General features: G+C 45.7%; 45 protein-coding genes, 9 tRNA genes and 1 other RNA gene. 5 read left to right on the plus strand and 50 right to left on the minus strand.

Annotated features, from left to right (window positions below):
* Nucleotides 1-375 precede the first annotated feature (375 nt).
* Nucleotides 376-1020 (plus strand): SGNH/GDSL hydrolase family protein, encoded by a 645-nt coding sequence (locus tag GC093_RS34280; RefSeq protein WP_171656465.1) that lies wholly within the window; start codon nucleotides 376-378, stop codon nucleotides 1018-1020.
* A gap of 154 nt (nucleotides 1021-1174) precedes the next feature.
* Here GC093_RS34280 and ssrA read toward each other — a convergent pair.
* The 11 genes from ssrA to GC093_RS34335 all read right to left on the minus strand — a co-directional run bounded on the left by ssrA (nucleotide 1175) and on the right by GC093_RS34335 (nucleotide 13714).
* Nucleotides 1175-1540: a transfer-messenger RNA gene (gene ssrA, locus GC093_RS34285) on the minus strand.
* A gap of 194 nt (nucleotides 1541-1734) precedes the next feature.
* Nucleotides 1735-2214, minus strand: a complete 480-nt coding sequence (gene smpB / locus GC093_RS34290) for an SsrA-binding protein SmpB (RefSeq protein ID WP_308862404.1) — start codon at nucleotides 2212-2214, stop codon at nucleotides 1735-1737.
* Between the two features lie 98 nt (nucleotides 2215-2312).
* Nucleotides 2313-4841 (minus strand): ribonuclease R, encoded by a 2529-nt coding sequence (gene rnr / locus GC093_RS34295; protein ID WP_171656467.1) that lies wholly within the window; start codon nucleotides 4839-4841, stop codon nucleotides 2313-2315.
* Between the two features lie 181 nt (nucleotides 4842-5022).
* Complete coding sequence (gene secG, locus GC093_RS34300) at nucleotides 5023-5262, minus strand: preprotein translocase subunit SecG (RefSeq protein WP_171656468.1); 240 nt, start codon at nucleotides 5260-5262, stop codon at nucleotides 5023-5025.
* Between the two features lie 122 nt (nucleotides 5263-5384).
* Nucleotides 5385-6092 carry a M50 family metallopeptidase gene (locus GC093_RS34305; RefSeq protein WP_171656469.1) on the minus strand — a complete coding sequence of 236 codons (708 nt, stop codon included), beginning with the start codon at nucleotides 6090-6092 and terminating at the stop codon, nucleotides 5385-5387.
* A 383-nt stretch (nucleotides 6093-6475) separates the two neighbouring features.
* Nucleotides 6476-7768 (minus strand): phosphopyruvate hydratase, encoded by a 1293-nt coding sequence (eno, locus tag GC093_RS34310; RefSeq protein ID WP_171656470.1) that lies wholly within the window; start codon nucleotides 7766-7768, stop codon nucleotides 6476-6478.
* Nucleotides 7769-7849: 81 nt separating this feature from the next.
* Nucleotides 7850-9382 (minus strand): 2,3-bisphosphoglycerate-independent phosphoglycerate mutase, encoded by a 1533-nt coding sequence (gene gpmI / locus GC093_RS34315; protein ID WP_171656471.1) that lies wholly within the window; start codon nucleotides 9380-9382, stop codon nucleotides 7850-7852.
* A gap of 1 nt (nucleotide 9383) precedes the next feature.
* Nucleotides 9384-10136: a triose-phosphate isomerase gene (gene tpiA / locus GC093_RS34320; RefSeq protein WP_171656472.1), complete on the minus strand. Its 753-nt coding sequence runs from the start codon at nucleotides 10134-10136 to the stop codon at nucleotides 9384-9386.
* A 46-nt stretch (nucleotides 10137-10182) separates the two neighbouring features.
* On the minus strand, nucleotides 10183-11364 hold the full coding sequence (locus GC093_RS34325) for a phosphoglycerate kinase (RefSeq protein ID WP_171656473.1): 1182 nt from the start codon (nucleotides 11362-11364) through the stop codon (nucleotides 10183-10185).
* A gap of 259 nt (nucleotides 11365-11623) precedes the next feature.
* A complete protein-coding gene (gene gap, locus GC093_RS34330; protein WP_171656474.1) occupies nucleotides 11624-12628 on the minus strand; it encodes a type I glyceraldehyde-3-phosphate dehydrogenase in 1005 nt (334 codons plus the stop codon).
* A 57-nt stretch (nucleotides 12629-12685) separates the two neighbouring features.
* Entirely contained in the window at nucleotides 12686-13714 is a 1029-nt protein-coding gene (locus GC093_RS34335; protein WP_171656475.1) for a sugar-binding transcriptional regulator, read from the minus strand.
* A gap of 324 nt (nucleotides 13715-14038) precedes the next feature.
* Here GC093_RS34335 and GC093_RS34340 point away from each other — a divergent pair.
* Both GC093_RS34340 and clpP read left to right on the plus strand, forming a co-directional pair.
* Nucleotides 14039-14113 (plus strand) — tRNA-Arg (locus tag GC093_RS34340).
* 211 nt (nucleotides 14114-14324) lie between these two features.
* Nucleotides 14325-14909 carry an ATP-dependent Clp endopeptidase proteolytic subunit ClpP gene (clpP, locus tag GC093_RS34345; protein ID WP_171656476.1) on the plus strand — a complete coding sequence of 195 codons (585 nt, stop codon included), beginning with the start codon at nucleotides 14325-14327 and terminating at the stop codon, nucleotides 14907-14909.
* A gap of 162 nt (nucleotides 14910-15071) precedes the next feature.
* On the opposite strand, the gene GC093_RS34350 is transcribed toward clpP, so the two are convergent.
* The 31 genes from GC093_RS34350 to GC093_RS34500 all read right to left on the minus strand — a co-directional run bounded on the left by GC093_RS34350 (nucleotide 15072) and on the right by GC093_RS34500 (nucleotide 46896).
* Nucleotides 15072-16838 carry a stalk domain-containing protein gene (locus tag GC093_RS34350; RefSeq protein WP_171656477.1) on the minus strand — a complete coding sequence of 589 codons (1767 nt, stop codon included), beginning with the start codon at nucleotides 16836-16838 and terminating at the stop codon, nucleotides 15072-15074.
* A gap of 377 nt (nucleotides 16839-17215) precedes the next feature.
* A complete protein-coding gene (locus tag GC093_RS34355) occupies nucleotides 17216-17485 on the minus strand; it encodes an HPr family phosphocarrier protein (RefSeq protein ID WP_076230567.1) in 270 nt (89 codons plus the stop codon).
* A gap of 210 nt (nucleotides 17486-17695) precedes the next feature.
* Nucleotides 17696-18625 (minus strand): DNA-binding protein WhiA, encoded by a 930-nt coding sequence (gene whiA, locus GC093_RS34360; RefSeq protein WP_171656478.1) that lies wholly within the window; start codon nucleotides 18623-18625, stop codon nucleotides 17696-17698.
* A 7-nt stretch (nucleotides 18626-18632) separates the two neighbouring features.
* Nucleotides 18633-19619, minus strand: coding sequence for a gluconeogenesis morphogenetic factor MgfK (mgfK, locus tag GC093_RS34365; protein WP_171656479.1), 987 nt, complete (start codon nucleotides 19617-19619; stop codon nucleotides 18633-18635).
* Entirely contained in the window at nucleotides 19616-20515 is a 900-nt protein-coding gene (gene rapZ / locus GC093_RS34370; RefSeq protein WP_171656480.1) for an RNase adapter RapZ, read from the minus strand. The genes mgfK and rapZ overlap by 4 nt, the downstream gene beginning before the upstream one ends.
* Nucleotides 20516-20885: 370 nt before the next feature.
* Nucleotides 20886-21836 carry an ROK family glucokinase gene (locus tag GC093_RS34375; RefSeq protein WP_171656481.1) on the minus strand — a complete coding sequence of 317 codons (951 nt, stop codon included), beginning with the start codon at nucleotides 21834-21836 and terminating at the stop codon, nucleotides 20886-20888.
* Nucleotides 21837-22146: 310 nt separating this feature from the next.
* Nucleotides 22147-23094 (minus strand): thioredoxin-disulfide reductase, encoded by a 948-nt coding sequence (gene trxB / locus GC093_RS34380; RefSeq protein ID WP_171656482.1) that lies wholly within the window; start codon nucleotides 23092-23094, stop codon nucleotides 22147-22149.
* Nucleotides 23095-23231: 137 nt separating this feature from the next.
* Entirely contained in the window at nucleotides 23232-24989 is a 1758-nt protein-coding gene (locus GC093_RS34385) for a tetratricopeptide repeat protein (RefSeq protein ID WP_171656483.1), read from the minus strand.
* A 106-nt stretch (nucleotides 24990-25095) separates the two neighbouring features.
* Nucleotides 25096-26046: a ribose-phosphate diphosphokinase gene (locus GC093_RS34390; protein WP_171656484.1), complete on the minus strand. Its 951-nt coding sequence runs from the start codon at nucleotides 26044-26046 to the stop codon at nucleotides 25096-25098.
* 213 nt (nucleotides 26047-26259) lie between these two features.
* Nucleotides 26260-27066 (minus strand): histidinol-phosphatase HisJ, encoded by an 807-nt coding sequence (hisJ, locus tag GC093_RS34395; protein ID WP_171656485.1) that lies wholly within the window; start codon nucleotides 27064-27066, stop codon nucleotides 26260-26262.
* A gap of 57 nt (nucleotides 27067-27123) precedes the next feature.
* Nucleotides 27124-27828, minus strand: a complete 705-nt coding sequence (hisIE, locus tag GC093_RS34400) for a bifunctional phosphoribosyl-AMP cyclohydrolase/phosphoribosyl-ATP diphosphatase HisIE (RefSeq protein WP_171656486.1) — start codon at nucleotides 27826-27828, stop codon at nucleotides 27124-27126.
* Nucleotides 27825-28583 carry an imidazole glycerol phosphate synthase subunit HisF gene (gene hisF, locus GC093_RS34405; RefSeq protein WP_171656487.1) on the minus strand — a complete coding sequence of 253 codons (759 nt, stop codon included), beginning with the start codon at nucleotides 28581-28583 and terminating at the stop codon, nucleotides 27825-27827. Before hisF ends, hisIE begins: the two co-directional genes overlap by 4 nt.
* Nucleotides 28584-28709: 126 nt before the next feature.
* Nucleotides 28710-29315: an imidazole glycerol phosphate synthase subunit HisH gene (gene hisH, locus GC093_RS34410; RefSeq protein WP_171656488.1), complete on the minus strand. Its 606-nt coding sequence runs from the start codon at nucleotides 29313-29315 to the stop codon at nucleotides 28710-28712.
* Nucleotide 29316: 1 nt separating this feature from the next.
* Nucleotides 29317-29922, minus strand: a complete 606-nt coding sequence (hisB, locus tag GC093_RS34415) for an imidazoleglycerol-phosphate dehydratase HisB (RefSeq protein WP_171656489.1) — start codon at nucleotides 29920-29922, stop codon at nucleotides 29317-29319.
* Nucleotides 29915-31207, minus strand: coding sequence for a histidinol dehydrogenase (gene hisD / locus GC093_RS34420; RefSeq protein WP_171656490.1), 1293 nt, complete (start codon nucleotides 31205-31207; stop codon nucleotides 29915-29917). Before hisD ends, hisB begins: the two co-directional genes overlap by 8 nt.
* Before the next feature lie 50 nt (nucleotides 31208-31257).
* Nucleotides 31258-31896 carry an ATP phosphoribosyltransferase gene (gene hisG, locus GC093_RS34425; RefSeq protein WP_171656491.1) on the minus strand — a complete coding sequence of 213 codons (639 nt, stop codon included), beginning with the start codon at nucleotides 31894-31896 and terminating at the stop codon, nucleotides 31258-31260.
* Nucleotides 31897-31910: 14 nt separating this feature from the next.
* Nucleotides 31911-33125: an ATP phosphoribosyltransferase regulatory subunit gene (locus tag GC093_RS34430; protein ID WP_171656492.1), complete on the minus strand. Its 1215-nt coding sequence runs from the start codon at nucleotides 33123-33125 to the stop codon at nucleotides 31911-31913.
* Between the two features lie 199 nt (nucleotides 33126-33324).
* Complete coding sequence (locus GC093_RS34435; protein ID WP_171656493.1) at nucleotides 33325-34041, minus strand: glycerophosphodiester phosphodiesterase; 717 nt, start codon at nucleotides 34039-34041, stop codon at nucleotides 33325-33327.
* Nucleotides 34042-34059: 18 nt separating this feature from the next.
* Nucleotides 34060-35088 (minus strand): CehA/McbA family metallohydrolase, encoded by a 1029-nt coding sequence (locus tag GC093_RS34440; RefSeq protein ID WP_171656494.1) that lies wholly within the window; start codon nucleotides 35086-35088, stop codon nucleotides 34060-34062.
* Nucleotides 35085-35549 carry a hypothetical protein gene (locus GC093_RS34445; RefSeq protein WP_171656495.1) on the minus strand — a complete coding sequence of 155 codons (465 nt, stop codon included), beginning with the start codon at nucleotides 35547-35549 and terminating at the stop codon, nucleotides 35085-35087. Before GC093_RS34445 ends, GC093_RS34440 begins: the two co-directional genes overlap by 4 nt.
* A gap of 20 nt (nucleotides 35550-35569) precedes the next feature.
* Nucleotides 35570-36958 (minus strand): extracellular solute-binding protein, encoded by a 1389-nt coding sequence (locus GC093_RS34450; protein WP_171656496.1) that lies wholly within the window; start codon nucleotides 36956-36958, stop codon nucleotides 35570-35572.
* A gap of 95 nt (nucleotides 36959-37053) precedes the next feature.
* Nucleotides 37054-37908: a carbohydrate ABC transporter permease gene (locus tag GC093_RS34455; RefSeq protein WP_171656497.1), complete on the minus strand. Its 855-nt coding sequence runs from the start codon at nucleotides 37906-37908 to the stop codon at nucleotides 37054-37056.
* Between the two features lie 17 nt (nucleotides 37909-37925).
* A complete protein-coding gene (locus tag GC093_RS34460) occupies nucleotides 37926-38807 on the minus strand; it encodes a carbohydrate ABC transporter permease (RefSeq protein WP_171656498.1) in 882 nt (293 codons plus the stop codon).
* A 49-nt stretch (nucleotides 38808-38856) separates the two neighbouring features.
* Nucleotides 38857-39885 carry a LacI family DNA-binding transcriptional regulator gene (locus tag GC093_RS34465; RefSeq protein WP_171656499.1) on the minus strand — a complete coding sequence of 343 codons (1029 nt, stop codon included), beginning with the start codon at nucleotides 39883-39885 and terminating at the stop codon, nucleotides 38857-38859.
* 298 nt (nucleotides 39886-40183) lie between these two features.
* Nucleotides 40184-40702: an acyltransferase gene (locus GC093_RS34470; RefSeq protein WP_171656500.1), complete on the minus strand. Its 519-nt coding sequence runs from the start codon at nucleotides 40700-40702 to the stop codon at nucleotides 40184-40186.
* Between the two features lies 1 nt (nucleotide 40703).
* Nucleotides 40704-41351 (minus strand): pyrophosphatase PpaX, encoded by a 648-nt coding sequence (gene ppaX / locus GC093_RS34475; protein ID WP_171656501.1) that lies wholly within the window; start codon nucleotides 41349-41351, stop codon nucleotides 40704-40706.
* A 49-nt stretch (nucleotides 41352-41400) separates the two neighbouring features.
* Entirely contained in the window at nucleotides 41401-42420 is a 1020-nt protein-coding gene (lgt, locus tag GC093_RS34480) for a prolipoprotein diacylglyceryl transferase (protein WP_171656502.1), read from the minus strand.
* A gap of 43 nt (nucleotides 42421-42463) precedes the next feature.
* Entirely contained in the window at nucleotides 42464-43405 is a 942-nt protein-coding gene (gene hprK, locus GC093_RS34485) for an HPr(Ser) kinase/phosphatase (protein ID WP_171656503.1), read from the minus strand.
* Nucleotides 43406-43569: 164 nt separating this feature from the next.
* Nucleotides 43570-44694, minus strand: coding sequence for an ABC transporter ATP-binding protein (locus GC093_RS34490; protein WP_171656504.1), 1125 nt, complete (start codon nucleotides 44692-44694; stop codon nucleotides 43570-43572).
* A gap of 90 nt (nucleotides 44695-44784) precedes the next feature.
* Nucleotides 44785-45903, minus strand: coding sequence for a PucR family transcriptional regulator (locus tag GC093_RS34495; protein ID WP_171656505.1), 1119 nt, complete (start codon nucleotides 45901-45903; stop codon nucleotides 44785-44787).
* A 141-nt stretch (nucleotides 45904-46044) separates the two neighbouring features.
* Nucleotides 46045-46896 carry a C40 family peptidase gene (locus tag GC093_RS34500; RefSeq protein ID WP_171656506.1) on the minus strand — a complete coding sequence of 284 codons (852 nt, stop codon included), beginning with the start codon at nucleotides 46894-46896 and terminating at the stop codon, nucleotides 46045-46047.
* Between the two features lie 448 nt (nucleotides 46897-47344).
* On the opposite strand from GC093_RS34500, the gene GC093_RS34505 reads away from it, so the two are divergent.
* The gene (locus GC093_RS34505; protein WP_246315827.1) at nucleotides 47345-48628 is read left to right on the plus strand and encodes a nickel-dependent lactate racemase family protein; all 1284 of its coding nucleotides are present in this window, start codon (nucleotides 47345-47347) and stop codon (nucleotides 48626-48628) included.
* 124 nt (nucleotides 48629-48752) lie between these two features.
* Nucleotides 48753-49061: an MTH1187 family thiamine-binding protein gene (locus tag GC093_RS34510; protein ID WP_171656507.1), complete on the plus strand. Its 309-nt coding sequence runs from the start codon at nucleotides 48753-48755 to the stop codon at nucleotides 49059-49061.
* Between the two features lie 135 nt (nucleotides 49062-49196).
* Here GC093_RS34510 and GC093_RS34515 read toward each other — a convergent pair.
* The 8 genes from GC093_RS34515 to GC093_RS34550 form a co-directional block, all read right to left on the minus strand.
* Nucleotides 49197-49269: transfer RNA gene (locus tag GC093_RS34515), tRNA-Lys, on the minus strand.
* A 7-nt stretch (nucleotides 49270-49276) separates the two neighbouring features.
* Nucleotides 49277-49361, minus strand: a tRNA-Tyr gene (locus tag GC093_RS34520).
* A 37-nt stretch (nucleotides 49362-49398) separates the two neighbouring features.
* Nucleotides 49399-49474 (minus strand) — tRNA-Phe (locus GC093_RS34525).
* 65 nt (nucleotides 49475-49539) lie between these two features.
* Nucleotides 49540-49616: transfer RNA gene (locus GC093_RS34530), tRNA-Asp, on the minus strand.
* A gap of 14 nt (nucleotides 49617-49630) precedes the next feature.
* Nucleotides 49631-49706 (minus strand) — tRNA-Thr (locus GC093_RS34535).
* Nucleotides 49707-49773: 67 nt separating this feature from the next.
* A tRNA-Val gene (locus GC093_RS34540) sits at nucleotides 49774-49849 on the minus strand.
* Nucleotides 49850-49915: 66 nt separating this feature from the next.
* A tRNA-Met gene (locus GC093_RS34545) sits at nucleotides 49916-49992 on the minus strand.
* Nucleotides 49993-50010: 18 nt separating this feature from the next.
* A tRNA-Ser gene (locus GC093_RS34550) sits at nucleotides 50011-50099 on the minus strand.
* Nucleotides 50100-50170 lie beyond the last annotated feature (71 nt).

Consider the following 50170-nt stretch of genomic DNA (forward strand, 5'->3'; position numbering starts at 1 on the left):
TGGATTGATGAAGAAATGCAGTTTATTAAGTGGGCATTGCTCTCGTTATCAGTAAATTCCTGACAACCTAAAAGTTTATGTCCGAAAACTGGTGAAAATGATGGAGACGAGGGGAGTTGAACCTCTGTCCGAAGATAACGCCACATAAGATTCTACGGGTGTAGTCACGGATTTGATGTCACCCGAGTATCTTTCCCCATCTTAATATCCGCTCCTAAAGTTGTTAAACGTCCACACAACTTGTGCATGATTACATACCATACCTATAAGATACATTTGAGAAAATACACAAGCAAGCAATAAGTTGATTTCCCCTATTGTCCAATAGGATATTGCGTGTAGGTATGATTAAAAGTTGGAGTTGGTGATATTCTTATGATCTATACAGCTCTTGGAGATTCCATTACATTTGGAGAAAATGCATCCTCTTTGGCGAAGGCTTATCCTCATTTAACCGTATCTACATTAAATTCAAGCTCGTGTAAAGTTCGTGGGTTGGTATTAGCTCGGCCTGGTTGGAGCAGCTATGATCTATTAGATGCAGTGATATGGCAGGGATCCTCCACAATCAATCGTTCTGCTGCTGTTTCAGTATGGATCGGAGGAGTGGATTTAGCTAACGCGGCACTATTTTCATTTAAAACCAAGCGACCACTAGATGCAAAACACATTGCAGCCAACTATAGACGTAATTTAAGTGCTATTTTTACTCGAATAAAAAAAGGAAGCTGTGCCCGGATCATTTGCTGCACGCAATATAATCCATTTCCTAACAGCGCTCTTTCGGTTGAGTGGGTGGACGGATTAAATCGTACGACCAATGAGCTCGCCCATAGTTACGATGTAACTTTAGCTCCCGTTCATATGTGGTTTGAAGGAAAACAGGCAGATCTTTTGTATGGATATCGAAAAGGAAAGATTGAAGACGCGTTAAGCGGATCTTTACCTATCCATCCGAATGATCGAGGGCATCGAGTTATTGCAACGAAATTGGCCCCATATCTGATCCCTCAGAAATAGTCACCCACACAAGGGGGGATGCTACTCTGCGATGACGTAATTAGCGGTACATTCCATGCTGCGCCAACTGCGATTTACTACGTCCCCTAATGCAGGGATATCCTACCAAGAATCGCAAAAAGCACCGACAGAATAGTCAGTGCTTTTTTGCATTTTATGGAGACGAGGGGAGTCGAACCCCTGTCCGAAGATAACGCCACATAAGATTCTTCGGGTGTAGTCACGGATTTGATGTCACCCGAGTATCGCCCCGCGACAGGCTATACGTTGGGTCAGCCTGATTGTCTTCCTACGTTCGACCCCAGGCGGAGACCAAACGTCGTATCCCACTATAGTTGAGCCCCTATCCCAGTCACATGGGCGATGCTGAGTAGAAGCACGCTAACAGGTTATTAAGCTGCTAAAGCGTAGTTGTTTTGTGTTTTGCCATTTAATAGGCTTTAGCGTTGATGAAGTGGACGCGTCCCCACTACCCGCTACTCATGCTCGAACTATCCCCGTCGAATCCAAGAACGTCCCCGCATAGTAGAGTCTCCGATTAAGGAGACTCTTAATTAAAGCAACTTGCTCAAAAGGTTATGATAAAAGCTTATCTGATTCTCTTGATGAATTTGAAAGTTTATCTTGATGCCTACTTAGTATATCACACTTTCATACAAAAAAAAGAATGACTTACTGGAAGCTAAGGCAATCTCATGACAAAGTAGGATATACCTACCTGGCAACCTTCTGCTTTTCACGTAATGCACGCTGGATATCGCGCTGAGCATCACGCTTGGCCGCGGTATCACGCTTGTCGTATTGCTTCTTACCTCTACCTAATCCAATCAAAAGCTTGGCAAAGCCATTACGTACATAGATCTTGAGCGGCACTAAGGTATAGCCCTCCTGCTTGGCCAAGCCGAGCAGCTTGCGGATCTCCACTTTCTTCAGCAGCAGCTTCCGAGCACGTGTCGGATCCGTTGGGTTGAAGCGATTGCCCTGTTCGAATGGGCTGATATGAATGTTATGGATGAAGGCTTCTCCATTACGAATCGTCGCGAAGGCATCACCTATATTGGCCCGACCTAATCGTAGTGACTTAATCTCAGTTCCAGTCAGTACCATACCGCACTCATAGGTATCTTCAATAAAATAATCATGAGAAGCTTTCTTATTCTGTGCGAGAACTTTGCTATCGGACTTTTTGCTCACCATAGAGCCATTCACTCCTTACCACAACGACTGTATCTCAAAAAAAAGGGATTGGAGTTTATTTTACCAACTCCAACCCTCGGAAGCAAGCGAAACGACTACTTTTTCGCTTGCTTTTTCTTACGCCGCCGCGGTCCCGAGCGCCCGGCTTCGCCTGCGCCCTTGACCGGCGCTGCGTCCAGCGCTCGCGCCTTGGCGGCGTCTGCTCCGGTGCCCCTCGGGGCACCGGCTCCAACAGCCGCCCCGGCGCTGGCGCCCTTGCGCGGCTTGCGGCTCTTGCCGCCTCCGGCGCTGCCTGCGCTTGCCGTTGCGCCAGTGCCGCCTTTGCCGCGCCGCCCGCTGCGGGCGCCTTCGGCTGCGCTGCGCTCGCGGTCACCGCCACGCGCCCCGCGTCCGCCAGCCGCCGCTGACGCGCTCCGACCTCCGCGTCCGCGCTGTTTATCGCCTCCGCGGACTGCTTTCAGCGCGCCTACGAGGCTTACCTTCTGCTGCCGCGGCTTCATGTCCACCATCTCGAAATCGATGGTGTGGTCTTCCATGCTCACGCGAGCCACTCGTACCTTCAACTCATCGCCGAGGCGGTAAATTTTCGATGTGCGCTCTCCAATCAACGCATGCTGCGCCTCATGGTAATGATAGTAATCATCGTGCATATCGCTTAGACGAATTAATCCTTCAACGGTATTGTCCAGCTCGACGAAAATACCAAAACTCGTCACACTGCTGATCATCCCTTCGAATTCCTCGCCCACTTTGTCCATCATGTACTCGGCCTTTTTCAAAGCCTCCGTTTCCCGCTCCGCATCCACAGCTACGCGCTCACGCTCTGAGGACTGCTTCGCAATGTCATCCATCCGAGCGGACAAATACTCATGGCGCTTATCATCCATTCCGCCCTTCTCCAACACCTCGCGCATGACGCGATGGATGATCAAATCCGGATAACGCCGGATCGGGGACGTAAAGTGAGAGTAAAACTCAGCCGCTAGACCGAAGTGACCGGTGCTCTGAGCGTCATATTTCGCTTGTTTCATCGAACGCAGCATCACTTTACTAATAACCGTTTCTTCTTTAGTGCCCTTTATTTCCTCTAGAAGTGTTTGCAGCGCACGAGGATGAACCGTGTTCCCCTTGCCGCGTACAGCATAGCCAAAGTTCGTAATAAACTCCATGAAATGCATTAGCTTCTCAGAATCGGGATCTTCATGAATCCGGTACAAGAAAGGCACCTTCATCCAATGGAAATGCTCAGCCACAGTCTCATTAGCCGCCAGCATAAACTCTTCTATGATTTGCTCAGCAATGGTCCGTTCCCTTTTCACGATGTCTGTAGGCTTGCCGCTCTCATTTACTAATATCTTGGATTCCTCGAAGTCAAAATCAATCGCACCCCGCTTCATCCTACGACCGCGCAGCCTCATAGCCAGCTCTTCCATCAAACGGAAGTCATCCATTAAATATGCATACTTTTCCGTCAATTCCGGCTCTGCATCACCCGACAGCAGCTTCCGCACATTCGTGTAAGTCATCCGCTCGCTCGTCTTGATTACACTAGTGAACACATCATGGCGCACCACGTTGGCATTAGCATCAAATTCCATCTCACAGGACATCGTCAGACGATCCACCTGCGGATTCAACGAGCATATCCCGTTCGATAACCGATGAGGCAGCATAGGGATTACACGATCTACTAAATAAACGCTGCAGCCGCGATTGTAAGCTTCTCTATCCAGAGGAGCTCCTTCATGCACATAATAGCTCACATCGGCAATATGAACGCCCAGCAAGTAGTTGCCATTTTCCAAGAGTTCAACGTTAACCGCATCATCCAAATCCTTAGCGTCTTCACCATCAATCGTCACGATCCGTTTATTCCGCAAATCACGACGTCCTACCAGGTCCGTTTCCGCAATAACTTCAGGTACCTCAGTGGCTTCTGCCAAAACTTCATCCGGGAAGGTCTCCGGGAGCTGGTGCTTGCGGATAACCGAAATAATATCGACTCCAGGATCATTTTTATGTCCCAAAATTTCGATAACTTCACCTTCTGCTGCCGCACGCCCTTCTGGATAGGTCACTATTCGCACAACCACTTTATGCCCGTCCATGGCCCCATTAAAAGAATCCTTAGGGATAAAAATATCACGAACTACTCGTTTATCATCCGCAATCACGAATGCATACCCTTCGTTCATCTGAAACAATCCAACGATCTGCGTATTAGCACGGTTGACTACCCGGACCACTTCGCCCTCCAGCTTGCCACCGGCAGCGCTTTTGGTCGTTATCCGAACGAGAATGATGTCGCCATTCATGGCCCCACCCATATCGTTGGCGTGTATGTACACATCCGGATGATCACGTTCCTCTGGAATTAGAAACCCAAACCCTTTGGCATGCGCCTGCAGCTTGCCCCGCAGCAAATTCATCCGTTCCGGTACACCGTACCGCTCCGTTCGAGTCCGTATTATGTGCCCTTCATTCTCCAGCTCATTCAACAGCTTAATAAAATCCTTGAAATCCTGCGCGCTCTCAATCTGGAAATACTTCTCTAATTCCTGATATGTCATCGGTTTATAAGCCGTTTCTCTCATAAAATCCAATACATCATTGCGTTGAACCAAAGTCCTCACCTTCCTCTACCTTACTTCTCTATAGTTTTACCCATTTCTCTCTCAAGAAAACACAACAATTTCATTCTTCCTACAGTTTACGCAAATTCACAACACATGGAATGGGCGTTTAGGACTTTGTTTGAACAAAAAAACAGCAGGAGTATCATTCCCCTGCTGTAGTGCTTTTATATTACGCTGTTTTTACAAAGTAAGCCACGATTAGTGTCAAGACGAAGAAAACAACCGCTAACCCCATTGTTAGACGATTTAAAAATAATTCCAAGCCACGCGCCTTTTGCTTTCCGAACAGATGCTCCGCACCTCCGGAGATGGCACCGGATAACCCCGCGCTTTTCCCTGGTTGAAGTAATACCGCTGCAATCAAACCAAGTGACGCAATAACCAGTATAATTTTCAAAACTAATTCCATGTTTCCACCTCCAGCGAAAATCTATCGTTACAACTAACGGCCACATGGCCACTTATATATAATAGAAAATGGACAGTATTAGCATTATATCATAAAGTTGTCCTACTGGCAAACAAACCCCATTACTCATAGTTCGAATAAGGCTGTTTGGCAGGTCTTGGCCTCGTTTTTCTCCGTCCCAAGAAGGCTTGAATGGCACCTTTCGCACACCATAATGAGAATAGCGTAAACAAGACGGACCAACCAAGAGCTGGAATCATCGTGATTCGACTTAAGTTTGTTGCATCGCCAGCAGCCCCTGAATTTTCCAACGAATAAAGAATTAATGAAATTGGACCGAGCACTGACTCCTCCAAGGTTAGAAAGGCCAGCAATAAATAATAAAAATCACTCAACCATCGCGGCATTAAAGATAGCATGATAATGTTCAAAGCAATAAAACCGATAAGCCAAATCACGCCAAATTCATTACGTACAAACAAAACTAACGAAACAATAGCCAGCAATGTAATAACCTGCAAGCCCAAACGATGCTTGTCTATAGCCCTCATCTTGAACAAAAATACAGCGAACAAGGAAGCCGTCATATATCCGGCAAGCGAGATTGGAATCTGAGTCCAGTTATCCATCACCCTGGAATACGTTACCCCGCTATGATTAGCAAAAAGCTCGATATACATCACTTGGCCTGAGAAAACCAAGGTTACCACCGCATGACCAAATTCATGAATCATCGTGTCCAAGTTGCGGAAAAATGAAGAAAAAGGGATCAAGCGAGTGAGAAAGGCTGATCCTACTAGAAAAAATACAGTCTTCAACCAATTACTCATGCTGATCCCTCCGGGGAAAGTTGGTGCTTACTGCAAACTTACTCTCATCTTGTTGTTCGTCTACAGGTTACCACATCTACCTACGGCGGCTGTTGAAATCGTGTTCTCATTGAATATACCTTGCGGTAATAACACGATTTCAAAGGCCACACGTAAACTCTCCGGTAAATGTGTAACCCTCCAACTACCACAGATTAGCGGAAGCTTACAAAAAAGCACAAACCCATTATTTTACTAAAGTACAAAGACGGTGGCTAACTAGCCACCTTGATTATACAAGGCATTGTCGGCATAAAGAGCCGACTATATACACAATGCTTAAGGGGCGTTAGCCGCCGACTTAAGCATTGAATAGGGCAGAGCACGAAACGTGCTCTTCTATATTATTTGAAGTTCTTCAAGTTGTAGAACGCTTTTTTACCAGCATATTGTGCAGTATCACGCAATTGATCTTCGATGCGAAGCAATTGGTTGTACTTAGCAACGCGGTCCGTACGGGAAGGAGCACCTGTTTTGATTTGTCCAGCGTTAGTAGCAACAGCAATGTCAGCAATTGTGCTGTCTTCGCTCTCACCGGAACGGTGGGAAATAACCGCTGTGTAACCAGCGCGGTTAGCCATTTGGATAGCGTCGAAAGTTTCAGTCAACGTACCGATTTGGTTAACTTTAACCAAGATGGAGTTACCGATGTTTTCTTCAATACCTCTGGACAAACGAACCGTGTTAGTTACGAATAGATCGTCACCAACTAGTTGTACTTTACCGCCAAGCTTTTCAGTCAACAGCTTCCAGCCATCCCAATCATCTTCGGAGCAGCCATCTTCGATTGTGATGATCGGATATTTGTCAACCCAATCAGCCAAGAAGTCTACGAACTCAGCGGAAGTGTAAGATTTGCCTTCGCCTTCCAGGTGGTACTTGCCATCTTTGTAGAACTCAGTGGAAGCAACGTCCATACCCAAGAATACGTCAACGCCTGGCTTATAGCCTGCACGCTCGATAGCTGTAAGAATAGTAGTGATAGCTTCTTCGTTAGAACCAAAGTTCGGAGCAAAGCCGCCTTCGTCGCCAACTGCTGTGTTCAAGCCTTTTTCTTGCAATACGGATTTCAAGCTGTGGAAAATTTCTGCGCCAGTACGAAGCGCTTCTTTGAATGAAGGCGCGCCAACTGGTAGCACCATGAACTCTTGTACGTCAACGTTGTTGTCCGCATGAGCCCCACCGTTGATGATGTTCATCATTGGAACTGGAAGCTGCTTCGCGTTAAATCCGCCCAAGTAAACATATAGAGGGATGTCCAAAGCTTCGGAAGCTGCACGAGCTACTGCCATAGAAACAGCCAGAATCGCGTTTGCACCCAGCTTAGCTTTGTTCGGCGTTCCGTCAAGCTCGATCATTTTATTGTCGATACCAACTTGATCCAAAGCATCGAAGCCGATCAATTCAGGAGCGATGATGTCGTTAACGTTCTCAACTGCTTTTAGAACGCCTTTACCCAAGTAACGGGATTTGTCACCATCACGAAGCTCAACAGCTTCGTAAGCGCCAGTAGATGCGCCTGAAGGAACGATAGCGCGGCCTCTTGCGCCGGACTCCAAGAATACTTCTACTTCTACGGTTGGATTACCGCGGGAGTCCAATACTTCACGAGCGTACACATTAGCGATAGTTGTCATGATTTCGAAACACTCCTTAGACTATTTTATAATTTTGTCAGGGCCGGATGACCGACCCCGGTGACTCTCTCAAGCTTAAGGCTAGATTAATTTAGTTCCTGTCATCTCTTCTGGCTGTGCTACATCCAGCAGTGTCAGAATAGTAGGAGCAATATCTGCCAAAATTCCATCATTTCTTAGTGTAACATGTTTGGACGTTACAATAAAAGGGACCGGATTTGTCGTATGGGCTGTATTTCGGCTGCCGTCCGCATTTGTAACCAAATCGGCGTTACCGTGATCAGCCGTGATCAACGCTACTCCGCCTTTAGCAAGCACAGCCTCGACAACTTTACCCAAGCAAGCATCTGTTGCTTCAACTGCTTTGATCGTTGGCTCCAGTAAGCCCGAGTGGCCAACCATATCCGGATTCGCAAAGTTCAGAATGATAACATCCTGACGCTCTGCTTCGATCTCGGCAACTGCTGCTTCTGCAAGCTCATATGCGCTCATTTCCGGCTGCAGGTCATAAGTTGCTACCTTAGGCGATGGAATCAGAATACGAGTCTCACCTGGCAATTCCTTATCACGACCGCCACTGAAGAAGAACGTCACATGCGGGTATTTCTCTGTTTCAGCGATACGAAGCTGCTTCAGGTTGTTTTGCGCTAGAACCTCACCCAGTGTATTATCCAGGTTTTTCGGTTTGTAAGCTACAAAGCCATCCACGGATTCACTAAATAATGTTAAGCAAACGAAGTACAGCTTGGCAGGGCATTTCTCTCCGCGATCGAAACCACGGAAGTCACTGTTCGTAAACACCTGAGAAAGCTGAATGGCGCGGTCAGGTCGGAAGTTAAGGAAAATAACGGAGTCGTCCGACTCTACCAAGCCTACAGGGCTACCGTCTGCTTGTACGATAACCGTCGGCATAACAAATTCGTCAAACACCGATTTTTCATAAGACTCCACAATGGCCTGCATCGGCTCCGTGTAGTGCGGGCCCTCTCCATAAACCATAGCACGGTAAGACTTTTCTGTACGTTCCCAACGCTTGTCTCGATCCATCGCATAGTAGCGGCCTTGAACTGTTGCCATCTTGCCTACGCCAATTTCATCGATTTTAGCCAGCAGTTGGCCCATATAGCCTTTGGCGCTGTCAGGAGCTACGTCACGGCCATCCAAAAATGCGTGGATGTAAACCTCCTCGAATTGCTCCTTCTTACACACTTCAAGCAAAGCAAATAAATGTGCAATGTGACTATGAACGCCACCGTCCGACAGTAATCCATACAGATGAAGCTTTTTACCATTATCCTTGGCATGTCTTATCGCGCCAAGAATCGTTTCGTTATCAAAAAACTCGCCGTCGCGAATCGACTTGGAAATCCGAGTTAAATCTTGATACACGGTACGCCCCGCACCTATGTTTAAATGACCAACCTCAGAGTTGCCCATTTGCCCCTCTGGCAATCCCACTGCTTCCCCGCACGCTACCAGTGTTGTGTGCGGATATTCATTCCAGTACCGGTCATAGTTAGGCTTGTTCGCCTGAGCGACTGCGTTACCCGTGATCTCACCGCGAAGGCCGAAGCCATCCAATATTATCAGTGCTACCGGTTTAGGTCTGGACATCTTACTTGGCCCCCTCAACAAGAGCTATGTAGGAAGCTGGCTCCAAGCTTGCGCCGCCCACTAGTGCTCCGTCGATATCGGATTCCTGCATGTATTCGTTAATGTTGTTCGGCTTTACGCTGCCGCCGTATTGGATACGAACCGCATCCGCCACGGATTGGCTGTAAAGACCAGCAATCAATTCACGAATGTAGCTGATTACTTCGTTAGCATCGGCTGCCGTAGAGGATTTACCTGTTCCGATGGCCCAGATAGGCTCATAAGCTACAACTACTTCAGCTGCCTGCTCAGCGCTCAAGCCTGCAAATGCGCCTTCCGTTTGCACTTTGCATACTTGCTTGGTTTGACCCGCTTCACGTTCTTCCAGCTTCTCGCCTACGCAAACGATTGGCGTCAAGCTATGCTTGAAAGATGCATGCACTTTTTTATTAACGATCTCGTCTGTTTCAAGGAAATAAGCACGACGCTCTGAGTGACCGATAATTACGTAGTTAACGCCCAGATCCTTCAGCATGACACCGCTGATTTCGCCTGTGAACGCGCCGTTATCTTCAAAGTGAAGGTTCTGTGCGCCTACTTTTAATGTAGTTCCTTTTACAGCTTCAACAAGTGCAGGAAGATTAGTGAATGGAGCGCAGATTACGCTCTCCACACCGTCAACCTCTGCTTTACCTTTAACTTCGTTTACGAAAGCAGTCGCTTCGCTTACAGTTTTGAACATTTTCCAGTTACCGGCAATGATTGGTTTACGCATGTTGGGTCACTCCTTTTTATTTAACTGTTTGTGTCAGCTCTTACTCTTACTTATCGTTCAACGCTACAACGCCCGGAAGTGCCTTGCCTTCCATAAACTCCAAGGAAGCGCCGCCGCCAGTGGAGATATGATCCATTTTGTCGCCCAGGTGGAACTTCTCAACTGCCGCCGCTGAATCGCCGCCGCCAATTACTGTGTAGCCTGTAGTAGTTGCGCAAGCATTAGCTACAGCTTCTGTACCGTTTTTGTATGGCTCAAGCTCGAATACACCCATCGGTCCATTCCAAACAACCAGCTTGGAGTTTTTGATCGTTTCGGCATAAATTTCGCGAGTTTTCGGCCCAATATCGAAGCCTTCCCAATCAGCAGGAATCGAATCTACAGTTACAACCTTGGTATTAGCCGAAGCGCTGAAATCATCGCCAACTACGATATCAACAGGAAGCAAGAAGTTTACGCCTTTTTCCTTAGCTTTGCGCTCGAACTCTTTAACAAGCTCCAAACGATCGTTGTCCACGAGGGATTTGCCGATTTCATAGCCTTTGGATTTAAAGAACGTATAGGACAAGCCACCACCGATAATGATGTTGTCTGCGATGTCGATAAGCTTTTCGATTACGGCAATTTTATCTTTAACCTTTGCTCCGCCCACGATTGCTGTGAAAGGACGCTCCGGATTATTCAATGCTTTACCCAATACTTCCAGCTCTTTCTCCATCAGCAAGCCGGAAACTGCAGGAAGATAGTGGGCGATGCCTTCTGTGGAAGCGTGAGCCCGGTGAGCCGCTCCAAAAGCATCATTTACATACAAATCAGCCAATTCAGCAAAAGCTTTCGCCAATTCCGGATCGTTCTTCTCTTCACCAGCATAGAAGCGCACGTTCTCAAGAAGCAGAACATCGCCATCTTTCAAAGCAGCAATTTGTGCTTTAACAGCATCGCCGATGGCTTCGTCCGCTTTTACTACCGGCTTACCCAAAAGCTCAGTCAAACGCGCAGCCGCAGCCGTTAAGCGAAGCTCTTCTACAACCTCACCCTTAGGACGGCCCAGGTGACTCGCTAGAATGACTTTAGCGCCTCTTTCCGCTAGATACTGGATAGTTGGTACGGTTTCGCGAATACGCGTGTCATCGGTAATTACGCCATTCTCCAACGGTACGTTAAAATCCACCCGTACAAACACTCTTTTGCCGTTTACTTCTACGTCACGAACGCTTTTTTTGTTCATCCCGCTCACGCCTCCCGTTTTTTTCTTTCTATACACAAAAATTGTGGGTATGACATTTTTTTGATTGAAGGCTGTTTCGCGATAAAAAGCAAAAGGGAGTGTACCGTAGAGCGTTAGCGAGTATCCTTTGAAGTTTTATTCCCGCCCTAGCCAATTTCAATCAAGGAATAAAGCTTCAACAGATACCGTAGGTATACTCCCTTTGCTCAAAAGAGCGAAGCGTGTTTCATCAAACTTAAGTCATAACCACAATTGGATCTTACAAACCTTTTTTAGCAATAAAAGCAGCCAAATCTACAACACGGTTGGAATAGCCCCACTCGTTATCGTACCAGGAAACTACTTTAACCATGTTATCGCCAACTACCATAGTGGACAAAGAGTCTATTGTGGAAGAAGCTGGGTCGCCATTGTAGTCGCTGGATACAAGCGGCTCAACGGAGAAGTTCATAACGCCTTTCAAAGGACCGTTAGCTGCTGCTTCCAAAGCTGCGTTAACTTCATCAACTGTTACGTTTACTTTCAGCTCAGCAACCAGATCCGTTACGGATACGTTAGGAGTTGGTACGCGGAATGACATACCGTTTAGCAAGCCTTTAAGCTCAGGCAACACCAAGGAAACTGCTTTTGCTGCGCCAGTTGTTGAAGGAATGATGTTTTCAGCAGCTGCACGAGCACGACGCAAGTCTTTATGTGGAAGATCCAACACGGATTGATCGTTTGTGTAAGAGTGAATAGTTGTCATCATACCTTTTACGATACCGAACTTGTCGTTCAATACTTTAGCAAAAGGAGCCAGACAGTTAGTTGTGCAAGAAGCGTTGGAGATAATTGTATGTGCTGCTGGATCGTATTTATCTTCATTTACGCCCAATACGATAGTGATATCCTCGTCAGTAGCTGGAGCGGAGATGATTACTTTCTTAGCGCCGCCTTTCAAGTGAAGGGAAGCTTTGTCTTTTGCTGTAAAAATACCTGTGGATTCAACAACGATTTCAACACCGTTAGCTCCCCAAGGCAAGTTCTCAGGATTACGCTCAGCAAATACTTTAACAGTTTTGCCGTTAACGATCAAAGCGCCTTCTGTTGCTTCAACAGTACCATTGAATCTGCCGTGAGTAGTATCATATTTCAACAAATGAGCCAATGTGTTAACGTCAGTCAAATCATTGATTGCTACGATTTCTACTTCTGGGTTGTTGAATGATGCGCGGAATACGTTACGACCAATACGTCCAAAACCATTAATACCTACTTTTACCATGTGAAAGGCCTCCTAAAGAATAATAGTTTAATTTATGTCAAGACAGGTAAGAACCTATCAAGATGGCAGCATTTGAACCATTTCTATTGCAGCGGCTTCGTCGGTCACTAATATATCCTCATGTCCGAAGCTTAGCACGGAGACAATTGCTTCTCCCTTGCTCTTTCCGCCCGCAACTCCAATGACACAATCCATTTCTTGAATATCATCGATGCGCAAGCCAACAGTTGGCATCTTATGAATAATTCTACCCCCGCGGTCAAAATAGTACCCGAATGCCTCGGCCAATGCTCCTTCATGCAGAAGGCTGGCTGTTGTTGCATCGTCAACCTTGCGGCGGCGCGCCATCACCATAGCTTCTCCTATGCCATGAATGACGATACGAGCTTTACGGATGAACTCAATGATCTCGGTAATGGTAGTATCTTGCATTAAAGATTGATAAGCGTCCTCGCCCAACTGATCGGGAACGTGCAGCAGCCTATAGCTTGCTCCTGTTTTCTTAGCCATCGTCGAAGCGATTGTGTTAGCTTGAAAATCAACGCTTTCCCCCAGTCCGCCCCGAGCCGGTACAAACCAGCTGCCTTTGAGCGATGTAGAGGAGGATAAGTGATACGCGACTTCCGCCATCGTCGAACCACCGGTTACGGCAATGACTTCGTCCTTGGACACATATTTACGGAGCACTGCTGCTCCCGCGCGTCCTAATTCCTTTTTGGTATGTGGTGATGTATCTGAGTCACCCGGTACAATGATAACTTGCTTTAAACCAAAATGCTTCCGGATACGTCCTCCCAGCTCATTCAAGCCGAACAGTTCCCTGACCATCGGTTCGATGCTCTCAAGCAACTGCCGTCCCGCAACGCTGACACGCATTCCAGCTGCTTCAATCTCTAGCAAGCCCTGGGCCTTCAAGAACTCAACCTCACTACGCAGAACACGTTCCGTCATATTAAGTGATCCCGCCAACGTACGGCGGCCTACAACACCAGAAACCATAATGTGATGGAGGATGGTATATCGCTCCTTCATGGTGTCCAATAGATCCGGAAGAAGCTGCTTTTGAATATTGAGTATTTCTTTCATAGAACACTCTCCCGTTGAAACATGGACTGTTTTCGTCCCAGTACTACATTTTTAGTCCCACAACTTCCAAAAAAAGTACTAAGTAATCCACTTAGCATTTATATTATATAAAATCTCATTGCTAATTTCAACTAAAAATCACAATTTGGACAAAAAATTTGGATTATACTGTGTTTCTATCCGTTTATAGCCTGTAATACCTAGCTATTAAGATAGCCAGCTTTCCCGAATTTAACATGAGACAAACCTATGGTTGCTTTTTTCAGTACATTATCATATAATAACTTTTGCTCGTCAAATTAACCTTAACAACACTTATACTATGCGCTCGTGGTCCAATGGATATGACGTAGGCCTCCGGAGCCTGAGATCAAGGTTCGATTCCTTGCGAGCGCGCCATTACTTCTAACAACTTAACCTCTTCATTGTCAGCTTTTTTTTGAAAGCTGCGCAGTGGGAGGTTTTTTAGATAGGTTCGTTTGACCTTTATTGACCTTAGTTTGTTTTTCCGCTATGATGGGTATAGTGTTACCAATCACACATGAGTACAACCCTTACTTCAGCCAAAGCGAAGTTGGTTGTAACTATGAATTTAAGGAGGCTGCAACCTATGAGTTTCATTCCTATGGTAGTTGAACCCGATGGAAGAGGAGAACGCGCATACGATATTTACTCCCGTCTGCTGAAAGATCGGATTATTTTTCTTGGAACTGGGGTTAACGATGTTGTAGCTAACTCAATCATTGCCCAATTGTTGTTCTTGGCCGCAACGGATCCAGACAAAGACATTCATCTGTATATCAACAGCCCGGGCGGCTCCATTACAGCAGGGATGGCCATCTTCGATACGATGCAGTTTATTAAGCCTGATGTTTCCACGATTTGTGTGGGTATGGCCGCTTCAATGGGGGCTTTCCTTCTCGCAGCTGGCGCCAAAGGCAAACGGTTTGCTTTGCCCAACAGCGAAGTTATGATCCACCAGCCTTTAGGCGGTGCCGAAGGCCAAGCCAGCGACATTGAGATTCGTGCTAAACGAATTCTTAAAATGCGTGACAAACTTAACACCATCCTGGCTGAGCGTACCGGCCAATCATTTGAGCAAATCGAGAAGGACACGGACCGCGATAACTTCATGTATGCCGAAGAAGCACGAGCATATGGCCTTATCGATAAAGTTATCGAGCGCAGCAGCTAATAGGATTAACAGTTCCATATACAACCCGTTTACTACTCCACGAATAACGGAGACAACTTCCATTAAAAAAAACCGTTCAGAAGACCTGCTTTATGCAGGCTATCTGAACGGTTTTTCTTTGCACATTTTTATTTGATATTATGATTGCTATCCAAAGTGCGTCTATTTATCATCCAATGGGTAAAATATTAGATCAATAGGAAACGCTGAGCCCGCTGGCGGGGTAAATTCAATATCAAGCGAGTCTTCCTTACCGGTTGTTCTCGCTAGAATCTGCATACCATCAAATGCTGTTAACACACCCGATTCAGGCACCAGACGGATTTCACCATTAATCTTGAATGGTCCTTTAAACACACCGCCATAAGGCAGAATCATCACGGCCATTCGGCGAGGCTTATCAGAATGGATTTTATATACGACCCCATAGTTGCCGTCGTTGGTGACTTCCTTTTTCCGCATCGGATCATATCCCGGCTGGAATGGATCCGTTACACCGTCACCTATGATAATCCTCGATGGAGAAGCGAATGAGCTGGCATCTATATTCCACTTTACTTCGGATACAGGGAACGAACCTCTTACGTGACCTGTGAAAGGCAGCAGAGGAAGCTGGGTCAGCGTATTCTGATTTACTGAATCCGTTGCTACGAAGGAGAATTCGATCTCTCCGTCTGTTTCCACATCGTAGAATAGGTTCACGCCTTGTCCCGGATAAAATTCCGGCATTTGTGAATAAATAAAAGTCTGTTTAGCCGGTACCGTCATCGAATCATTACGCGGATCATTCATAAGGAAATCAACGGAGGCTTCGTTGCCAATCAGATTCGCATATACAGATGGCCAAACTTCGCCTTTGTTGGTTGTCTTGATTGTTACAGGCTTATCCGTAGTGTTCTTAGCCAGAATGGCTAATGTTACTTTTTCCTTTGTACCGTTAATATGATCTGCATAAAGACGGCCTTTGCCTTTAACTTTATCTTGATACAAAATCCCTTTTTCCGTGAACTCTTCTGGACTATCACTGACTAACAGCTTTCTAGTGTCATCTGTAGTGACTTGTTTCGGTAGCTGCGGCAAGTTCCAGAAATTACCCCACAGCATACTCCAATCGGTCTTAATATACCCGCCTACAGGCTTCATATAGATTGGATATTCAATGGCGCTCAAATACGTTTTATCCTCAATCGTAATGCTGCGTGTATACGTATCGCTTTTATTGCCATGCCCATCCCAGACGGTAAGAGTAACAGGGAAGGTTCCTGGTGTAAAGAAAGCCTCCTCCTTACCGGTCCATTCAAATTTCGCAATACCTTCGGCATCCGGATCATAGCTCAAATCAACGTATTTAACCGGCTCACCAATCTTGTAGGTTGATTTTGCAAACGAAAATTTAGCCACAGGATTCGAATTCCCCGTATTTGGAATGTAAATTCCGTTAGGCTTAACTGTATGAATAATTTCTACGCGCCGCAGCTCTTCGTTGTAAGTGTAGCGCGCTCCCATATAGTCAGCCAACCAAGTAAGCTTAATCAACAGCTTTCCTTCCTTGCTAATAGCAGCGGCAGAGTCAAAAGGCTGCATCAATCCATTAACCCACACTGAATTCCGGTCGCTGTCGAGTACGATATTATAGCCCGGAGTTGTCATTGTGATTTGACGTGTTTTATCGTTCCATTCAACCTTCATTCCCATAGCATCGCCTAGAAATTTAGCAGGAACAAACATTTTATCTTTAATAATGGTTGCTGGTGAATCCAACTGAACCTGTTTTCCATTCAGAAAAGCTTCGACCTTATCGACATACAGCAAGATGTAACTGGAAGCCGTTGACATAGGCTGCGCCGCCGATACAAATGTAGGGGAAAATACTGCGAATAACAAAGCGATAATGGCGATCAGTGATAGCTCTCTTTTCATCTGTTTCATCTCTCTACTCCTTAGAATTTCTAAAAAAATTCCTTATTAAGCTTAAACTTTAAAATAATTTAATAAATGAAATCAGCAAAAAACCTTTCCGGCTGAGGACACGTGATAATAGACGTTCCTACTAAGAAAAGGTTGCGCTTTTCTAGGCATGCCATTCAAATCATTATTTGGAAATGTGTCCATTTCGTGCCAGGCGCTCCGCAAGGATACTCGGCTGCACTTTCCTTTATGCACCATTTGCGTTTATGGGCCTTTGTATAGTGAAAAATGTGCCAATTTCCGCATTCAAGGGTTCGAGATAATAGCGGAAATGACCCTTCAGTTATTCCCCAAAAAAAACAAAAAAAGCTTCCTGAAAGGAAGCCCCCTGCGGTCGGTTATTGGTTTTCAAGTTCCTCTTTACTAACTAATGTGACTAAAGCGTTTACAGCCTGCTCTGCGTCCGAACCCTCTGCACTAATATAAACTTCCGTACCTGTGCTGATCGCCAGGCTCATGATACCCATGATACTTTTGGCATTCACTTTCTTCTCATCCTTCTCAACGAAGATTTCGGAAGAGAATTTATTCGCCTCTTGAACGAAAAGTGCCGCCGGTCTGGCATGAAGGCCTGTTTTCAACTTCACAACTACTGGGCGTTTCGACATTCCAACCAATACCCCCTACATCTTTAATAGCAAATGACCATTCTAATAAATGACCATGAAAAAAGCGATTTATCAACTATTATAACATTTTTCAATGCGATACACTAGGAATAATGTACATTTACACAAAAATTCTATATTTACAGAAAATTGGGTTACAACAATCATCCTCTTACCAGAGGTAATGGCTGCGCCTTAGTATTCTAACCGTTACGCTTTTCGGATTTTTTCCGCTAATTCATCAATTTTACGAAGACGATGGTTGACCCCGGATTTACTAACACTGCCTTTTAACATATCGCCGACCTCTTTTAAATTCAGATCCGGATGCTTCATACGAATTTCTGCAACCTCACGCAATTTCTCAGGCAGGTTTTCTAAGCCGACTTCCTTTTGCAGCAGCCGAATATTTTCAATCTGCCGCACAGCTGCTCCGATAGTCTTGTTTAAATTAGCCGTCTCACAATTCACCAGCCGGTTAACGGAGTTGCGCATATCCTTCATGATTCGGACATCCTCGAACCTAAACAAAGCTTGGTGTGCACCGATAAGACTAAGGAACTCGATTATTTTCTCGCCTTCCTTGATATAGAACACGAAGCCCTTCTTCCGTTCAATACAGCGTGCATTCAAATCAAATTCATTAGCCAAATCGCATAATGCCTGACAATGCTCTTCGTACATGGACGATATTTCCAAATGATAAGAGGATCCCTCAGGATTGTTCACAGAACCGCCCGCCAAGAAAGCTCCTCGCATATAAGCCCGCTTACAGCAACTGTCTTGAAGAATGGCCTCTTCAATCCCCGTCGTAAAAATAAACCCTTCGGATACAATGTGCATTTGGGCCAAAATCTCCTGTACCTGCTGAGGCACTCGCACAATATAGACATTATTTTTCTTTAAACGCATCTTTTTCCTGACAAGCAGTTCGATGTGCACGCGAAACTTCTTTTTCAACAAAGAATAAATCCGTCGCGCAATGGCAGCGTTCTCTGTAGAAATATCGAGCACGATTCGTTGATTTGTCAGCTGCACAGAACCATTCATCCGAATTAAGGCTGAAAGTTCTGCCGTTTCACAACAGTCATCCGACTGAATCATGGTTAATTCCTTTTTCGTTTGTGAGGCGAAGGACATGAGATAGTCACCTCTTCTTAATCATCCAGTTCTCCACCAATTGATAGATGTGCTGACTTAGTTTATCGGCGTCATGGCGAAGATAGGTGCGAAATAAAACCAGTTGGTCTGCTATGACCTTATAACCTTTTTTCGTTACCTCATCCAGATCGAGATGGACGACCTTTGCGCCTTTTTCTGCGTACTTATTTTGAATCTGAGGAGGAATCTCCCCATTATTTACAATAACATAATCAAATAAGTCTTGCCCAACATGATCTCGAACCGCACGTAAGTGGTCGCTTACGGCATAACCATCCGTTTCTCCCGGTTGCGTCATGACATTACAGATGAACATTTTGAGCGCTTTCGACTCTACAATCGTTCGGGTAATCTCAGGCACAAGGAGGTTGGGTAAAATGCTCGTGTATAAGCTCCCTGGCCCCACCAGAATCGCATCAGCCCGCCGTAGAGCCTCAACTGCTTCAGGTAAAGGCGATACATCAGCCGGTTCTATAAACACTCGTTTAATGACCTTACCGGCCTTAGGGATTTTGGACTCCCCCACAACAATCGAGCCGTCCATCATCTCCGCTTTCAGCACAATAGCATGATTAGCCGCGGGAAGTACTCTGCCACGCACTGCAAATACTCGGCTCAGCTCCCGAACTCCCGTTACAAAATCACCGGTAATGTCTTGCATTGCAGCCAAAATTAGATTACCCAAACTATGACCGGCCAATCCCTGACCCTTTTGAAAACGATACTCCAGCATTTTACCTAGCAATGGCTCTACATCCGCCAGCGCAGTTAGAACGTTTCGGATATCTCCGGGGGGCACCATTTCCAATTCGGAGCGCAAAATGCCTGAGCTGCCTCCGTCGTCCGCAACCGTCACAATAGCGGTTATGTCCATCGGCTTCTCCTTCAATCCTCGAAGCATGACGGACAATCCTGTACCTCCGCCGATTACGACGATGCGGGGCTGATCACCTTCCTCGTGATCCTTTGTCATTTTTTCACCTCAACCCGATCCCGCTCTGAGTCGCGGTGGCTTACCCGAATAATTTCTGTTTCACTATTATCCATTACTTTGCCAAGATACTCTGCAATAGCTACGGAGCGGTGCTTACCACCTGTACAGCCGATCCCAACCACAACCTGGCTTTTACCCTCTTTCTTATACTGCGGCACCAAAAAGTGAAGCATATCGAGCAGCTTGGTGAGAAACTCTTGCGTTTCACTCCACTTCATGACATATTCGTACACATCCGGGTCTTGACCGGTATTAGGTCGAAGGGCATCAACATAATGTGGATTTGGTAAAAACCTCACATCAAAAATTAAATCAGCATCGATCGGTATCCCATACTTAAATCCGAAGGAGATTACATTTATAGATATTCCGCCCAACTCCAGATTGGTGAATCGGGATACAATCTTTTCTTTCAACTGCGCCGGCTTCAAGTTGCTCGTATCAATGACCTGTGTAGCCATTCCCTTCAGTTCCTCCAACAGCTTACGCTCTTGATAAATCCCCTCCAGCGGTACTCCAGTCGGCGCTAGTGGATGTTTACGGCGGCTCTCCTTGTAACGTTGTACTAGGATAGCATCGGTAGCATCCAGAAATAAGATCTCATAGGTCAGTGTGTGGTTCTCCTGCACATAACGAAGTGATTCCGATAAGGAAGTGAAAAACTCTCTTCCGCGCAAATCAATTACAAGCGCCACCTTGCCAATGCGGCCTTTTGATTGCTCGATCAACTCCGCAAACTTGGGAATTAACACGGGAGGGAGATTATCCACGCAGAAAAAACCGAGATCCTCTAAACTTTGCACCGCGATCGTCTTACCTGCACCAGACATACCAGTAATAATGACCAGCTTGCCCAAGGTATGCATTTCTTCCATGGGTACTTCCTCCTCCGGGCGCTCGTGAGCTAACCATTGGGGTTGCTGCGGGTAAGTGAAGTGCCTCCGGCTTCTATTGAAAGTGAGTCCCTCTGATTAAATTATGCGGCAGGAAACTCTCTTTCAAAATGAAGCACGTAAACTCTCCAGCACATCCCCATAGCCTTCACAAATAAAATGGTTACCCCACTCGCTATATCTATATAAGCGCGCGGTTGTAGACGCGCTTGTTCTAAGACTTAAAGACTTAAATTAATGTTGTCTACTATTAGTTTATTGAAAGATAGAGACAACAGAACTAAACGAGAGCCTAGAAATAAACAAAATATGAATAAGACAACCCGTTAGATACATAAACTCAAAAGCAAAATTAAGAATGCAGATTTAAACCAGCAGCACCAACAACACCAGCGTCATTGCCCAAAGTAGCAGGAACAATATCTACGCCTTCACTTGCTGTTTCCTGAGCGTATTCATGAAAGTAATGCCGAATCGCATCGAACAAGATATCTCCTGCTTTAGAAACGCCACCACCGATTATATATCGCTGAGGATTTAATATTACGGACACCATTGCCATCGATTTACCCAAATAACTGGCTGCGCGATTAACAATACGTTGGGCCACATCATCGCCTGACTTAGCGGCATCGAACACATCTTTAGCCATAATGCCTTCTACCAAGGCTAACGATGTATGTTCACCGCGTTCAACCGCTTCTTTCGCCATTCTAATAATACCCGTTGCGGAAGAAACCGTCTCCAAACAGCCATTCATCCCACATCCGCATTGAATAGCTTCGAGATCAGGAACCAGCCTCATATGGCCTAGCTCTCCTGCCATACCTTTAAAGCCTTGATATATTTTACCGCCAATAATAATGCCGCCGCCTACACCTGTTCCTAAGGTATAACATACCAAATTGGGAATGCCTGCGCCTGCACCACTCCACGCCTCGCCCAGTGCTGCTACATTAGCGTCGTTGTCGATTTTTACTGTTTTACCTAACTTTTCTTCAAGAATTTTCTTTACAGGCACGTTGCGCCAACCTAAATTAGGGGACAGCTTGATGAAGCCTTCAGGAATATCCATAAATCCAGCGATGCCTGCTCCAATGCCGGCAACCTGCTCCCAATCATAAGAAGTATCCGAAATAAGCTTACGAACATAGCTAGCGATGTTCTCCAACACAACATCCGCACCGTGCTCTGTCCCTGTCGGCCCTTCATAGGTATGAAGCAGCTTTCCATTAATGTCACAAAGCCCCACCTTGATGGAGGTTCCTCCTAAATCAACTCCAACATATACCTTTTCTCCCATGCCTTGTCACCTCATAAACTATAATCACATATTGCTCCACCATCAACTATAAGCCAACCCCATCCACAGGTCAAGACAGAGAAAAGCAGGAGCATAACGTACTGTATGCTCATCACTATAATTCAATCATCCCGAAAACGGTAAGCCTATCCAATAAGGACAAGAGCAGTCCTTCGCCTATTTATCAGGTGGCACGATTTCTCACCTTTTACCCCAATCCGCAGCGCTCGGAGCCCTCTGACAGGGATAAGGTTTGGATAGGGGAAGCATTAAAAAAACGTGAAGCTCAGTGCTTCACGTTTCCTTCTATTTACAGCGATTGACTCCAGTCGTGAACTGCATGACCTTCCAAAAACTTTTCGCAATCCAAGGCAGCCATACATCCGCTGCCCGCTGCTGTAATGGCTTGGCGGTACTTGCTGTCTTGCACATCACCACATGCAAATACGCCTTCCACATTCGTCAGCGACGTCCCAGGTTTCACAACAATGTAACCTGTTTCATCTGTAGTAATTTGTCCTGCAAGGAAATCTGTATTCGGTCTATGTCCGATAGCAACGAATATACCATCGGTCTCGATAACTTCTTCTTCACCGGTTTCGTTGTTTTTCACTTTCAATCCCGTTACACCTTTGTCGCCTGAAATTACGGCTAGTGGCGTCTTGTTAAGATCCCATGCAATCTTCTGATTCTCGCGAGCACGATCCTGCATGATTTTGGAAGCACGCAGATCGCTGCGACGATGTACCAGCTTAACTTCAGTTGCGAAGCGCGTCAGGAAGTTAGCTTCTTCCATGGCTGAATCTCCACCGCCAACAACGATGATCTTCTTACCGCGGAAGAAAAATCCATCACAGGTTGCACACGTGCTGACACCGCGTCCCATGCTTTCCTTTTCATTCTCAATTCCCAACAATTTAGCAGTCGCGCCTGTAGAAATAATGATGCTTTCTGCTTCAATATCTCCCATGCCTTCTACCGAAAGCTTAAATGGACGCTTAGACATATCAACCGAATTAACCCAGCCGGTTTTGAATTCAGCGCCGAAGCGTTCCGCTTGTTTGCGCATGTTATCCATTAATTCCGGTCCCATAATGCCTTCAGGAAAACCGGGGAAGTTCTCAACCTCCGTAGTTGTTGTAAGCTGTCCGCCCGGTTCAGGCCCTTCAATAACCAAAGGATTCAGATTGGCACGAGCCAGATAAATAGCTGCAGTAAGCCCCGCAGGACCTGTACCTATAACGATTGTTTTGTACAAAATGACTCCTCCTAGAGTTTTGCGTTAGCAAAACTGGCATCGTAAATATCAGCAGATTTTTGCCAAAGCAAAACTGGCGTCATAAGCATCAACTGGGTTTTGCTCTGCAAAAAACTTTCTTCGCAAGCATTGAAACTTTATTTTATCTTATGATCGAAGCTCGTAAACTTGGGAAAAATGGCTTCCATTTTTTCTTTGAGTCCACATGCTTCGTCGATGATTTTCACATTTTTGCTAATAGTTGCAACCGAAACCTTATACCTGTGAGCCAGCTCATGGTACGAAATAGCACGACGGTGCATTTTGGCTGTCAAATATTCAAGCGCAGCAGCCCAGCCTTCAACCTTTGAAATCTTGGGAGAATAGATTGGATACACACGAGACAAGTATTCTACCCACAAAGTCTGAAGATCATACTGCTGTACCATATCATAACGGCGATCCATTTCCTTCATCGCCATATCCATAATTTGCTGCCATTTGGGTTCCCATACCGGTAAATTCGGTGAGAACGGAGATGCCGGAACCGTAATCTTATTTCCATCAAGAACAGCGGTAACCGGCTCGTGCAAACCAATATTGCGAAGCACGAAAATCGCTACCTTCTTCAAGTAATCGTCCTCGGCTGGTTCCTGAATGAATTCGAGCAAAGCTTCCTTCACTTCATTATCGGCAATCAAGCCAAATGCTTGAATGACCTGCAATTTGGTTTCTGTATCTCCGTGGCGTAATGCCCAGAAAAAGGATGATCGAACCAATGGATCACGTTTAAGATGATCGGGTAGACCCTCTGTAGACTTTTCCAAGCCTCTGAATTGCTCTTCAAAAGGAAGATGATAGTGATAGCTCACCGGAGGTTTTACCTCTTCATCACGTGCTTTATGCAGCAGATTCAGATAAAATCCGGGAATTTCCGAGCCAGGATCAAACTTATTCGCTTGGCGCCATTGGCGTTCGGCTTCGGCATACTGCTTAGTATTATAGGCAGCTACCGCAGTGTAATGAAACAAGCAAGGATCAAGACCCGCTTCACCGGTTTTCAGCAATCGCTTGAACAAACGGTACGCTGTCTCATGCTCACTTAAGATACCCATTGTAGTGGCTAGTTTAAACACATGATCCTGATGAAACGGATAGGTTTTTCGCAAAACGCCCATCAGCTCGCTGAGATTTTCCTTGTCACCAAAATGCTGGTAAAAGATAGCCAAGTTGCACAATGCATGCAAATTACCATGCTCCAGCTCCAGGACTTGCTTTATCATATCTATCGACTTGTCGAAATGACCCATGTAATAATAAGCCAAAGCCAGATTATTACGAGCCGCCATAAAGTCGGGATGCTTCTTAATTATTTTCTCCAATATACGAACCGCTTCGGCAAATTTGCCTTCCTCCAGCATGGCTCGAGCACGGTCATGTTCGAACATCCCTTCACGGCTTTTTATAGAAGTAAGCTTGGTTGGACGATCCAGCTCATAGCTGAGCAGCTCGATCATTTCCTCAGACTCCTCCAAAAATTGGCCGGTAGGGTCATTCTCTAAATAGTGGATAATTGCTTTTTCAGCTGACTCATAATCTTCCATGTTGGCATAATTATTGGCCATGTAGAAATAACATTCTGTCATAGCTGGATCAATTTGATCCAAAACCTGCTGAAGGATACGGTTAGATTCCTCGTAATTTCCCATCTCCGAGAGAAGCCCAGCCAAGTTACAGTGATTAACCGCATTTTCCGGCTCGTATTCGGCTGCGCGACGAAAATACTTTAATGCCTTATCATAATGAAATCTGTCCAAGGATTGAACGGCTCGTTCGAAAAAGAACGTGGCATCCATTTTCATCGAGATCACTTTAGCTGGTGGTTGGGTTGGGTTAGCACGCTTTTTCTTCTCCATTAAACAAGGCACCTCCGGTTCCGTCTGGAATTTGCAAGAAACCAGCGTTATTACTATCAAAAGTATAGCACATTCCTGAAAAAATACATAAATTAGTTAAACTTTCCTATACGCCACCGTATTTAAATAGCGAGCTGATCGAACCGCCGTCTTTAATAATTCGAATGGCATTGGAAAGCAACGGTGCAACGGATAGTACAGTGAATCGGGATGAATGGTCGTCCGGAATAGCAATGGAGTCGGTAATAACGACTTCTTTAATGTTCGGATGATCCAATCGCTGCAAGGCCGGCCCAGAGAACACTGGGTGAGTGGCACAGATATAAACGTCGTTGGCGCCTCTTTCCTTCAAGCCCTCAACCACGTTGACAATCGTTGTTCCTGTATCAATTAAATCCTCGATGATAACTGGAGTTTTGCCTTCCACATCACCGATGACGTGTGTAACTGCAGATTCATTGTGTGCATATCGCTTCTTAAACATCATAGCGATAGGCGCTCCCAGCACGTTGGCCAGGTTCTCAGCTCTCGTCACACCACCCGCATCTGGGGATACAACGATCAAATCATCGATATTTTTATTTTTGATATGACTGCTTAATAGATCCAGTCCTGTCAAATGATCTACCGGGATATTGAAAAACCCTTGAATCGCAGGTGCGTGTAAGTCAATGGTAATTACGCGGTCTGCACCGGCAGTATTCAATAAATCTGCAACCAACTTAGCAGTAATCGGCTCACGTGGGGCCGCTTTACGTTCCTGACGGGAATAACCATAATAAGGTACGACAAGGTTAATCGTTCTGGCCGATGCGCGTTTAGCCGCGTCCATCATTACCAAAAGCTCCATAAATTGCTCGTTAATCGGATGAGAGAACGTCTGCACTAAAAACACATCACAATTCCGAATGCTTTCTTCATAGAGACAGTAAATTTCTCCGCATTTAAACCGGGAGAGCTTGATTTGGCCCAGTGGGACACCCAAATCCTTACAAATACGTTCTGCAAGCTTTGGATTGGAAGATCCCGAAAAGATTTTCAATTTGTCGCTGTACATGGTTACCTCCGTTGTGGATTGTTTACATTTTGCGGCTCGTAAATTGCCTACGATTTGTATTACGCAGCATGCCGCATTCCGATACATTTATTCGCCAAATGTCATTATACAATAATACTCAACTATATTATACATGAAAAGAATGCATTAAGAAAAAGGCGATTCAGTGAAAAACAGGGTCATTCCAATAATTACATACTCATTTTCACAGATTTAGAATTCGATCATTTTTCTTTTGCGCTTTTGAAAAGTTGCCAGCTCTGTGAAGCCGATATCCTTTAACAGAACAACGGCCTGGTCCAAATACTGCGACAGCCGCTCAGGTTGATGGGCATCGGAACCTATCGTAAGAGGAATGCCCCACTCGTAACACACTTCCAGCATACGCCGGCTCGGGAACATTTCGTTCACGGGCATCCGCAATCCAGATGCATTCAGTTCTATTGCTATCCCAGCGGCCTTAACTGCACGAAGTGCGTCGTTCTCTAAATGCTCTACATTTTGCTCAGGCTTGAAGCCAAACCGTTTTATTACGTCTATGTGACCAATGTAATCGTAGAAGCCGGTTCCAGCTGCCTTTTGAACCGCATCATAATACTGCTGATACACCTTGTAAGCGTCGCGTTCTTTCCATTCGTCCAGCTGCCGGAAATCAGATATATCCCATTCCCCAAGAAAATGAACAGATCCTATCACATAATCCCATGGATAAGCTTGTATGATCTGTTCGATCTCTGCTTCGTAGCCCTCGATATAATCGCCTTCCAAGCCTACGCGGATATCAATCTGATCCTTATATTGCTGCTGCAAACGGAAGGCTTCCTCCGCATAATGCGGCAGCTCCTCCATCGGCATAGCCATGCCGGGCAGGTAAGTAGCTGGGTCTACATGCAACAAGGGCATATGATCGGACAGACCCAGTTGGGTTAGTCCGAGCTCAATGCCCTTTTGCACGTATTCCTCAAGCTCCCCCGATGCATGTCCACAGCGGACATGATGGGTATGATAATCAATGAGCATCGGAATCTCTCCTTAAGAGTTTCTCGTCAGAAAAACTTTCTTCGTAAACGTACACTATTATTTTTTGTGGCGGCGGTCCAGCTCATTCATCACATCATCTAATGGCAGCTTCGCTTCGCGCAGCAGAACCATCAAGTGGAAGATTAGGTCGCTAGATTCGTAGCGAAGCTCTTCATTATCTCGATTTTTAGCGGCAATGATAACTTCAGCGGTTTCCTCGCCGACTTTTTTCAAAATTTTATCAATCCCTTTTTCGAACAAATACGTGGTGTAAGCCCCTTCTGGACGTTCTGCATAACGCTCAGCTATAACTGTTTCCAGCCTGGACAGCATCGCGAAACGGTCACCACCGCTAGTCGCCGTTACTTGAGCAGCTTGTTCCGTGGTTTGTCCATTTACAGGCACTTCATTGTAGAAGCAGCTGTATTTTCCTGTATGGCATGCAGGACCCGCTTGATCTACCAGCACCAGCAGCGTGTCGCCATCACAATCATACTTCAAAGCCTTCACCTTCTGAATATGGCCGGAGGTTGCACCTTTATGCCACAGCTCACTGCGTGAACGACTCCAGAACCATGTTTCCCCCGATTCAACAGTCAGCTTTAAAGAATCCTTATTCATATAAGCCAGCATCAATACATCCTTACTTGCCGCATCCTGCACGATTGCCGGAACAAGTCCTTGTGCATCCCACTTGATCGCAGCATTCAACTGTTCTCCGCTTAACCCAGCCTGCTCACCACTAGTTTGTTCGTTGCTCATCGGATTTCTACTCCTTTTTGTCTAAGGCCATCTTTAACCTCATGGATAGTCAGCTCTTTATAATGAAAAATCGTTGCGGCTAAGCCCGCATCCGCTTTGCCTTCTGCAAACACATCGTAAAAATGCTCCTTCAACCCTGCTCCGCCTGAGGCAATTACCGGAATGCCTACACTTTCGGATACAGCTTTGGTTAAAGGCAGATCAAAGCCATCCTTCGTACCATCCGCATCCATACTCGTCAACAGAATCTCGCCTGCGCCAAGCTCTTCTACCCGCTTCGCCCACTCTAACGCCTTAATTCCCGTTTCGTTGCGTCCGCCGTGGGTGAACACTTCCCATTCACCCCACGCTTCGTTATAGCGAGCATCAATAGCAACGACGATACACTGTGACCCGAAACGACGAGCTCCATCGGAGATAAGCTGAGGATTTTTGACTGCCGCCGTATTGATGCCGATTTTATCCGCTCCGGCCCGAAGCAGCCGCTTCATATCATCCACGCTGGAAATACCGCCACCTACGGTGAAGGGAATCGTAATTTCGCCCGCGGTTTTTTTCACAACCTCTACCATTGTAGCCCGACCTTCCACCGAAGCGGAAATATCTAGGAACACTAGCTCGTCTGCGCCTTCCCGATCATAGATCGCAGCCAATTCGACAGGATCTCCGGCATCGCGTAAATTGACGAAATTAACTCCCTTTACAACGCGGCCGTCTTTCACATCCAAACACGGAATGATCCGTTTTGCCAGCATTTTATTTCCCTCCTTAGAGTTTTGCTAAAGCAAAACTTGCTTCGTAAGCATTAGCCGAGTTTTCCGCAAGAAAACTTTATAGTTAACCCTGAACGGGCTTATTCGATTCGAGGATATATGGATATCTTACTGTTTGCACAAATTAAGAAAATTGCCTAATAGCTTCATGCCCAGGGCTCCGCTTTTTTCCGGATGGAATTGCATGCCGTATACATTCCCTCGCCCAACAATGGCTGTAACCGGTTGGTGGTAATCGGTCACCGCAAGTAGATCAGAAGTCTGCTCAGGCAGCGCATGGTACGAGTGTACGAAGTAAACATGCTCTTCTTCAATGCCTGCAAACAGCGGGCTTTGCTGCTTAAACAGCAGCCGATTCCAGCCCATATGCGGCACCTTGTAGCTGCCTTGAAAACGCACAACCTGCCCAGGTAGCAGGTTCAACCCCTCGTGAGAGCCGTGCTCCTCACTGCGGCTGAACAGCAGCTGCATGCCTAGGCAGATGCCCAAGAGCGGCTTGCCGGTCTGCGCGTAGCGCAGGACCGTCCCGTCCAGACGCGACTCGCGCAGCTGCTCCATCGCATCGCCGAAGGCGCCGACTCCCGGCAGTATCGCGCCGTCAGCCGCCAGAATCTCGCGCTCGTCAGCCGTTACGATCGCTTCAAAGCCAAGACGCTCCACAGCTTTGCTCACGCTGTGCAAATTGCCCATGCCATAATCGATAATGGCGATCATGCTACAGCACTCCCTTCGTGGACGGCACGCCTTTCACGCGCGGGTCAATGCTCGTTGCTTCGTCAACCGCACGCCCTAGCGCCTTGAAGATGGCCTCGATCATATGGTGCGTGTTTTGACCGTAGTGGACGATGACATGCAGCGCAATACGTGCTTCCAAAGCAAACTTCCACAGAAATTCATGCACCATTTCAGTCGAAAAGCTGCCCACTTGTGTGGATGGGTACTGAGCACGGTACTCAAAATGCGGACGGTTGCTCACGTCAATTACAACTTGTGCCAGTGCTTCATCCATTGGAATAAATACGTTCGCGTAACGTTTAATGCCCCTCTTATCGCCTAAAGCTTCCCGAAGCGTGTGTCCGAGGCAAATACCGATGTCCTCCACCGTATGGTGGTCATCTATATCGATATCCCCAACCGCTTTCACCTGCAGGTCAAAATGACCATGCTTCGTAAATAAGTCCAACATATGATTTAAGAATGGAACATCCGTTTCGATCTCCGAAATACCGGTTCCATCAACGTTAAAGGAAAGCTGTATATCCGTTTCATTCGTTTTGCGCGAAATTTGAGCCGAACGTGCGGCCTGCTGTTGGTCAGCCATGGGTTGGATTCCCCTCTTTCTGTAATCGTATCTGAATCGCTCTTGCATGTGCTTCCAATCCTTCGTGCTGCGCTAAGGCGATAATTTTCTCCCCGTTTTGCAGCAGCGCTTCCTTGCTATAGTAAATAACACTGGATTTTTTCATAAAATGATCCACATTCAACGGCGAGGAAAACCGCGCCGTACCATTCGTCGGCAGTACGTGGTTAGGTCCCGCGAAATAGTCACCGACTGGCTCCGAGCTGTAGGATCCTAGGAATATCGCGCCGGCGTTCTCAATGGCGCTCAAGTACTGGAACGGGTCGGCCGTGAGGATCTCGAGATGCTCGGGCGCGAGCTGATTGACGACGCGCACGCCTTCTTCGAGGCTCGCGACCGTCAGGATCGCGCCGTTGTCGCGAATCGACTGAGCGGCAATATCCCGCTTCGGCAGCGACTCCAGCTGGCGGGCGACCTCAGCCGCCACTGCCTGCGCTAGAGCTTGCGACGGCGTGATCAGGATCGCCGACGCCATCTCATCGTGCTCGGCCTGCGACAGCAGGTCGGCCGCCACGTAAGCGGCATCCGCCGTATCGTCGGCTAGCACGACAATCTCGCTCGGGCCGGCGATGCTGTCGATGTCGACAGCGCCGAACACGTAGCGCTTGGCGAGGGCAACGTAGATGTTGCCCGGGCCTACGATCTTATCCGCCGCTGGGATCGATTCCGTGCCGTAAGCGAGCGCCGCAACCGCCTGCGCTCCGCCGACACGGTAGATCTCGCGAACGCCTGCTTCCGCTGCCGCCACCAGGATGTGCGGATCGATGCCATCGATTCCGGCTGTAGCCGGCGGCGTTACCATCACGATCTCCGGCACACCGGCAACCTGTGCCGGAATAGCGTTCATCAGGACGGACGACGGGTATGCCGCCTTCCCTCCTGGAACGTACAATCCGACCCGCTTCAGCGGCCGGATCACTTGACCCAGGATGCTGCCGTCAGGCTGCAGATCCATCCAAGACGTGCGCTTCTGCTTCTCGTGGAAGCGCCGAATATTATCCGCCGCTTCTCGGATCGCGGTGAGAAAGCTCTCGTCCACCTTGGCATAGGCAGCCTCAATCTCCGCATCGCTCACGCGCAGTTCGTTGACGCTGACTCCGTCGAACTGCTGAGCAAAGCTCCGTAGCGCCGCATCCCCGTCGCGACGCACCGTCTCAATAATGTTCTTTACGCTGCTATTCTGCTCCTCCGAGCCATATTCCACCTGACGTTCTAGTGAAAACTCGCTTGCCGGCATAATCTTCATCCTGTATCCCCCCCCTATATCCTAACTCCATTTTTCGTTTAAAGGCTTACTTATACCCTGCTAGTCGAAGCAATCAGGATCTGCAGCTTGTCGCATAACGCCTGGATCGTTTCATTCTTCATCCGGTAGCTGACACGATTAGCTATCAAACGGCTCGTAATGGAGAAAATTTGCTCCTGCTCCACCAAGCCGTTCTCTTCCAAAGTCTTTCCGGTTTCAACCATGTCGACAATCCGATCAGCTAAACCAATTAGTGGGGCAAGTTCAATGGAGCCGTTCAGCTTGATGACCTCCACCTGCTGTCCTCTTTCACGGAAGTACTGTGAAGCTACGTTCGGGTACTTCGTCGCCACCCGTGGGTTTAACACTGGCTCCCAATCGGGAAGCCCTATTACCGACATCCGGCAGCGGGCGATGCCTAAATCCAAAAGCTCATAGACGTTACGGTTCTCTTCCATCAGCACGTCTTTGCCTACAACTCCAATATCCGCCACACCGTATTCCACATAGGTTGGTACATCAACCGGCTTAGCCATGATGAATTCCATTCTTGCTTCCGGCACCGAAATGATGAGCTTTCGCGAATCATCAATATCATCCGGGATCGTCAACCCTGCTTCACGAAACAGCTTGGAGGCCTGCTTATAAATACGCCCCTTGGGCATTGCAACCTTCAATATATCCTGCATGCTCTTATGCTCCTTTAACCGATCTCGATCACGTTTTGATACGCGATGCCATTCACACTGTAGGTTCCATCCTCTAGCCTTGCTGTCACCAGCTTCACAGCTTGGTTCCCGCCACTGACGTCAGCTACCAGCCTTGTCTCAACCATAATTCTCTCCTGACCACGCAGCTCTTTCGCTCTGCGGAACGCTTCCTCGCGTTTAGAAGCCGTATAAGTGATTAACACCCGATGAGGCTCCTCTATTGGACGCTTGCTCACCACTTCTAGAATACGGTTTGTTTTGAGCGCAAAACCTGTCGCCGGAGCTGTACGTCCGAATTGAGTCAGCAGATTATCATACCGCCCACCGCTGCATACCGGAAAACCAAGATCCGCCGCATAGCCTTCAAAAGTCATACCTGTATAATAAGAAAAATCTCCAATCATCGTCAGATCGATTAGTACATGCTCAGAAACGCCGTAAGCCTTCAGAACATCCCACACCTCACACAAGTGTGCTATCGATTGCTGAGCTATCGGATCCTTGGTAACCTGCCTAGCTTGTGTACAAATTTCCTGACCACCACGCAGTCTAAGTATGCCTTCGAGCTCCTGCTGCACTACTGCAGTCAACTGTAGAGATTTAATTGTCTCTCTATAGCCCACATAGTCACGGTTCAATAAGCATTCCTTCAAGCTTTGCTGCGCATCTTGACGATCCTTCAGCGTTTCGTTGAACAGTCCTGTTAAAAAGCCTACATGACCAAGCGCAATCTTGAACTCTTGTACTCCAGCAGCCTGCAAGCTAGCGATTGCTAGCGCAATAACCTCGGCATCGGACTCTGAGGAAGCATCCCCTACAAGCTCAACTCCAGTCTGAAAAAACTCCGCATCGCGTCCCGCTTCAGCTTCAAACGCGCGAAAAACGTTCGCATGATAGGATAGCCGAATCGGAAACGCCTGTTCTTTCAACAAAGAAGACACTACACGTGCGATCGGCGCTGTAATATCAGAACGCATAACCAATGTCGTCCCATTGCGGTCCAACAGCTTGAATAGCTTACGATCCTCCGTAGAGCTCGCCACCCCAACCGTATCGTAGAACTCTAATGTCGGCGTAATAATTTCCTGATAGCCCCAACGCTCCATACATTGAAGAACATTAGTTTCGATGGCACGCAGCTTAGCCACAGCCGCCGGCAAATAATCCTTAACTCCGGTTGGTTTTTCAAACACTTTCGGTTTCGACACTAACCCTCACCTGCCTATATTAAACTTTATAATTTCTATAAACGCTTTAGCGCGATACCATGCTACCAAAATAAAGAATGTAATCGTAATTTTATCATTGAAATCGCCTAGAGTCAATGTGAATCCTGATCTTTTGTTTATCTAAAAAAAAGGACTACACGGCATGGTTAGCCGTTAGTCCTCTTTTGCATCATCAACCTTACCTTGTCAATCCTGCCAGTTCTGTAACTGCCCTTGTAGTAATTACATCTACCCCTATTTGGACAAATCTCCGCATAACGTCAGGGTCGTTCACAGTGTACACCCATACCGCGAGACCGGATGCATGGGCTAGATCCACTACTTCCTGATGGCATGTCTCATAATTCATATTCAGACCATAATAAGAACCACTCACGGATTCTTTGCATACTTTTTCTGCATACAGCGAGTAGTCGTTTCTCTCTTCCGCAGTAAACTCATTTGGCGTATTGAATACGACTTGAATATCACGATGACGAGAGGTGATGCTTTCGCTGCATCCTGTAATAAAAACTTGATTCTCCGCTTGATATTGCTTCACCAGTTGAATAGCAGGTTCAATGGCAGCCGGCGTTTTTATATCCAAATTTAGCTTCACTTCGTATTGTTTAGCTATCTGGAGGATGTCACTCAACCTTACAATTTCGTATTTCTCATATATAGCGCTGACTTTCACCCTCGTCTCGAGCTGATTTAGCTGCTCATAGGTACATTCGTGAAGCAAGGGGGAGTCATCATGGAGTAAAACGATTATGCCATCCTTGGTGACTCTCAAATCTACCTCTACAATATCCGCCCCCAGCCGAATTCCCTCCATAAAGCTTTCCACCGTATTGTCCGGTGCAATCCCGCACCCTGTATGCGCAGCAATCTTAGGAGCCGATGGTTTGTCCATCTTCATTCCCTCCAGAAATTAATTGTCGTGTTGAAAATAGAATGGATTGGTAAATGCGATCATCGTTATGCTGTTATGAAACGCACCATGTAGCTCCGCCCGGAGCCATATCACTCCTTCAATATCAACCCCGCATGAAGCTGTCGAAGCCTGCTGGGACACTTTGAGCTCCCCAACCGTCCCTTTATTACTCACAAGACGTACCTTCAATTCTTGATCATCCAGCTGCCAATGCTCTGCCCTTTCGGAGAAGTCTATCTCTACCTTGACCACAGCTGTGTTCACAGTCTCATTTACTTTTACTACAGATCCGATCCCGTGCACAGATTCCGATGGATCGATTTGAAGGGTACATTGTAACCGGGGTCCCATTGTTACGCTTACTGAACCCTCTCTGATCGCATTGACAGCCAGCTTTTCTACCTCTGTTGGATCCAATGCTGAATCTCTATTGTTGTCCAAACCCAAATACGTAACAGCAATGGGCTCCGTTACTTTTACCGAGGAAACATGCCAATCTCTACCGCATACTGCTGCAATCCTATGTCCCTTGTTTAAGCGATCCGTCCATAGCTGAAACGCCCTTTGATTGCTGTTCATAATCGAAGGGAACGTATAAGACCAGACTTCAATATAATCGATGTCATCCCAATCGGCTATTTCATATTCCCAGTAGCAGCCTGTGCACAAAGGACTTCCAACACGATAAGGATGCGCAATACCAACGATGCCGCCTTGCCGGTGTACCCTTTCAATTCCTTTATGTATATCCTGGATCCCCAAATCTCTCCAGTCCACATAAGCGGTAATCCCAATAGCAAGCATATGACCAAAGAAGGTTGTCCACTCCATGCCCCGAATAATCTGCAGCTGCGTTTCAGACTGGATTTGTTCCCTCTCTAAGAGAGGCGACATCGTATTATGGTCGGTCATTGCAATCCCGAATAAACCAAGCTCCTTGGCGCTTCGCGCAAGCTCAAGCAGAGAATGCTGACCATCACTGTGAAACGTATGGGTATGCAGTTCATAAGGAAGCCACTGCTTCATAGCGCCTCATCCCCTTCCCACACCGACAGCTTGTAGCTGCACGTTTCTGTAACGAGTGCGTGAATGCTCAACGTGATAGACCATTGTCCTTCCAATAGCGCCCCCGGCATAAGGCCGGGAGAAGCAGTACCGGTGGCAAGAAACAAGTGCTGCTCTGAATCTTGTCGATGGCACGCCCCCCGAAACCCGTTCGGGTCATCGACTGAAATCGTAATTAAATTTTTTAATGGAAGAAATCTTCTCCACCCTTCTTCCATAACCGGATCATTTCCATCACTGTATTTCCGCAAGCTTTGGCCAATGATCTCTTTGGATAAGGCTTCATTGTCCAGGCTTTTCGGAGAGTAGCTGAAGTCGATATTCAGCTTGCAGCATGAATCGGATACAGCAAATGAATAGGTGATATGAGTCTGGTTCTGCGCAGACGTCAGCTTTTCCTCGATTTCAAGTAATTGATTCATGATTCCACCTTCGTACGACATTATTTTTGTGCTGCGAGCCATGCTGTCGATTCTTTTTGAGCTTTCTCCAAGGCCGCTTCAAGTGATGATTTGCCAAGCAGCCCTTCTTCTACAGACTCTGATAGAATATAACGAGGCTGGCCGGAACGGTAAGGATAACGAGGCGCCCAAAGCTTGCCCATCGATTCCAATTCAATCACCGCATGTGGATTTTTTTGCAAGCTTTCCCACTTCACTGCTGATTTGATTACCGGGAGGAATTGTGAGCTTTGTTCTTCCCACATATATTTCTGGAAGAAGTCACTTACACTGAACTTCAGAAACTCCCAAGACAGCTCTTTGTTTGCACTGCTCTTAGCAATCGAGTACGGACTCCCTGCGAACATGCCGCCCATTTTCTTCTCTTTATTGATAAACAATTGAGCAACACCATACTGATCCTGCAGGCCTGCCGCATAAATCTGATCTACAAAAATCGGCTGTACACGAATATGAATAGCAATATCATTATTGGCCGTTCCCCACTTCTCTCCACCCTGCTTTACAAGTACTCCTTTTGGTGCTAAAGCGTTCAGGTCACTCATCCATTTAAGCCCTTTTAGCATCTCTGGAGAATTAAAATTCACTTCCATCCCTTTAAAAAGAAATCCTTTTCCCCAGCTGCCGCCATACGCTTCAGCCGCATTCATAACCGAATCCGCCGCATCTGCGCCTGCATAGAAAGCTCCATAGTTTTGCTTTCCGGTTTTAGGATTGATGCCCGTCATTTTTTTTGCTTTCTCCAGTATTTCCTCCGGAGTCGGATTTTTCGAAAGCTCCTCTACGCCCCATTCCTTAAAAATCTTTTTGTCGTAAGCGATAACCCTTGTGTCCCCAATAAAAGGAAGTCCATAAATTTGCAAATCTTTATCCTTAGGTCCCATCGCCTTCCAGCCTTCAACCTGATTATCGATGAAAACGCCGAGATCAAATTTATCCTTTTCAATATAAGGTGCCAGAGGCTCCAACAAATCCTGGCTGGCCAAGTTCGCAATTCCCGGTACCTGGAATACATCCGCTCCTTTGGAATTGAGCATCGCATCCGTTTTTTGGACGTAGCCGTCCCAGCCCAGCAGAATAAACTCAATAGTAGCCCCTGGATAAAGACGTTCAAATTCTTTTTTCAGCACCGATACTCCCTTAACTTTTTTCCCTGAGAGAGGATTGGTTTTGTCATCCATGCTGAAGTCCCCGATTAACTGCACCTTAAGTGTACCCGACCACTTTTTATCAGAAACCTTAGCCGCTGAGTCGCTCACTACCGCGGGTTTATTATCAGCCTTAGTGCTGCACCCCACTATTAATTGCATCGCGAATACGTTAAGCAGAACAGCGGATACCATCCATTTTTTCGTTTTATTTTTTATCATTCTTAGCACCCTTCCCTGATATGTATTATTTTTTCCTGAATCCTTCGATCCTCACTGTTCTACTCTGCGCGGCCTATAACCGCTGCTCAATCAGCTCACTCTCCCTTCAGTCCACTTAATGCGATGCTGCGTATGATATATTTCTGCAAGAATAGGAACACAACAACGATCGGTAAAATACTCGCTGTCGCAAGTGCCATCGTAAGACCGCCCAAACGCGTCCCATTCTCAAACGAGAAGCTGGCAAGAAATAACGGAATCGTTCTTAAAGCATGATCGTTAATTACTACAAGCGGCCACAGAAAAGCATTCCAGCTATCTAGAAAGGATAAGATCGCCAATGTCGCAGTAATCGGGCCCGTGAGCGGCAAATAAATTTGAAAAAAAGTTCTCTTCTCGCTCGAACCGTCAATCTGCGCAGCCTCCCTCAAGCTGTCAGGCAGCTGATCGAAATACTGCTTGGATAACAAAATACCAAAGCCATACAAAATAGCTGGTGCAATCAAGGGAACGTACGTATTAATCAAGCCGAATTTATTAAACATTGAAAATAAAGGAATTAATCTTGTTTCCATTGGGATCATCATCGTACCTAGCACGACTAGAAACAGCACTTTTTTTCCGTAGAATTGGCCCTTCGAAAAGGCATACCCCGCCAGAAGGGAGCTAGCGACGCTCAAACAAACAGCGCAGATGGCCACAAAGCCGGAGTTCAAATACGATTTAAAGAGAGTTGCATTTTCCAACACGAGTTCATAGTTAAAGATGGAAGGTTGTTTCGGGAAAAAGGATGGTGGAAACGGTGGCTGTAAGTTAGCCGTCCGTTCGAAACCGATGCTGAGCATCCATAGGAATGGAGAGATCATGATCACACTCAGGACAAAAAGAGTAACAAAGATAACGATTTCAATTAGGGACGGTTTTCTTGATAGTACGCTTGTTGTTTTCATGACATTTTCCTCTTCAGTTATATTTTCATCTTAGTAAGCTTAAGATTCAGCATGGTGAAGAACAGAATGATAGCAAACAGGACGTAGGCTGCTGCTGAAGCGATACCATATTCCGTGCCGCCAAAGCCTCTTTCGTAAATAAACCCTACAATCGTATGAAGAGAACGGGCCGGACTGCCTTGAAGTCCACCCAGCAGATAAACGTCCGTAAATCGCTGCAAACCAGAAATCCAGCCGATCACAATCAGAAAGGAGAACGTTCCGTACATATTGGGAATCGTGATATATAACCACTTTTGAATGCCCGTAGCCCCATCAATTGCTCCTGCTTCGTATATTTCCTCTGAAATCGCTTGCAAATTTGCCAGAAATATAATGACTACAAAGCCTAACCAATGCCACGAGCCAAGCAAAATTGCCCCCCAACGCGCACTCGACGGTTCAGCCAACCAAACGGAAGTCGGAAGTCCCAGCATCGATAGAAAATAATTAAGCAAGCCGAACTCCGGATGCAGTACAAACAGAAAAAGCATCGAAGCTGCTACAACAGATGTTATGTAGGGGATAAACAGCAAAATCTTAAACAAATTTTTTCCCCATTTAAGTTCGCTGATGAGCGATGCCAGAATAAATCCAAACGGAATGGTCAAAAGAAGCTGAAAAAATCCCATATAGAAAGTGTTGAACACTGCTTTCCAAAATACATTGGAGTTTAATACCGACTTGTAATTGTCAATTCCAGCCCATGTTTCAGTTGCTCTGCCAGATACATAAAGACTTAGACGAAATGATTCGAAAACAGGGTAAACCATAAACAACAGGATGCCGAGTAAGGTGGGAAGCAAGAATAAATACCAGATCATTGAACTGCTTTTATGCCGGTATGCTTGGCTTTGCATAATGTCTTATCTCCTTTTTATAAAAACTTTCATCAGGTTCGGTTTACAATCATCCGTTACCGATAGGACCTGTCGTTCCCCGTATGATCAGTTTGGGTTCATATTCAATTTGAACCGGATTAATTTCGAGCTTTTGTATCAAGCGGTTCAACATGAATACCGAATCTTGCCCCATCTTTTCTTTTTCCGTGTGGATCGTAGTCAAAGGTGGGTTCGAGAGACTTGCAAAATCAATATTATCCGATCCCACAATTGAAATATCTTGCGGAATCCGCAAACCTTTTTCCATAATCGCCCTTATTGCCCCAAGTGCCAGCATATCGTTTGTAGCAAAAATAGCAGTGGGATATAAATTCGAGCTATGGGAACGTTCCCATATCGAATATAAACCTTTGCAACCATCATCAAACAAAGACGTTGGAGAAAAATATATATGTTCATTCGAAATTTCGCAACCACGTTCGCGCAAGCGTTCATAAAAGCCTTCGTAACGCAGATGATGACTCCGGTGTTCCTGAGGCCCAGCAATGACACCAAAATGTCTATGGCCTTGTTCATATAAATGATCTGCAGCCATCTTCCCGCCTTTCCGATCATTATTAACTAGCTGAATCACATTATTATTTTCTGCAGTACCATTTACCATCAGATAAGGAATATCGAAGCCGTCAATGTAACCTATCATTTCCTGACTAAGTCGGCTGACTAAGACAAGTCCATCTACTCTCTTTTCCAGCATATAATCCGCAGAACGCAGAGACATTTCTTTATCTGTCGATACAAATACGGAATAGTTAAGACTTTCTGCAGCTGCCAATATCGAATCAAGTATCTTCCCGTAAATAGGATGCGATACAATCGGATAGTCCTTCCGGTAAATGATGACTCCGATATTATAGGTTCGATGAGACACCATGGCTCTGGCCACCGCATTTGGCTTATATTGTAATTCTTGAATGGCACTCATCACTTTCTCGCGAGTTTCCGGACTAGTATAGCCCTTACCTGAAATCACTCTTGAAACAGTAGATTTGGAAACGCTTGCAACATTAGCAACATCTATTATTGTATAACTCAATCGATCCCCCCACTTCTGTAATCACTCAGCTGTCCCTTATTCTAGATTACCTTGAAGCACGCACCTTTGGTTTTAGGCCGCGCGTTCTACTTGTCTCAAATCGCTATAGGTTAAGAGAAGAAATCAGGTTAAGCGCTTTCCTTTCTCTGATTATACAATACCCTTATTGCATTTGACAACTTATTTTTGTTTGACCCTCGAGCTACGGCCCTGTCACCTGACTACTTCCCTTGTGAGCACATCACACTAATCCTATGTCACAGGGGAAGACAATATCTCCCCTGCAACTCTGATGTCCTTAACCTTCTCCCTTATCTATCACCTCAGTTAACCGCACATCCTCCCTAATTACACGCAAAGGATTACCTGCAACAAAGCTGTAAGGAGCTACGTCTTTATGAACTACCGATCCCGCTCCGATTACTGCATGATCTCCGATAGTCACCCCAGGTAGAATCGTCGTGTTAGCCCCGATCATCACATGAGAACCAATATGGACCGTACCAATTCGATACTCCTTGATCAGATACTCATGCGTTAAGATGGTCGTATTATAACCAATGATGGTGTTATCCCCAACTTCAATTCGCTCAGGGAAAAATACATCCACCATTACCATTAACGCAAAGGAGGTATGCTCTCCCACCTTCATCCCGAGCACGCTGCGGTAAATCCAGCGCTTCAAGGGTAAAGAGGGGGCATACCTTGAGATTTGAATGAATATGAAATTTTTGACCGCCTTCCACCTGCTGACCGTACGGTACATTTGCCATAGCGAGTTTGGTCCTTCTACCGGATACTTGTCCGTCTTTCTCAAGCTACATCTCCTCGACTCCAACGATTGGGAGCAGCTCCCGTATATCGTTAATGATATAGGTAGGATTATATTGATTTAAATAGTCCAACCCTTTTAGTGACCAAGCTACAGCAATCGAAGGTAGTCCAGCATTATGGGCAGCTTCGATATCGTAATGACTATCACCTACCATTGCCGCTCCCTCAGCTTCTGAGCCTAATTCCTTGAGCGCCTTACGGATACCTTCAGGATCTGGCTTCGGTTTCTCCACATCCTGCACAGTCACAATCGTGTCAAAATAATCATACAAACCGCAAAGCTTCAATCCCATTTCTGAAGTTATGCGCACTTTACTAGTCACTATACCCATCTTGATTCCAGCAGCGTGCAGCTTTCCTAATGTCTCACGCACGCCCTGAAATTCTGTAACAAGCTCATCGTGCCTTTCAATATTGTACGTACGGTATTTATGAATAAGGTCCTCGACCTCATCTCTGCCGGAAAAAAACTTCATTTGATCAACAAGTGAACGGCCCATGTTAGGAATAATGTGCTCCCTGGTAACAGGCTCTGGAGTTATGCCTTCAAATGTATGCAAAAAAGATTGGATAATCAATTCATTCGTATCTATAATGGTTCCATCCAAATCAAATAACACAGTGTGAATCATGCTCTCTTCTCCTTTATCCTGCTGTCTCTACTTCATACAATTATACGACTTATTCACCGGATTTACCGGATGGTTCTTTGTTTGACTCTTCCGCTATCGCACTCTCGATTTTATTATCTGTTGTTTCCTGTGTAGGCTCTTCTTTTACTGCTTTTGTACCGCCAATAGGAAGGATAGGATCCGCATAGCGTTCCGCCGCAGCACCGCTTTTTCTGCGATAGATCATTAAAGCAAACGCAGCCAGTACAATCAACACAGCCAACAGCTGTGAAATCCGCACATTGCCACCATAAGTCATAAAGCCTTGTTCAAAGCCAAACCAGTGCATAGGAGCCCATAACCCATTCATCAACGCAGCCAACCACGCAGGACCTGTAAAGTCCAGGCTATCCGTCCGAAACGCCTCTATAAAGAACCGCCCGATAGAGTACCAAACGAAATAACTCATGAATAATTCTCCCGCACGCAGAAATGGTCTTCTCCGCAACCAGAGTAGAAATAGCAGACCCGCTATATTCCATAACGACTCATAAAGAAACGTGGGATGATAGAATTGTCCATCAATATACATTTGGTTTACGATAAAATCCGGCAAATGCAATGAATTGCGCAGGAAGGATTCACTCACTGGACCACCATGCGCTTCTTGATTGATAAAGTTACCCCAGCGTCCTATTGCCTGTCCAACGATAAGACCAGGAGCACATACATCCACAATACGCCAGAACGAATACCCTTTTCTACGAACGTAAAATACGGCGGCCAATATTGCACCTATCAAGGCACCATAAATAGCTATACCGCCATTCCAAACTGCAAACACCTGGGGCAGATTATCTTTATAATCTTCCCATTTAAATGCTACATAATAGATCCGAGCTCCAATAATCGCCGAAGGAACTCCTAGCAAAACCAAATCCATAAAGAAATCGGGATTCATGCCAAACCGTTTTCCTTCTTGAATGGCCAGCAGCAGCCCTATCAATGCGGCTGAGCCCAATATAATACCGTACCAATGCACCTGCAGCGGACCAATACCAAACGCGATCGGATTCATTGCTAAATACATGCCGCTACCCCTTTCAAATACCTTATGTATGTTTAATATAATCTTACTCCATATCGTCCATATCTTCAGCTAACGATTCGGTCAGCTTATTTGTAAACTGTAGCGCCGCATTGTAACCCATCCGTTTAAGACGGTAATTCATTGCAGCTACCTCGATAATTACAGCCAAGTTACGTCCTGGACGAACAGGTATAGTGACCAACGGAATGTCCGTTTCAATAATACGCGTCAGTTCTTCGTCTAAACCAAGTCGGTCATACTGCTTATCCTGCTGCCAGGTTTCAAGCTTGACGACAACCGATATTTTCTTCACATTACGAACTGCCCCTGCTCCGAATAACGTCATCACGTTAATAATGCCGACTCCTCGAATCTCCAACAAGTGGCGAATCAACTCAGGCGCATTTCCGATTAGGACATGATCCGCAGTTTGACGAATTTCCACCGCATCATCAGCAATCAAACGATGTCCCCGTTTTACCAGCTCCAGCGCGGTTTCACTTTTACCGATACCACTGGTTCCTGAGATTAGCATACCAATCCCATATACATCAACTAATACTCCATGAATAGTAGTCGTAGGTGCCAGCTTATTTTCAAGAAAGCCGGTAATCCGGCTCGCAAGTATCGTCGTAGCCATCTTTGTACGAAGAACAGGCAGCTGTTGCGCTTTGGCTGCTTCAATTAACTCTTCCGGCACATCATACCCGCGGCTAATCAGAATACAAGGCGTATCAACCGGTGCACAAAGCCTGTTCATTCGGTCCTGCCGTTCTTCAGGCGATAGACCATTAAAGAAAGTAAGCTCTGTTTTTCCCAAAATTTGAACGCGCTCCGTAGGATGGAACTCGTAATAACCAGCCATCTCCAAACCCGGTCGATACAGGTCGGCTGTTGTAATCGGGCGCTTCAGTCCCCCTTCTCCACATATCACTTCTAAGTGAAATTCAGCTACAAGATCGGATACTTTTACTTTTTTTGACATCGCTGTTCCGTCTCCTTCTTTTTCCATTACTCACATCGTATAAAAAAAGCCGAGATAAATCAACTTATATCCCTATCCCAACCCTCCCGGCGGGGTTTTGGGTGGTCAAAAGTGGACAAACACACAAAAGGGCCAGTCAAATGACTGGCCCTTCATAATTATTATTAAGCGTTCAACAAGATCGACAATGTAGTTTCTTGATCGAAGAAGTGAACTTTGTTCATATCGATTGCAAGCTTAACGTTCATGCTTTCTTTGAAGCCAGAACGACCATCTACACGTGCTACGATACTGTTTTTGCCGATACCTGTTAGGTACAAGAACATTTCGTGACCTAGGTTCTCAGCAACTTCAATGTGTGCATTAACAACACTGTTAGGTGATGCTTCCAAGAATACTGGCTCTTCGTGAAGATCTTCAGGACGAATACCCATGATAACTTCTTTACCAACGTATCCTTTTTCACGAATAATTTTTGCTTTACCTTCAGGCAATTCTACATTCACGCCGTTTGCTTTGAAATACAAGCTTCCGCCTTGTTCTGCAAAGCCACCAGTAACAAAGTTCATGGATGGGGATCCAATGAAGCCCGCAACGAACATGTTAACAGGGAAGTTGTAAATTTCTTCAGGTGTATCCGCTTGTTGAATAATACCTTTATCCATAACCACGATACGATCACCCATTGTCATCGCTTCGGTTTGGTCATGCGTTACATAGATAACTGTTGTTTCAAGACGTTTAGCAAGCTTACTGATTTCAGCACGCATCTGTACGCGGAGTTTAGCATCCAAGTTGGAAAGAGGTTCGTCCATCAAGAAAACTTGTGGTTCACGGACAATCGCACGACCCAAGGCAACACGTTGACGCTGACCACCGGAAAGAGCTTTTGGCTTACGATCCAGCAAGTGAGTAATATCAAGGATTTTAGCTGCTTCACGAACGCGAGCGTCGATATCAGCTTTTTTGAATTTACGAAGTTTCAAACCGAATGCCATGTTTTGGTACACGCTCATATGTGGATACAAAGCGTAGGATTGGAACACCATCGCAATATCACGATCTTTCGGTGCTACGTCATTTACCAAACGGTCGCCGATGTAAAGTTCGCCTTCAGTAATTTCCTCCAAGCCAGCAATCATACGAAGAGTAGTGGACTTACCGCAACCGGATGCGCCTACAAGAACCAAAAACTCTTTATCCGCGACTTCAAGATGGAAATCTTTAACTGTTGCTTCTTCAGCACCTGCATATCTTTTAACGATGTGGTTTAAACGTACACCTGCCATGGTTATTCCCCCTACGAGTTAGTATCAAGTTTATATATTTATCTTACCTTACCTTACGACTCATGACTATGCACAATCTTCACAAAAAAATCACTTTCTTTTCGTTACTTTGTACAATAGAAGTGCAATCTTAACTAATACAGCATCATTGAATGTACGAACATCCAATCCGGTCTCTTGCTTGAACTTGTCCAACCGGTATAAAAGTGTGTTGCGGTGAATGTACAGCTTTTTAGCCGTTTCACTAACATTGCAATCCAGCTGGAAGAAGTGCTCAAGTGTCGTCATGGTCTCAGAGTCCAAGGCAACATCCAACCGTTTTAGCACCCGCTCGAGAAAGTTCGTCTTCTCCCCCTCTGGGATTAGATTAATCAGCTTCTCAAGCTGCAGCATCCAAGGCAAGTGCATATTACTGCCCAAATGATATGTACGTCCAAGCATCATCGTTTCTCTAAGCTGTAGTACTGTCGTATATAACGACTTAGCTGGCATCATAGGATAATTGATGGCAAGATGACACTCTCCGACCCATTCATTCTCTAACATTTCATGCAAACCGAAGCCAATAGCTCCGAGAGTATCCTCAATACTTTCTTCTTCGCCAAAATCACGATCATCAGCCGCATCAATCGACATCATCTTCTCAGATCCGAGAATCAACCACTCTTTATCCGTTAATGGAATTAATATCATCTCAGCATCAAAAAACGATTCCAGCAGCTTCTTCAGTTCCTGATAGCTTACCCTCCGTGACTGTGAATAATCACCGTATAACAGAAGTGGTATTTTGGTAGAATACAGTGAGAGCTGAGACACCAAGGTATCTGGCATTTCCGCATTAACCAGGCCTAAGTCTTGTTGCTGCTTGAACCAATCCCGCACAGCACTGGCTTTACGTTCTTCCTCACTCGTAGAAGAAGACGGTCTCATATCCTGTGTCCGTTTTGACTCCAGCATGAGCTCCACTAACTGGCGTTCGACCCGCGTAACGAGATTAGATTCTACCGACAGCACCTGAACTTCCTGGCCTTCTTTATGAACGAAAAACAAAACATTATTGTCCACCTTCAAGCTTTTGTGCAGTGTGCCCTTATCCTTTGATTCCGCTTCCGCTTGCATTTGCCATTGTTCCCAAGTCCATTTAGACAACCTTACAGGGCCCTTCAATATCTGTTCCAGTTGCTGCCTCAACGGTTCCCACCAGTCCATACACGAACTCCCAACATTTGTTTATTTATCTTTAGTTTGTACCAAAAACAATATTACTTGCTAATCATAGCAAAAATTGGTCTGGTATAAAACAAAGAAATCACCTTTATGCCCTCAAGCACAAAGATGATTCCGTTTCTTCTAATTAATAACTCTACGGGCCGTTACATAGTGATTATTCCACCAGCCGCTTTCAATTGTGCTGTATTTGACGCCGCCTGCACCGTAAGTATGAATCATCATGCCATCACCAACATACATGCCGACATGTCCTATTTTCCCCTTGGAATCCGGTGTTGTAAAAAATACTAGATCTCCTGTATCCAGATTGCTTTTACTAACGAATTTGCCTTCCTTAGATTGGTCTCTAGAAACACGAGGTAATGAAATGTCGTATTTCGTATAGATCCATTTCATGAAGGAAGAGCAATCAAAGGTTTTGGTTTGTCCGTATTTTGCACCAAAATCATAAGGGGTGCCTAAGTATTTTTGAGCGGTGAGTACGAGCATCACTCGTTTCTGGTCATTCGTTGACAATATGCGGCGAGCGCCGATAAACTGGTTTTTGTAGGATTGTGTACTGACCTTAACAACTTCATCCTTACCGCTTGATGCCATTATCATTTTATCATTACCTATATAGATTCCAGAAAAGCTAGGTTTCGCTCCTTTACCGAAAAACAAAACATCTCCTTCTTTTACAGATGACATTGACTTGATCAAAGGTTTGTCCATTTTAAACTGATCAACTAATGCTCTAGGCATTTTATAATCAAGCATTTTATATACATAATAATTCAACCCCGACTCATCAAAACCGCCGTTTAACGACTCCCCACCTACCGTATAGTCCTTGCCTACCAACTCTTTGCCCAATGAGACAGCATCCATATCATCATAAGCAGCGAAGGCAGAACTCGCCATTGCCCCGGTAAGCATAACAGCCATTACAGTGGTTAATCCTGCTGTGCGAATAAAAGTACGTTTTACCATGAATTGAATCCTCCATTAGTCCTAATAATTGAGAGTTTAAGATATAACCTCATAATATTGCCCATGTTTGGGTTTCACTGTTTCTATGCCATTAGATTACCATGGGAAAATAACCTTTTGCATTGCTAAATATCTGCCTGCATATCTAAACTACTGGTAATCGATCCATTAAAATCTAAACCGTCTAACACTTAAAACCGACACAAAACCATCATTAAATATGTATAAACAGCAAAATAGTATGGATAAAGCCTTACTGCGCTTGATTATTTACTTTCATGAATTAAAAGCAGGCCGATTCTTCGAGCCTTGAAATCCAAATAACAAAACCGTATTTTACCACAGTAATAACTTCTTCATTTTCCATAAAAGGGGCTATTTTATTTCCAAATCATCACAAACAAGATTATTTCTAATGGTAATGGCAATAATTAAACTGTCATATTGATTGTCTAATTTGGAGGAGATACCTATTTTTCCTATAGCTTATGGGGATACCAATCTGCAGCTCTGTCTGCCTGAATCGCAGTCCATTGATATTATTTCGTATCACATGAAGATTGAAGACAGCGTTCGCAATCAGGATGTTTCCATCAAAAAAATCCGTGAAGCCCTTTCCCAGCCGATAGGAACGCCGCAGCTCCATGAACTTGCAGCTGGAAAACGCAGCGCCGTTATTTTGATAAGCGATGGCACAAGACTATGTCCAAGCCCTCTGCTGCTTCCTCCGCTCTTGCAGGAGCTGGCTAAAGGTGGAATCCATGATGAAGATATAGACATTATCATCGCATTGGGCTTGCATCGTAAGCATACAGAGGAGGAGATGCGCCAATTGGTTGGTGAGGAGGTGTTTAGCCGGATTCGTGTTCATAATCATTCTTCAGCAGCTGAGGACTGTATCCGTATTGGGGTTACATCGGCAGGTACTCCTATCGAGATTAACCAGCTAGCTGTCCAAGCTGATCTAAGAATCGTGACGGGTAACATAGAGCCTCACGCTATGGCAGGCATTTCAGGAGGCGTCAAAGCTCTTGTTCCAGGCATAGCGTCCCAATGCTGTATCGAGCATAATCACAGCCTCTCTCTGAAGGTCCAGACACATGCAGGCTGCATGGATAACCCTGTACATCAGGATATGGAGGAAGCACTGAAATTCATGAGTGTTGACTTCCTGCTCAATGTCGTGGTCGATCATAACCGGCATATATTAGGAGCAACCGCAGGACATGTTATTGCTGCCCATCGGGCTGGCGCCACTATAGCTATAGATCATTTCCTTGTACCAGTAAACAAATCCTATGATGTTGTCGTCGTTTCTCCCGGAGGCCACCCTAAAGATCTACAGCTCTATCAAGCCATCAAATCACTTCGTAACGCGGCCTCTATCACTAAACCAGGAGGAGCTATCCTACTCGTAGCAGAATGTTCAGAGATGTTTGGCAATGGAATTTTTCAATATTGGGTGGAAACGAAGAAAAATCGGGAGCATATGGTTTCTAAGCTGAAGCAACAATTTGTTCTAGGCGCTCACAAGGTGCTTCACTTGGACGAGGTGCTGTCCAAGCACCGAGTATATCTCTACTCCTCACTACCACGGCCATTAGTAAGTCTACTCGGCATGGAGCAGGTAGACGATTTACAAAGTACCTATAATCAAATAACTGCTGCCGGGCCTGCATACACGCCGGAAATTGCTATAATGCCTTATGGTTCACTCACTTATCCCGTTTGATATGGATTGAAGTTTGGTTCCTACTGAGTTCGGTTTCTATAGCTGTTTGATGATCACAGAAAGGAAGGTTACAATGAACACAGGGTAGAGGTATGAATCCATTGAGATTAAAGGAGGCCTTATAATGGCTATCATTGAATTGACTATCATTCCTATTGGGACAGCATCCACGAGTTTAAGCCAATACGTCGCAGACATTCAGCAAGTTCTAGAGCAAGCTCCCGAACCGATTCATTACCAAATGACGTCCATGAGTACTCTTATTGAAGGCGATCTGAACGATTTGTTTGAAATCATACGTCGAATGCACGAGGTTCCTTTTACTCATGGTGCTGAGAGGGTTTCAACATCAATCAAAATCGATGACAGGCGAGATAAACAGGGGTCTATGGCTCAAAAAATGAAGTCAGTGGAAGAAAAAATGCACAAATAAGCAGCATTCTATAAAACCCTAAATGTAATTATGGGGTTTTATAGAATTTATCTGTTTATAAGAATCAAACTTACTGGTAAGGTAAGTACTTGGAATACAAAAAAGAGCCCCAAAGGGACTCTTTTTATTATGAAATGAGACATGTAGGATTCGAACCTACGACACCCTGATTAAAAGTCAGGTGCTCTACCAGCTGAGCTAATGTCTCATATGATTGGTGGAGGCTGATGGATTCGAACCACCGAACTCGATGAGAGCAGATTTACAGTCTGCCGTGTTTAGCCACTTCACTAAGCCTCCATATTTGATTTATACCCGCGTATGCAGGAAAATCCAATGGTGGCTCGGGACGGAATCGAACCGCCGACACGAGGATTTTCAGTCCTCTGCTCTACCGACTGAGCTACCGAGCCATATGTAGTAATATCTTGTCCTATATGAATATATAGTACTAAAAATATTTAATTAAAGTTATTAATGGCGGAGCCGACGGGATTCGAACCCGCGGTCTCCTGCGTGACAGGCAGGCATGTTGGGCCACTACACCACGGCTCCGCGATAAAATAACATGGTGCCGTCGAGAGGACTTGAACCCCCAACCTACTGATTACAAGTCAGTTGCTCTACCAGTTGAGCTACAACGGCATATTCGATTGTCTCTATAAAGTATCTGTTATTAGCCTATAAGCTATACTTCTCTTCAAGAGTAAAATGGTGGAGGCTGACGGGATCGAACCGCCGACCCTCTGCTTGTAAGGCAGATGCTCTCCCAGCTGAGCTAAGCCTCCATAATATCGTGACACAAATGGAATCATATCACATTTTGTCGAAAGAAATCAACTAAAAAATAGTAATGGTAGCGGCAGAGGGGATCGAACCCCCGACCTTACGGGTATGAACCGTACGCTCTAGCCAGCTGAGCTACGCCGCCACATCAAGTAAAATACTACGGAGAGAGAGGGATTCGAACCCTCGCACCACTTACGCAGTCTAACCCCTTAGCAGAGGGTCCCCTTATAGCCACTTGGGTATCTCTCCATGAGAAAAGAACAATTAAGTTTGTTCCTTGAAAACTAGATCCGAAACAAGCAGCGTTGAGCAACGCTTTG

Source organism: Paenibacillus foliorum, assembly GCF_013141765.1.
GTDB lineage: Bacteria > Bacillota > Bacilli > Paenibacillales > NBRC-103111 > Paenibacillus_S > Paenibacillus_S foliorum.

Bases quoted from the DNA above. Each gene is read 5' to 3' on its own strand.
- GC093_RS34280 (WP_171656465.1), top strand. From the start codon at position 376: ATGATCTATACAGCTCTTGGAGATTCCATTACATTTGGAGAAAATGCA.
- secG (WP_171656468.1), bottom strand. From the start codon at position 5,262: ATGGAATTAGTTTTGAAAATTATACTGGTTATTGCGTCACTTGGTTTG.
- GC093_RS34305 (WP_171656469.1), bottom strand. From the start codon at position 6,092: ATGAGTAATTGGTTGAAGACTGTATTTTTTCTAGTAGGATCAGCCTTT.
- eno (WP_171656470.1), bottom strand. From the start codon at position 7,768: ATGACAACTATCGCTAATGTGTACGCTCGTGAAGTATTGGACTCCCGC.
- gpmI (WP_171656471.1), bottom strand. From the start codon at position 9,382: ATGTCCAGACCTAAACCGGTAGCACTGATAATATTGGATGGCTTCGGC.
- tpiA (WP_171656472.1), bottom strand. From the start codon at position 10,136: ATGCGTAAACCAATCATTGCCGGTAACTGGAAAATGTTCAAAACTGTA.
- GC093_RS34325 (WP_171656473.1), bottom strand. From the start codon at position 11,364: ATGAACAAAAAAAGCGTTCGTGACGTAGAAGTAAACGGCAAAAGAGTG.
- gap (WP_171656474.1), bottom strand. From the start codon at position 12,628: ATGGTAAAAGTAGGTATTAATGGTTTTGGACGTATTGGTCGTAACGTA.
- GC093_RS34335 (WP_171656475.1), bottom strand. From the start codon at position 13,714: ATGAAAGAAATACTCAATATTCAAAAGCAGCTTCTTCCGGATCTATTG.
- clpP (WP_171656476.1), top strand. From the start codon at position 14,325: ATGAGTTTCATTCCTATGGTAGTTGAACCCGATGGAAGAGGAGAACGC.
- GC093_RS34350 (WP_171656477.1), bottom strand. From the start codon at position 16,838: ATGAAACAGATGAAAAGAGAGCTATCACTGATCGCCATTATCGCTTTG.
- GC093_RS34355 (WP_076230567.1), bottom strand. From the start codon at position 17,485: ATGTCGAAACGCCCAGTAGTTGTGAAGTTGAAAACAGGCCTTCATGCC.
- whiA (WP_171656478.1), bottom strand. From the start codon at position 18,625: ATGTCCTTCGCCTCACAAACGAAAAAGGAATTAACCATGATTCAGTCG.
- mgfK (WP_171656479.1), bottom strand. From the start codon at position 19,619: ATGACAAAGGATCACGAGGAAGGTGATCAGCCCCGCATCGTCGTAATC.
- rapZ (WP_171656480.1), bottom strand. From the start codon at position 20,515: ATGGAAGAAATGCATACCTTGGGCAAGCTGGTCATTATTACTGGTATG.
- GC093_RS34375 (WP_171656481.1), bottom strand. From the start codon at position 21,836: ATGGGAGAAAAGGTATATGTTGGAGTTGATTTAGGAGGAACCTCCATC.
- GC093_RS34385 (WP_171656483.1), bottom strand. From the start codon at position 24,989: ATGGAGAAGAAAAAGCGTGCTAACCCAACCCAACCACCAGCTAAAGTG.
- GC093_RS34390 (WP_171656484.1), bottom strand. From the start codon at position 26,046: ATGTACAGCGACAAATTGAAAATCTTTTCGGGATCTTCCAATCCAAAG.
- hisJ (WP_171656485.1), bottom strand. From the start codon at position 27,066: ATGCTCATTGATTATCATACCCATCATGTCCGCTGTGGACATGCATCG.
- hisIE (WP_171656486.1), bottom strand. From the start codon at position 27,828: ATGAGCAACGAACAAACTAGTGGTGAGCAGGCTGGGTTAAGCGGAGAA.
- hisF (WP_171656487.1), bottom strand. From the start codon at position 28,583: ATGCTGGCAAAACGGATCATTCCGTGTTTGGATGTGAAAGACGGCCGC.
- hisH (WP_171656488.1), bottom strand. From the start codon at position 29,315: ATGATCGCCATTATCGATTATGGCATGGGCAATTTGCACAGCGTGAGC.
- hisB (WP_171656489.1), bottom strand. From the start codon at position 29,922: ATGGCTGACCAACAGCAGGCCGCACGTTCGGCTCAAATTTCGCGCAAA.
- hisD (WP_171656490.1), bottom strand. From the start codon at position 31,207: ATGAAGATTATGCCGGCAAGCGAGTTTTCACTAGAACGTCAGGTGGAA.
- hisG (WP_171656491.1), bottom strand. From the start codon at position 31,896: ATGCAGGATATATTGAAGGTTGCAATGCCCAAGGGGCGTATTTATAAG.
- GC093_RS34435 (WP_171656493.1), bottom strand. From the start codon at position 34,041: ATGGACAAACCATCGGCTCCTAAGATTGCTGCGCATACAGGGTGCGGG.
- GC093_RS34440 (WP_171656494.1), bottom strand. From the start codon at position 35,088: ATGAAGCAGTGGCTTCCTTATGAACTGCATACCCATACGTTTCACAGT.
- GC093_RS34445 (WP_171656495.1), bottom strand. From the start codon at position 35,549: ATGAATCAATTACTTGAAATCGAGGAAAAGCTGACGTCTGCGCAGAAC.
- GC093_RS34450 (WP_171656496.1), bottom strand. From the start codon at position 36,958: ATGATAAAAAATAAAACGAAAAAATGGATGGTATCCGCTGTTCTGCTT.
- GC093_RS34455 (WP_171656497.1), bottom strand. From the start codon at position 37,908: ATGAAAACAACAAGCGTACTATCAAGAAAACCGTCCCTAATTGAAATC.
- GC093_RS34460 (WP_171656498.1), bottom strand. From the start codon at position 38,807: ATGCAAAGCCAAGCATACCGGCATAAAAGCAGTTCAATGATCTGGTAT.
- ppaX (WP_171656501.1), bottom strand. From the start codon at position 41,351: ATGATTCACACTGTGTTATTTGATTTGGATGGAACCATTATAGATACG.
- lgt (WP_171656502.1), bottom strand. From the start codon at position 42,420: ATGTATTTAGCAATGAATCCGATCGCGTTTGGTATTGGTCCGCTGCAG.
- hprK (WP_171656503.1), bottom strand. From the start codon at position 43,405: ATGTCAAAAAAAGTAAAAGTATCCGATCTTGTAGCTGAATTTCACTTA.
- GC093_RS34490 (WP_171656504.1), bottom strand. From the start codon at position 44,694: ATGGCAGGTGTACGTTTAAACCACATCGTTAAAAGATATGCAGGTGCT.
- GC093_RS34495 (WP_171656505.1), bottom strand. From the start codon at position 45,903: ATGGACTGGTGGGAACCGTTGAGGCAGCAACTGGAACAGATATTGAAG.
- GC093_RS34500 (WP_171656506.1), bottom strand. From the start codon at position 46,896: ATGGTAAAACGTACTTTTATTCGCACAGCAGGATTAACCACTGTAATG.
- GC093_RS34510 (WP_171656507.1), top strand. From the start codon at position 48,753: ATGGCTATCATTGAATTGACTATCATTCCTATTGGGACAGCATCCACG.